We start from the raw sequence: 57,671 nt of genomic DNA, 5'->3' as shown, positions 1-57,671 counted from the left end.
CTTGCGCTACAACATCAACGTGGGCATCCACTACCTGGGCAGCTGGCTGGCCGGCAACGGCTGCGTACCTATCCATAACCTGATGGAAGATGCGGCCACGGCCGAGATCAGCCGTTCGCAAGTATGGCAATGGATTCGTTCCACCAAGGGCGTGCTGGAAGATGGGCGCAAGGTGACGGCCGAGATGGTGCGCGCCATGATTCCGGAAGAGCTGGCCAAGGTGCAGCGCGATGCGCCAGGCGGCAACGGCCCGACTTACGTGCGCGCCGGCCAGATTTTTGAGGAAATGTCGACTTCGGAATCGTTCGCCGAATTCCTGACCTTGCCGTTGTACGAGGAAATCTGATCCTGATCAAATAGATCGATAAAAAAATCCCGGTGATGTATTACCGGGATTTTTTTGCATTCATGGCGGCAACGCCAGACAATGGCGTCCTCAGAAATTATTCTTCCACATCCGCAAGGCCGCAAACGCTTCCACGGGCGACGCATCGGCCGCCAGTTTGCCTTCCACTTTCAGGCTGTTCAGGATGGCCGGTTCGCGGTAGCGCAGGAAGGGGTTCGTGGCCTTCTCAAGAGCAATGGTCGACGGCACGGTCGACAAACCTTGCTGGCGCTTTTCCGTGTCGATGGCGATGCGTTCCTGCAAGGCCTGGTTGCCGGGCTCGACGGCGTTGGCGAAGCGCAGGTTGGACAAGGTGTATTCATGCGCGCAAAATACCTGGGTGTCGTCGGGCAGGGCGGCCAGCTTGCCCAGCGAATCGGCCATCTGGCCCGGCGTGCCTTCGAACAGGCGACCGCAGCCGCCCGCAAACAGCGTGTCGCCGGAGAACAGCCATGGCGCCTCGCCTTGCTCCGTTCGCTGGCGTACGTAGGCGATATGCCCCTTGGTATGGCCGGGCACGTCGATGACGGTCAGCTGCAAGCCCAGTTCGGGCACATAGGCGACATCGCCTTCGGCAAGCGGTTCCGTGATGGCTGTGATAGCCTCATTGCGGGGGCCGAACACGGGCACGGCGAAATGCTGCAACAATTCAGGTACGCCACCCGTGTGGTCAGCGTGGTGATGCGTGAGTAAAATGGCAGACAAGGTCAGCTGATGCGCCTTGAGCGCATGGAGGATGACCATGGCGTCGCCCGGGTCGACCACGGCGGCGTGGCGGCCGTCGTGGATCAGCCACAGGTAATTGTCGGCAAAGGCGGGCACGGCAAGTACCGATAATGGGTGTTCAGGGGATTGGGTCATGAGTAAAAGAGAAAACTGAATGGACAGTGTGGCATCCGAAAAATCCATTATAGCGCTTGATGGCTGGCTGCAGACACCGGCCGGTCTGTACGTGCGTGCGTGGGAGCAGCAATGCCTGGACAGTCTGACCGTCGATATCTTCGGTTTTAATGCCGTGCAGATAGGCTTGCCCCAGCTCGATACGCTGGCCGCCAGCCGCATGCCCAATAAATGGCAGCTCGATTCGCGCCTGCCACCGCGTCCGCCGCAGGGCAGCCGCACCACCCTGGTGGCCGCGTTTGACGAGTTGCCGTTCGATTCGCAAAGCCTGGACCTGGTGGTCTTGCCACACGTGCTGGAATTTGCCGCCGAGCCACACCAGGTCTTGCGCGAGGTCGAGCGCGTGCTGATCCCGGAAGGGCGCCTGATCGTCTGCGGTTTCAATCCGGCCAGCCTGTGGGGCGCGCGCCAGGGGCTGGGGCGCGTCACGGGCCGCCACTATCTGCCGCAGGCGGGCGAGCTGATCTCTATGCCGCGCATGAAAGACTGGTTAAAATTGATGAACATGGGCGTCAGCCAAAGCCATTTCGGCTGCTACGCGCCCGCCTGCCGCACAGAAAAATGGCTGCGCCGCAATGCCTTCATGGACAGGGCGGGCGCGCGCTGGTGGCCATATCTGGGCGCAGTGTATATAGTGCAGGCGATCAAGCGCGTCAAAGGGATGCGTTTGATCGGTCCGGCGTGGACCAAGAAACCGGCGACGGCGCCCGCAGGCGCACCGGTCACGAATAAAAGGCGGGAACAGCAAGATGGATAAGGTAGAGATTTACGCCGATGGCGCATGCAAGGGCAATCCCGGCACAGGCGGCTGGGGCGCGCTGATGGTGGCCGATGGCGCCAAGAAAGAAATTTACGGCGGAGAATTGAATACGACGAATAACCGCATGGAATTGAAAGCCGTGATCGAGGCCTTGACGGCCCTCAAACGTCCATGCCAGGTGGTGATGTATACCGATAGCCAGTACGTGCAAAAGGGTATCAGCGAATGGATCCACGGCTGGAAGGCCCGCGGCTGGAAAACGGCGGCCAAGGCGCCCGTGAAAAACGTCGACCTGTGGCAGGCGCTCGATACGGCCCAGGCCGTACATGAAGTGGAATGGCGCTGGGTGCGCGGCCACAATGGCCATCCGGGCAACGAACGTGCGGATGAACTGGCCAACCTGGGCGTGGAAACCGTGCGCGCGTAAGAACGCCCAACCCAACCTGCTGCGTGTCGCGCTTTGCGGCCTGTGATGCTCACCGGCTCGGCGCCCCCCCGTACCAAGTACGGTTGCGCTTCTCGGCCACACATCACTGCCGCTCGCTACGGTTTGGTTGGGCGGTCGAACATGTCTGGGTGCGATTGCGGCAGCACACAGGTTTGCTATACTGTGCCCTTCGCTTTTTGCTTTTAAGACTGAATCTGCCATGCGTCAAATTGTTCTCGATACTGAAACCACCGGCCTGAATCCGCGTACGGGCGACCGCATCCTGGAGATCGGCGCGGTCGAACTGAACAACCGCATGTTGACCGGGAATAATTTTCACCACTACATCAATCCCGAGCGCGATTCGGAAGAGGGCGCGCTGGCCGTCCACGGCTTGACGACGGAATTCCTCAGCGACAAGCCGAAATTCGCGGAAATCGCCGATGAATTTCGCGCCTATATCGCCGGCGCCGAACTGATCATCCACAATGCCCCGTTCGACATCGGCTTCCTGAACGCGGAATTCAAGCGCTTGAACCTGCCGCCCGTGCACGAGCAAGTCCACGGCGTGATCGACACGCTGGTGCAGGCGAAGGAAATGCATCCCGGCAAGCGCAACTCGCTCGACGCCCTGTGCGACCGCTACGGCGTCTCGAACGCCCACCGCAAGCTGCACGGCGCGCTGCTGGATTCGGAATTGCTGGCCGATGTTTACCTGGCCATGACGCGGGGCCAGAACAGCCTGAGCATGGAAGAAGAGGTGGAAGTGGCCACCGATGGCACCGCGCTGGAAATCGTGCCCCTGGCCGAAGTCATCTTCCTCAGCGCCAGCGCCGACGAACTGGCCGCCCACGACGCCACCATCGCCGGCCTGGACAAGGCCGCCAAGGGCCAGTGCATCTGGAGCGCCGTGACGGCGCCACCCGCAGCCAGCTGAGAAAAAGGCAGGGCGCAGAAAATTTCCTGTCTCCAGCCCTTGCAGATGCCGCAACACCTATGCGATAATTCGCCTCGCTTCGGGAGGTTAGCTCAGGGGTAGAGCACTGCATTCACACTGCAGGGGTCGCAAGTTCGAAACTTGCACTTCCCACCAAGAATTCGTTTGATATCAAAGGCTTACACTGATCTGGTGTAGGCCTTTTTTGTTTGGTACGGGAAAAGTACGGGAAACAGTCTCGGATCAATGTGGACGATGCTGGACATAGAGAGGATCGCTGCGCTGGCGTTGCGATTCTGACGGCCGTTCGCTCAGGAGAGGTCAGGTGGCGGGCGCGGTGGCGGTAGATTGACTTGGAGGCGGCGCTGTGGGCGATTCCAGCGCAGCGGATGAAGGCCGGCAAGGAGCATCGCGTGCCGCTGTCTTGTGAGGCGCTTGCGCTGCTGCGGGCAGTCCGCGTCAAGGGGACGTCATCTTTTCAGGTCGCAAGCGTAGCGCTCAGTTGTCGGACATGAGTTTGACGGCAGTCTTGCGCTGCATGCAGTTTGACGACATTACCGTACATGGTTCCCGTTCTTCGTTCCGCGACTGGCGCGCCGAGGCGGCAGCCAATACCTTTTCGCGCGAAGTATGCGAGCATGCGCTGGCACATCGCTTGCCAGACAGGAAGCCCCCCCGATGGCGCGACGATCTTTTTGATTAATGTAGCTTGCTGATGCAGACACGAACTTGTTTTTGCGCCAGCGCCACACCTACTGTCGCGCAATGGGATGTTTGCACGGGACATCCTTAAGCACGCTGACGCCTGGTGCGCGTGCTTAAACCATTCGCTGTCACTGTTTTCATGGACGTCGCCTGTATTGCAACCGGGACAGGAAGCCGTGCGGCAACGCACGCCTGCATCCAGTGCAGGATTTCACTCTTGAGCCAGGCCGATGAGCGGCCTTTGAGTTTTACCGGGGCCGGAAAGGTGCCATCCTTGATGCCTTCATAAACGCTGCTGCGGGATTTCCCGCAGGTGGCCAGCACTTCAGCCAAGCGGATGAAACGTTCCTCATTGAGCGTTGGAGTTGCGGGTGGCTCTGGGGTGGAAGGAAATGCGACTTGGGTCATGGTAGGCTCCTTTTGCTCCTCAGCGAGTGAGACAGGTTCGGTGCCAGTATGGCGGCAAAGACTCAGATCGGTTCGTTGAGGTCGTGTCGCCAGTGGCGGTGTGTCGACATTGTATTCACAATCATTATTCCGAAAATACGTAGTCAGTATCGATGGCGCATACGGCCAATACAACTGGAATCGGGCGGGTATATCGACTAGATCAAAGGTGTTTGCAGGCAGCTGCCACAAGGGCATTTGATGGTCTGTGCAGTTTTAGCTGCTAAAAATAGGTGTATGCAAGTGTGGCTTAAGTGAAGAGGTCTAATCAGGCCTGCTGATTTATGACGAGTACGAAGTTCACTTGCACCCTCAGGATTTATAATCGAAATTGATGTACCTCCCGAGTCGAGCAAAAATACATAGCTACTAGCTTACTTGACTACGCGGAAAATATTGCCATTCAATTGAAATTTAACTTTGTGGCGCTCCATGCTTACCCTCTTGATCACAGCACGAGTAAAGAGTTGCTTGTCAGTTGGTATGAGATGAGCGGTTTCGTACGAGAGTCTGCAGAGGGAAACCGGATGAAGAAAAATTTTCTGCCCCGAAGAAGTAGGCGGTGTCCAGGCCGCACATTTCGAATACTGCTGACCAATGAGGTCAACCACTGATACGAGATCAGCCTTGGCAGCGCTAGCCACCGATTCAACGTTGAGAGTGAGAATGTAAATGCCGTACTGGAAAAATCCGTCTTCGGATCTGTAATACGACAGAGCTCCTTGATCAAGGTCTCAGCGATTCGTCAGCTCCCAGCGACCGGGTCATTGTCTTAGGGGTCATCTTCTTGACGTGCAGAAGGATATGGATCGTCCGTCGATTAATCGATGAGCGGTCGACCGATACACCACGCTCTTCCATCATTTCTTTCAAATGCCGGTAGTGTAGCAAGTAAGTTGCATACCAGCGCATGCAAACCAGGATCACATCGATCATCTCTTTGAAGTTGGGCATAGCGAGTTCCGTGTTTGGACTCGGAGGCCACCTGATCGATCTCCGACTGGTTGCTAATGCGACAGAGTCAGAAATTATAGGCGAAAAGTCGAAATTATTCGTTAAACGTCTTTATAATCTAGTGGTTCTTGACAGTTAAAAAAATTCTGAGCAATGCATTCAGCGCATTTTATACTGTTTCTCGGCATCCTCCGAAGGCCAGATGCGAAAATAACTACAGCATTCAATAGAATGTAGTTCGCACTGACTTTTTAAAAATTTTCTAATTATTAATGGTTGGTATAAATTTTATTTATGGAATAAATTCCTCTTCCTGAGATTTAATAAATCGCGACAATAAACTTAATTAAATTAATATCTGTGAGTAAATAATATAATGAAAAATAGTAAAAATTTCTTGTTTTCATCATTGATGAAAGATGCTCGAGTTAAGACGTTGATTTATCTTTTTGCATTATTTTTAATCATCATAGCTACCTCAACGATTCTATATGAAAAACTTCCATTGCTTTTTGAATTTTCTCTTTGGGGGCAAGACTCTTTTTATGCGGGGATTGTTACTAATATGCATAGCAGTGCAATCGATTTTCTTTTTTTTAGTATTGGCTTGTATGTTGTTATGATTAAACATGAAAAACAAGAAAAAATTAAAAAATATAAAGAGAATATTGATGATACTCGATTCTTGTTTTCGGAGGAGGCTGCATTTAAAAATTATGCGAACATAAGAAGACTTCAAGAGCTGGGTATAAAGTCCATTGATTTATCAAAATGCACATTAGCTAAAACAAAACCAAAAAATCTAGATCTTTCAAAATCGATGGCAATGGGGGCGCTTTTAGATTTGACGAACTTTAGTGCATCAAAATTTATCGAGACGAATTTTCGAGGAGCATCTGCCAATAGTGCGACATTCAACAAAGTGCATATTCACAATTGCTGTATGCGGTATCTAAAGTTCAAGAATGGAAGGATGATGGCAAGTGCACTAGAAGATGTGGATTTTTTCAAAGCAGAACTCGAGGACGCGAATTTTCATGCAACGCGCTTTAAGAACTGTAGCTTTAAGAATGCATCGCTGAATGGATGTAATATGGAACGTGCCGACCTTCGGCAGTGTTTTGATTTAACTGTAGAACAGCTAGTTACGTGCAAAAGCCTTAAATATGCAAAGCTTGATGCAAATTTAGAAAGTGCCGTTAGAGCAATAAGACCTGATCTACTCGGGCCAAAATCTACTACAAAGCCTACTAAACCCTGACTAAAAAACACTCATAAAATGTGTTTTAGTCAGGGAGAATCGAACACCCCAGTCCAATCAAATTGCTTTGAGTAGACCTCACCAGATGACTGTTCAAGCATTTTACACAAATTATCACGTTTGTCAAATGGGTTCGGACGAATTGCTGATAATTCCCGCTTATAGAACGCGCCAAAATTGAAGTCAAGCAGCAAAAGCAAGGTTCAGTTTTCGTGTGATGCCGCCAAGCGCCATGTCGCCCCGGCTGTGATGGAGAGTATACTGCCAGCGTGCAGATTCCTGGATCTTATTGAGCGCACCAAGCAGGCTTTCGCAGTGGACTGTGCTTTTATAGCGTTCAGAAGCAGCCGCTGTGCTGCTGCTTCGAACCAATATTACATCTTCCGTCGTCCGTTATGGTGAAGGAGGGGCACATTGAATACATTTGCATTACGATAGCTGTTCGATAGTGTGCTTTTTTCGCCTGAACCTCCTCATTCTGTTATCTATGTCACCTACTATCGAAACCCTCTTGCATCGCTCGGCCGAGTTTCGCATCTCCTAATGTGGCGCTTTGTGAACTGCACAATGATCACTTCGAATTACTGGTGCAATTGGTGGTTGCTGCGGACGGTGATTCAACATGGATACGCACGTGATACCGACTGAAACACGGCGGTGGTTATTCCCGTGTGCCCAATACTTCATGGCGGCGCTCAATCGGGCCTTTTTTAGCAGCTAAAAATTACGCCAATGGCAGAACCAGACCTTGTTCTGGATCAAAGTCGCTTACGGCTGGTGGAGCGACGATAGGTTCTGCCGACATATCAGTTGCACTGGTGCCGCGAAGCGGGGGGGAGGACGTATGGCAGACATCATTCAGTTTCCACCGGTACCACGCAAGGCGAAAGCGCCGCCGCTCCCGCCCGCGCCTGTTCCGCCGCCGGGCCGGCCTGGCCTGCGCACCGTCCTGTGGGTCATCGTCACGCTGTGCTGGCCATTGCTGCGTTTCATCATGGTGTGCGACGTGCTGTTCCAGCTGCTGCGTGCGCTGGTGCTGTGGGATACGCCTGGCGCGCATGCCGGATGGACCTTGCTGCTGCACTATGGCTTTTTCTGCTACCTGACCTGGTTTGTGGCGTACGGCAAGCCGGACCAGCCGCGATGAAGAAGGCATCCGCGCCGCCGGGCGCCAGCAGCGGCCGCGCGCCGGAGGGCAGGCCGCTGGCGCTGCCGCTTGAACATATCGACGAAGACCCAATGCAGCCGCGCTCGGCCGCAAATCCGGGCTTTACGGTGCATAGCCTGGCCGAACTCGCTGCCTCTATCCGCATGCGCGGCATCAAGACGCCGATCTCCGTACGCCATCATCCCGACCGGCCCGGCCGCTACATCATCAATCACGGCGCGCGCCGCTACCGCGCATCGCGGCTGGCGCAACTGGCGACTATCCCCGGCTTTATCGACGACGACTACAGCGAGACCGACCAGGTCGTGGAAAACCTGCAGCGCAACGAGCTGACGGCGCGGGAAATTGCCAATTACATCGGCCGCGAACTGTCGAAGGGGCTGAAGCGGGGGCAGATCGCCAGCAACATTAGCAAGTCCGCCGCCTTCGTGACACAGCATGCGGCCCTGCTGGACTTGCCCGAACCCGTCGCCCTGGCGTTCAACGAGGGTAGGGTACGCGACGTGACGACGGTGAATGAACTGGTGACGGCCTACAAGTCGCACCCGGGCGAGGTGGCGGCCTGGCTGCGCGAGGACGAACCGGAGATCACGCGTAGCGCCGTCAAGTTGCTGCGCGCATTTCTCGGGGCGAAGTTTGGCGAGGAGGACGAGATCACCCACGGAACCGGCGACGCCACAGTCGTGCCATCGGCCGCAGGTCCGCCCGCATCTGCGCAGGCCACTCTTGCCACGCCGGCTGGTGCCAGCCGCTGGCGCTGCACGGGCATTCTCGTGCGCCATGGCCAAGGCGAAGGCGTGCTGGTGCTGGGACGCAGGCCTGGCGGGGAAGGGTTGGCCTGGCTGCGGCGCGCCGATGGCGTCGAAGTGGAGGTGGCGCTCGCCGGGCTTGTGCCGCTCAGGCTGCTGGGCGCGGGTGACTGACGCATCCGTGGGACATGGCGCTTGCCGCGCGGATCAGGGCCGGTGCTACACTGCGGCTCTTGTGCTGTGCCGCAGTTTCCGCCAGCGTGTCTTGAAGTGCAGACGGAACCGTCCAATTATTTGTCATGCGACCATGAATGACTTGTTGACCTACATCGGTGCTATTTTCAACCTGCCCAGCCAGGCTGTTATCGAGCGGCGCGATATCGCGCAATCCTTCTGGCAGGAGGACGGCTTTGAGGTACGACAGGAAGTGGCCACTTATTACTTCAGCAATGGCGTGGTGGTGCGGCGCACGTCCGAAGAGGATAGCTTTCCATCGCAGGCGGCCTGCGCGGAGTGCTGGATCACCTATGAAGTGCCATCGAACGGGCTGGCGCCGGTGGAGGTGCAGCCAGCGGTCAGGCGCTTTGACAGTCGCTGCCGCGAAGCGTTCTGGTTGAAATTCCACAGCGCCAACTGAGCCGCTGGCTTGCTGGCGGTGCCCGGCAGTCATCGACTGGAATATCCAAGATACAGTCTATGGACTGTAAAGTGGAATTACAGTCTTTTTCTTGTAATTGCGTTTGACAGTTCCTATACTGTAGATACACATCCTAGGACACGCCATGGACTATCCGATCCGATCCTTGCAGCACTTGCGGCCGATTCTCGTGGGCTTCCGCAAGCAGGCCGGCCTGTCGCAGCAGGCGCTGGCGGAGCAGCTGGGCATCACGCAGCAAAGCTATGCGCAGATCGAAGCCAATCCCGCCTCGACAAGCGTTGAGCGCCTGTACACGGTGCTGCGGCTGTTGGGGGCCGAACTGCTGCTCTCGCCAGCCGGGCAGCCATCCCCGGATGCCGCCATCGCGCAGGAGGCAACCGATGCGGGGCCGCCCGCCGCCCGCCTCGCGCGCCAGCGTGCACCCGGTCCCGCGCGGCCGGAGGCGCCGGCAAGGCAGGAGCCTCCACCATCGGCCAGGGAGCGCTGGTAAGCTATGGGCCGGCGAGCGCATGCGCAGCGCCTGCACCTATGGCTGAACGGCATGCCCGTCGCCTACTGGGACGCGTCCGCTGGCACCTCGGCGCTGACCTACTTTGACGCCTGGATCGACGACGAGGCCGGACGGCCGCTGTCGCTGTCGATGCCTTTCAAGCCGCAGGGCGGCGCCTATCGCGGCCCGCTGGTGCAGAATTATTTCGACAACCTCCTGCCTGACAGCGAACCGATCCGCCGCCGCATGGCCCAGCACTTCCAGACCGGCGGCATCGCGCCGTACCAGTTGCTCGCTGCGGCCGGGCGCGACTGTGTCGGCGCCATCCAGCTATTGCCGCCCGGCGAGGTACCCACGGACCTGTTTACCATCACGGGCGAGGCGCTGGACGAGGCTGGCGTGGCGAGGATACTGCGCAACACGGTCGCGGAAGCCCCGTTCGGGCATCCAGGCGCGGAGCCGGACCTGCGCCTGTCGATTGCCGGAGCGCAGGAAAAGACGGCCTTGCTATGGCATCGCGGCCAGTGGCACCGTCCCACCGGCAGCACGCCGACGACGCACATACTGAAGTTACCCATGGGGCTGGTGGGCAATATGCGTGCCGACATGCGCACCTCGGTGGAAAACGAATGGCTGTGTTCGCAGATCATGTACGCGTTCGGCTTGCCCACGGCGCCATGCCGCATCGCCACTTTCGAGGAACTGAAGACGCTGGTGGTGGAGCGCTTCGACCGCAGGCTGTCGGGTGATGGCAGCTGGATTGTCCGGCTGCCGCAGGAGGATTTTTGCCAGGCGACCGGCACGCCGCCCCTGCACAAGTACCAGGCCGATGGCGGGCCGGGCATCAGCCGCATCATGGACATCCTGCTGGGCTCTGCACAGGCCGAGGCAGACCGCCATCGCTTCTTCAAGATCCAGCTGGTGTTTTGGCTGCTGGCGGCGACCGATGGCCATGCGAAGAACTTCAGCATTTTCCATTTGCCGCACAGCCGTTTCCAGTCGACGCCGCTCTACGACGTGCTGTCCGCCCATCCCATCATCGGCCCCGGCGCGCACCAGCTGCCGCGCCAGGATGCCCGGCTGGCGATGGCCGTGCGCGGCGCCAGCAACCATTACCACCTGGAGCAGATCCAGCGGCGCCACTGGCTGAGCCAGGCGCGCCAGGCCAGTTTCGGCGCGGCCGCGGCGCAGGACGTGATCGGCGAGGTGCTAGGGTATGTCGATGGGGTGGTGGCCGCCATGTATGGCTTGCTGCCGCCCGGCTTTCCTGCGGATCTTGCCGACGCCATCCTGCAGGGCATTTCCCGTCAGGCGCGGCGGCTCATGGATATGCCGGATGGCGAAATTGGCGCCGGGCCAGTTTGATGTGTACCACATCGCAGGCATTTAGCTGCCCAGTGGCAAGTATCGCGTCTTAAAATGGCCCATCGCCGAACGATTCGGCCGCTGTCACGTCCTACCGATAAACAGGAGCGTATTGATGAAGCAAAGAGTCTTGGTGATGAACGGGCAGCGCCTGCTGCAAAACGAGCAGGGCGGACAGTGGGCCACCAGCAAGGTGGACAAGGCAGGGGCGATCAAGCCCGGCATCTACGATATTTATCTTGCAGGTAATGCCGACAAGGCCAAGACGTATGCCGGCGTCATCGTGCACGCCGATGGCGCCAGCGTGTACCAGCAGGTTGGCAAGACATTGATCAAGCACGCCGCCAGCGATTTCGCTAAAGTACCTGGGACGGGCATCGATACCAGTGTCAGCTACGAGGACGGCCAGGCGCACAGCAGCAGTGCCAGCGTCAAACAGGGGCGCAAGCTGAGCCGGTAGGGCGTTGCCCAGCAGTTGATACAGAAGGCAGGACGGCGCATCGGCAGCCCTGTAGATGCTGCACTGCGTTCCACGTCCCCGTGTGCCTGATGATAATCGTGCGCACAATGATTACAAGGCCATCTATTCCGGCGAAGTCTCTAAGCCGAAGCGTATCGCGCGCCGGGCCTTCGCCAGTCGAGCTTAGTGCCACTGGTGAATTCTTTCGCGCACTTGCCATGAATTCCCGCATACCTTCCGATTCCACTCCCAGATCGCAGGGGTGTACGCCACAATTCGTTTCTTGATTCTGCGTGCCACAGTATTCTTTGGCGGACTTAATAACTTATCGGAAAACCCATGGCCATATTTCCAACTTTCGAGAGCATTCTTCTGGAAGTCCATCAAAGTCTCGCGCCGCATGGCGGTGTTATTTTGCAATCAGTGCAGAAGGCCCGCTTCGCTCAACTTGACAAAGAACTCCATGGCCATCTGGCCTTGGGTAGCGCTTTGCTAAATGATATTTTCCAAGAGCTCGGTTTTGATGGTGCAGCTACACGCGACGCATTGCACAACATTATCGAATCCTCTGGATTTCATACGCAACTAGAACTTGAAACATGGACGTACGATGCCGATACACGCCAAATTGCATGGTATATGCTCGGTTACACTGTAGTTCCCGAAATGGGCCGCCGCCTGGCTTTTTGGAATATGTCTGGCGATACGCAAATAGGCATGCCACATGGCGGTTTCTGGTTTCTGCCGCAGGAAGCTAGGGACGGGGAAAAGAATGCCCTGAGCATGCCGGTTACGCATGTCATGGACTGGCTGAACGATTTGCTCGGGCAAACCACCTATGCCATTGCGGACGAGAGTTTTCGTAAGAACTTGTATAACTGGCGCAAGGGCGACTTGCCAGACAACAAAAGCATTGGAGCGTATTTCGCAGATTGCGTGGACCTTGATTTCCAGGGATGTTTTGCCGACGATGTCCAGATGAGCGAAGATGATCGTTTTGCCAGTGCACTCAGTTTCGTCGCCCGAAAGAATCTTGATGCGGACAAGCTGCGTACCGAGCTCGCCATGCCTCACGCTGGCGCTATCGAGAGTATCCTTGGTAACACTGCAACGATGCCAGTCAAGCTGCATTTTCTTGAACTGCTCGCGGCACGGTACGCACGGCCAACGATGCAGACGATCAGGCAGCGGCTATACACGGCGAGGATGTTCCAGGATGGCTATGAGCGGCTGGTGCGGTTCCTCTGCCCTGGAATAGACAAACGCTGTTCCGATCCACTACAGAACAAAGTACTGCAATTGATCTGGCTTTTCGAGTATACATACCGGCTGACTATCGAGGCAGAGCGACTTGGCAAGGGCTATGGTTCCACGGACGCATGGTTTGAGCAGCAACTGCCAGAATGGCTTGCGCATGAGCTGTTTCTTGCCATATTGCCGTCGTGTCGGCACAAAGGGGCAAGCGAACTTGGCTACAAGCTGAGCTCCAGGTTTTCGCAGATGAATGGCGGTGAGAAGCTGGAAGACTTGTTCCTGCCCCATGCGCCCTTAAACCTGCCCATTATCGAAAGAAACACTCAGCGTTTGCGGCAAGAAGCGTCTGAAGCTTTGGCTTGCATGCAGCTAAATGAACGCATCAGAGCCGGATCCCCATTCCGTGCCTTGCAGGCATCAAGCAGTCAGCAGGCAGTATCTTCTGTCGCACATAATCCGGAGGTTCCCCCGACAGTCCGTTTGATGGCGCTTGAACGTCTGCGCCAGTTACCGCAGAATCCGTACTGGTCGATCGATGCTGTGCTTGCTGAACTCCATCTCTACTTGAATAATGACCGAAAACAGCGGCCTGATGACTGCGAAGCGCGTGTCGTACAACTCATTTCAATAGCGCAAGCTGCTCCTGCAGCGGAGGCATTTAAAGCCGTGATCTTGCAGTATCAGGCGAAGCACAGACTTGCCATGAATGATTTTGATGGCGCCGCAGCTCTATTCAAGGTGGCATTCGATGCTTGCCTGGAACGGTCTTATGGCCCTATGCGGGGGGAGATTGCCAGGGACGCCTTTGCGCTGGCTGTTGCCAAGCGCCCACTGCAACGCGCAGACGAACGATTTTACCGCTCAGCACTGTTTTTTGGGCAGATTGAGGGGGCGAACCCTTCCTTCGAGGACGCAGCGGCAGCCATGGCTGAATATTTCTGGGAGGATCTCTACTTACCATACCCAGATTATGAAATCGAAATGGCCCCGTTGAAGAGCCAGTGCGACAGTCTGGTTGCAGAACCATTGTTGCTGTTCGGGAAAAATGACGGACAAGATATCACGGAGTGGATGACCAGGAATAGCAATCTGAAAAACAAGCGGCTGCGCGACGTACGAGGGGATACCGTTGTCACTCTATGGATGAAAATGTTGCATGAGTTTGAAAGATCACTGCCACGATTGAAGCAACTGTTCCGTGATGCTGAACAGGCCAAGATGAAACGTCCCGAAGCGCTATGCGCATGCTGGCGCCAGGCAATTGGCATTGTTGCAACCAAGTGGGGAGGTCTACTGGATATGTCCGACTTCAAAGGGCAGACTGCGCTGATGCTTGCAGCCGACTATGGTGACGTAGAATTGCTCCAGAGCTTGCTTGAGGCAGGAGCCAGCCCCGACCGGCAGGATTTCCTGGGCCGCACCGCCGTGCATGCGGCGGTGGCTGCACATTGCTGGACGGCCGTTCAACTGCTGCTGGGTGCCGAGCCTGATCTAACCCTTGCTGCCGGTGCGGAGAAAAATAATGTACTGCATACGGCAGTCAGGATGGGCAGTCCCCGGATTGTCTCTGGATTACTGGCGCACTCTCAGGCGCTCAAAGAGATCAAAAACGCCATGGGAGAAACACCGGCAATGCTTGCTGAGCGGATTGTCAATGATCTGCCAGCACATGCACTGAGGTTTAAAAGGGAAGGCAGGACTACTGGTAGTGCGGCAGATTATGCGGAGATCAGTAAATTGCTGGCTGCACATGGTTAGTTGTCGCCAGCGTGTATCAGCAGGTCGGCAAGACATTGATCAAGCACGCCGCCAGCGATTTCGCTAAAGTAGCTGGGACGGGCATCGATACCAGTGTCAAACAGGGGCGCAAGCTGAGCCGGTAGGGCAGAGCCCGCTAAAACCGGAGGCGGATCATGAAACTATCGATGGAGCGGCCGCAGCAAGGCAGGACTGCTAGCTCTGGCGCGCGAGGTGGGGCCGAGATGCAGGCCGATGCGCAGCTTTACCAGGCAGCGGAGGAGCAACTGGAGCAGGCGGCAATGCTGGATGCCGCCCCGCTGGACACACAGTATGGCGCGGCACTGGCTGCGCAGCTCGAGGCCAAGCACGAGCAGGTCGAGCGCATCGAGGACAGGCTGGAGAACCTGATCGAGTCGCAGGCATCGCGCCTGCAGCGCACGCAGATGCAGCAGCCGGGCTTGCTGGCCTTTCCCGCCACGCGCGCGCAGTGGCAGCAGCAGGTGCAGCAGCAACAGAAAACCATGCAGCGCCTGCTGGGCCGCCTGGAACTGGTGCGCGAGGTACGCGACAGCATGGGCGTGCACGCGCCGCGCATCTCGGAACTGGCCGCGCGCAAGCTGCGTACCCGGCATCCCGCGCTGGCCAGCGAGTGGGATGCACAGCAGCAGGCGCAGCGCCTGGAAAAGCTGCGGCTGCAGCAAGGCCCCGAGCGCAGCCATGTACTGCAAGCCGGTCGCGGTGCGCGGCTGGGCTTATCTCAGCACGGCCCATGAGGCCACGGCCGCCGCCAGCATGGCCAGGCAGCCGGCGGCGACATTCAACAGGGCGATGGCATGCGCGGCGCGCACGGGACGGGCGAGTTGCAGCAAGGCGCCGTCGATTTCCTGGCGCGCGGTCCTTGCCGCCTGCTGGCCTCCTTCCTGCATGGCGGCTGCCATGGCTTCCCGGGCGGCGGCCAGTGCCGCGTTGACGATGCGTTCGGCCTTTTCCTTGGCGTCCGTGCTCCAGCGCCGCGACAGCTCCTCCATTTCCTCCTTGAACCGATCCAGCTGGACTTGCTGGGCCCTGGCGCTGTCCTGCATCAGGCGGCTGTTGATGGTCTGCAAAACAAGGATGGGGTCGTCGCGCGCGACGGCGATGCCATGTTTCGCTGCAATTTCCCGCAGCAGTTCCTCGGTCTGGTCGCCCATCACAGCACCATCGCGGCATCGAGTTCGCCGTACACCAGGCGCCGGATGATGCTCAGGCGCTGGCGCGTCATGATGGGCAGTGCGGGCATGGCCAGCGCCTCGTCGAAGGTCAGGCGCTGCTGCAGCATGCCGGCCAGGTCGCGCCCGAAGGTTTCCTTCTTCAAGACGGGCAGCCGGACGATGGCAGACAGGCGTTCACGGTTGGCCAGATAGGTCTTCATCTGCTCGAAACCATTGCCCTCGTGCTCGACCGGCCCCCAGTAGGGATTGAGCCAGGCGATGAAGCGGGTTTCCGGCGGAAACTGGCTGGCCAGGTGGGCGAAGCCGCTGATGGTATCGAGCAGGGCCTGGCCGCCCGTGATCACGGTGTGCACCACCAGCAAATGATCGAGTTCCGCCAGCAAGGCCGGGATCTGGTTGCTGATCAGGTAGTGCGACAGCGGCACGAAGGAACTGGCGCCGTTGTCGATGATGGCGTCTCCCTGCGCCTGCGCCACCAGGTCGATCAGGGCGTCGAAGCCGCGCGGATTGATTTCTTCCTCTTCCATCAGGTCGATGCGCCGGACCTGCAGCGCCTGGTAGCCATGGAAGGTGGCATTCACGGGATCGGTGTCGATGCACAGCGGCGTGCGGGCCTTGCTGAGCATGTACTGGGCGAGGATGGCAGCGATCAGCGACTTGCCGACACCGCCTTTTCCCTGCAGCAACATATGGATATGGGCCATTACAGTAGCTCCTTTTTGTCCGGGATCGGGTTGAAATGGAAGCCGGCCGGCGCTGGCGCCGGGCGGGGTGTCACGGCGTCCGGTTTCCCGGAAGCCGCGCGGGACTGGCGGGATGCCAGTCGCTGCGGCGCCACGCCTTGTCCAGCCGTTTCCTCGGCCGGTGTGGAGGCTTTCAGCATGCGGTGCACGTGCTTCAGGAACGTGTCGTAGCCGAACGGTACGCGTCCCGAGGCATACATATGGCGCCAGATGGTATTCATGGGAAAGCCCGCCGCCAGTGCGGCGCGTACATCGTCGCTGACGGCGAGGAAGGCGACCAGGTATTGGTCGCGCTTGGCCGGCTTGCTGCATTTGATCCAGTCACTCAGTTGTTCGGCATAGGGTTTCTCCATGGTATTTATTCCCCTTCACGCTATGCGGAAGATGCACTGTTACACCACAAAACTGGCACGGTTGAACCACCAATCTGACACGGTTGAAGCCTGATATGCCACGGTTGGAGGCAAATAAGGCCTTTAAAGGCCTTTTCGGAATAGTGACCGATAAAATCCGCTCCGTTTTGTGCCAGAACAAGGGTTAAATCGAAAGCCTGTCCTACGATTAAATGGCTCGGTCGCCGTGCGGGCCGGGGCAGGATAGGTGAAGTTAGCTAACCGGCGGGCCGGTTATCTCTCTTCACGGTGCCTTATTCGCGCCTGCGGCGCTCAACGGACATCCTGCTCTGCGAGGCCTGCGCGTGCCGCGCTAACCGCGAGGACGCCATGCAAGAAGCAGGACACGCCATCACCCGCAAGGCCCGGCAGCTGCGCGTGCCGGTGCTGCCAGACGAAGAGGCGCAGATCAAGCGGCTGGCAGCCGCGGCCGGGCTGCCGGTGGCGGCCTATCTGCGCAGGGTCGGGCTGGGCCATCGGCTGCCGGGCATCCTCGATCACCGGCGCGTCGAGGAACTGGCGCGCATCAATGGCGACCTGGGCCGATTGGGTGGCCTGCTGAAGCTGTGGCTGACCAACGACGAGCGCACTGCCGCGTTCGGCGAGGCGACGATCCGCGCCGTGCTGGCCAAGATCGCCGATACCCAGGATGAAATGCATGCCGTCATGCGTGCCGTAGTCTTGCCGCAACAGGGGCGCGGACTTTAGCAGCTAAAAAATTGGCTGCACTGGCCGGTCAACGGCAGTCGCAGCCCGGCAGGGGAGAGCAGCATGATTGCCAAGCATGTTCCCATGAAGGTCGCGCGGAAAAGCGGCTTTGCCAGCCTGCTGGCCTACCTGGCCGATGCGCAGGCCAAGCGGGAACGCGTCGGCAGCGTGACGGTCACGAATTGCCAGTCGGACCAGCCCGCAGTGGCCGTCACCGAGATCCTCAACACGCAGGCGCAGAACCAGCGCGCGCTATCGGACAAGACCTATCACCTGATCCTCAGTTTTCCGGCCGGCGAAGAACCGCCCCCGGCCGTGCTGCAGGCCGTGGAAGCGCGCATCTGCCACGGGCTGGGCTATGGGGTGCACCAGCGCATCAGCGTCGTGCACCACGATACGGACAACCTGCACGTGCATATCGCCATCAACAAGATCCATCCCACCCGCTACACGATCCACCAGCCTTACCGCGACCATGCCACGCTGGGCCAGCTGTGCGCGGCGCTGGAAGACGAGTTCGGCTTGCAGCGCGACAACCACCAGGCGCGGCAAACGGGGGCCGCCAGCCGCGCCATGGACATGGAACGCCACGCCGGCATCGAGAGCCTGCTGGGACTGGTGCGCCGCGCATGCCATGCGCAGATGCGGGAAGCGGCCTCGTGGCAGGAATTGCATGGCGTGTTGCTTGCACAAGGGCTGGTGCTGCGCGAACGCGGCAACGGCCTGGTGATCCTGGCCAGCGACGGCACGGCCGTGAAGGCCAGCTCCGTGCACCGCGACTGTTCCAGGGCGCGCCTGGAAGCGCGGCTTGGGCCATACACTCCCGGGCCGGCCGGGACAGGCGGCCATCCCAGCCAGGCGAGCCAAACCCGCCAGCCGCTGCGCCTGCGCGTGGACACTGCCGCGCTGTATGCGCTCTACCAGGAACAGCAGCAGGAAGCCGTCCAGGTGCGCGCTGGAGCCTTGGCGGGCGCGCGCGCGCAGCACAAGCGCCTGATTGCCGAGGCGAAGCGCCGGGGCAGGCTCAAGCGGGCTGCCATCCGCATGCTTGCCTGCGGCCCGTTTGCCAAACGCATCCTGCATGCGGCAGCCGCGAAGACGCTCATGGCGGACATCGAACGCATCAACGGCGGCTACCTTGCGGAGCGCCGCGTCATCCGCAGCCAGCACGGCCGCCTTGCCTGGGCGGACTGGCTGCGCACCCGTGCCGGGGCTGGCGACGCCCAGGCGCTGGTTGCCCTGCGCGCGCGCGGTGGCCAGCCGGGCCTGGCAGGCAATACGCTGGCCGGCAGCCCGCTGGCAAGTGAGACAAGCGGGCCGCAGGCGCCTGGCGGCTTGCGGCAGGACAGCGTCACCAAGCATGGCACGCTCATCTATTGCGCTGGCGCGACCACGATCCGCGACGACGGGCATAAGCTGAAAATCACGCGCGGCGCCACGCAGGCGGGCCTGCAGTTGGCGCTGGACATGGCGGTATCGCGCTATGGCAGTTGCCTGCATGTCGCTGGCAGCGCCGCGTTCCAGGACCAGGTCATCCAGGCGGCGGCTGCCGCGCACCTGGCGGTCACGTTCGACGACGCCGTGCTGGAGCGGCGCCGGCAGGACTTGTTGCGTGCCGGTGGCACGAAGGAGAGGCAGGATGAACAGGCAAGGCAACCGCGCCGGGGCGGACAGTCCGGTGAAGGCGCAGCGCGACGCGCTGCTGGAGCAGGCGCTGGAGTCGCTGGAGCGCGCGCCGCCACCGCGGCCGGCGAGCCCCGCGCCGGACCCCGGCGCGGTACCCACTACCAGTCTGACCCTGGCGGGGTTGGAGGCCATCCGCCGCCCGCAGCCAGGAACCGTCTGCGAAAGCTGTCCCAACTCGGTATGGTTCGCATCGGCAGTGGAACTGAAGTGCTATTGCCGCGTGATGTACCTGGTCACGTGGAGCAGCAAGGAGCCGCAGCAGATCAGCGCGTGCGACGGCATGTTCCTGGGCGGGGAGGCGTAGCGGACAGGCGGGATACGGGCTCGGCGGCAGTGGATGCCTTCCTCCTTGAGCAGGAACAAACAAGGCCGCGATTGTCCGATATACCGAAATTTGAACGATATGATGGTGTCAAGGGGCCGGCTGTCTTTGCCGGGCTGCGCGAGGCGGGCGGCCAGGTGCTGGCGCTGCTGGAGCGGGGCGCGGCAACGATGGTCCTGCCGGTGGGCGGCGCAGCAGCAAGGCGCTTGCGCAAGCTGGCCCCCGGTGATGCCGTCACCGTGACGCTTGACGGCGTCATCAAGACGAAAGGACGGACCAGATGAAAGACAGGTTCAATAATGCCGTCGGTCCCCAGGTGCGCAGCGCGCGGCGGGGCGCCCGCAAGGCCATCCCGGCGCTGGCCGCGCTCACCCTCGTTGGCGGCTTCCAGGCGGCCACCCAGTTCTTTGCCCATGCATTCCACTACCAGAGCGCGCTGGGCTGGCATGCCAGCCAGGTCTATCCGCCATGGGCCATCGTCGGCTGGGCGGCCAGGTGGCGCGGCCAGTATCCGGATGCGCTGATGCAGGCGGGCAGCGTGGGCGTCAGCGTCGCGGGCATCGGCCTGATAGGGCTGCTGGTGGCCAGGATGATTTCGGTGAATTCGGCCCGCGCCAGCGAGTACCTGCACGGCTCGGCGCGCTGGGCAAACATTACGGACATCCGCGCCGCCGGCCTGCTGCCCGCGACGCGCTCGCTGTGGCAGCTGCTGGCCGGAAGGGCGCAGCCGGCCAGCGCCGGCGTGTATGTGGGGGCCTGGCTGGACCGGGCGGGCAGGCAGCACTACCTGCGCCACGACGGGCCGGAACACGTGCTGACGTACGCGCCCACGCGCTCCGGCAAGGGTGTCGGCCTGGTGGTGCCGACCCTGCTCGCGTGGCCGCACAGCGCCGTCATCACCGACCTGAAGAGCGAGCTGTGGGCGCTGACCTCGGGCTGGCGCCAGAAGCATGCGGGGAACAGGGTGCTGTACTTCGAGCCGGCTGCCGCCAAGGGCAGCGTGTGCTGGAATGCGCTCGACGAGATCCGCCTCGATACGGAGCACGAGGTGGGCGACGTGCAGAATCTCGCCACCCTGATCGTCGACCCGGACGGCAAGGGGCTGGAGACGCACTGGCAAAAGACCAGCCAGGCGCTGATCGTCGGCGTGATCCTGCATGCGCTGTACAAGGCGCGCGCCGAAGGCACGACGGCCACCCTGTCCGTGGTCGACGCCATGATGGCGGACCCGAACCGCGGCATCGGCGAGCTGTGGATGGAAATGATCACCTACAGCCATGCGGATGGCCGCAATCATCCGGTGGTGGGTTCGGCCGCGCGCGACATGCTCGACCGGCCCGAGGAGGAAGCCGGTTCCGTGCTGTCGACGGCCAAGTCCTACCTGTCGCTGTACCGCGACCCGATCGTCGCGCGCAATGTGAGCCGCTCGGAATTCCGCATCCGCGACCTGATGCACCACGACAGCCCCGTGAGCCTGTACATTGTCACGCAGCCGACGGACAAGGCGCGCCTGCGCCCGCTGGTACGCGTGCTGGTCAACATGATCGTGCGCCAGTTGGCCGACCGCATCAGCTTCGAGAACGGGCGTCCCGTGGCGCGCTACCGGCACCGGCTGCTGATGATGCTCGACGAGTTTCCCAGCCTGGGCAAGCTGGACATCATGCAGGAGTCGCTGGGCTTCCTGGCGGGCTACGGCATCAAGTGCTACCTGATCTGCCAGGACATCAACCAGCTCAAGAGCCGCGAAACAGGCTATGGTCCCGACGAAAGCATCACGTCGAGCTGCCATATCCAGAATGCCTATCCGCCGAACCGCCTTGAGACGGCCGAGCACCTTTCCAAGCTGACGGGCCAGACCACGGTGGCGAAGGAGCAGGTCACGACGAGCGGGCGCCGCACCAGCGCCTTGCTGGCCCAGGTGTCGCGCACCATCCAGGAGACGCAGCGCCCGCTGCTCACGCCGGACGAGTGCCTGCGCATGCCCGGCCCCGTCAAGTCGGCCAGCGGCGACATCGAGAAGGCTGGCGACATGGTCGTCTACGTGGCCGGTTATCCGGCGATCTACGGCCGCCAGCCGCTGTACTTCCAGGATGCGGTCTTCCAGGCGCGCGCCGCGATCCCCGCGCCCACGAAAAGCGACAGGCTGCACCACGCGCACCGTCCTGCGGACGGGGAGGGCATACGGCTATGAACCGGACATGCGTGAAACTCGGCGCCTGGAGCGCCTCGCTGGGAACCGCGCTGCTGGTGCTGGGCGTGGCAGCCCACCTGGCTGGCGCGCGCATCAACAGCAGCCATAGCATTCCGCGCGGCTTGTACTGGACCAGTCCGGCCCCGGTGGCACCCGGGCGCTACGTGATGTTCTGTCCGCCCCAGCTGGGGGTGTTCGAGGAGGCGCGCCAGCGCGGCTACATCGGCGCGGGTTTCTGTCCCGGCGGCTATGGCTACATGATGAAGAAAGTGCTTGGCGCGGGCAATGACGCTATCAGCGTGGCGCCGGACGGCGTGCGTGTCAACGGGCGCCTGCTGGCGCACAGCGCGCCGCTGGCCGCTGACGGCAATGGCCGTCCCATGGCGAGCTTCCAGGCCGACCAATACATCCTCAGCGAATTCCAGCTGCTGCTGATGGCGGACGCCAATCCCCGGTCTTTCGACGCGCGCTACTTCGGCCCCGTCCAGCGCATGCAGGTCCGCACGGTGATCGTCCCGGTGCTGACCTGGTAGCACGTCCGATTTTCAACCACGTAGAAGAGGAGGAAACCGATGAAGAATGCACGAGACAGGCAGACCGGTGGCGCGATGGCCGATGAACAGGCCATGGCAGCCGTCCTGCGCGAGAAGCTGGGCGACGCCGCCATACCTGGCAGCCGGGCCGAGTTCGCGCCGGATGAAGCCGAACAGGCCGGCTCCTTTGCCGAGGATGCCGTGGATGAACACGATGCGGCGGCAGGCGTCATTGACCTGGCCGATGCCAGCGCGCCGCTGCCCCTGACAGGGAGCACGAACCATGAACGACCTGCCCAAGTCACTGATTGAAACGATCGCCGAGAAGCTGGTGGCGCAGCTCAGGGAAGGCACGGCGCCCTGGCAGAAGCCGTGGCAGCCGGATGAGCCGGGAGCATTCCTGCCATTCAATCCCACCACGGGCAAGCGCTACAAGGGCATCAATGCCTTGCACCTGATGAGCGAAGGCCATGCGGACCAGCGCTGGATGACCTACAAGCAGGCTGCTTCCGCCGGTGCGCAGGTGCGCCAGGGCGAGAAGGGCACGCCCATCCAGTACTGGAAATTTAGCGAGGAGCAGGGCCAGACGGATGCCGACGGCAAGCCGGTGCTGGGCAGCGACGGCCGCCAGGCGCGGCAGTCCGTCCCCCTGGAGCGGCCGCAGATGTTTTTTTCTACGGTGTTCAACGCGTCGCAGATCGACGGCCTGGCGCCGCTGGCGCCAAGGCCTCCTGCTGCCTGGGCGCCGGCCGAGCGGGCGGAGAGGATACTGCAGGCATCGGGCGCCACCATCGAGCATGGCGGGCCCGAGGGCCGCGACAGCGCCTTCTACCGGCCGTCGACCGATACCATCCACCTGCCGGGCAAGGAGCAGTTCCCCACGGCGGACAATTACTATGCGACGGCGCTGCATGAACTCGGGCACTGGACCGGGCATGCCAGCCGGCTGGGCCGCGACCTTGGCCATCCCTTCGGCAGCGAGGAATATGCGCGGGAAGAGCTGCGTGCGGAAATCGCCAGCATGCTGCTGGGCGACGAGCTGGGCATCGGCCACGATCCCGGCCAGCACGCGGCCTATGTAGGATCATGGATACGCGCGCTGCAGTCCGATCCGCTGGAGATTTTCCGCGCCGCGTCCGGTGCCGAGAAGATCCAGGCCTACGTGCTGGGGCTGGAACAGGTGCAGACGCTGGGGCAGGCTGCGTCGCCGCAGCGGGCGCCTGTTGCAGCGGATGCTGCGCCGTTCATAGTCCGGGAACGGGTGGGCGGCAAGGACCTGTTTTCGCAGTCCTTCGGCACGCTGGACAAAGCGGCACGCTGCTACGTGGGGAAGTCGCAGGCCGCTAACCGCAGCATGGAGGCGGCGGACGGGCGGGAGCTCGCTGGCGTCGTGTGGGGGCCGGACGGCGATTTCGCATGCGAGCGCTTTGCATCGCCGGAAGTGGAGCAGGCCGTGGCAGCGGCCCAGGAACAGCACTGGCAGGGGTTCGACGCCGCCAAGGTGGAGAAGCGCGCGGAACAGGAGGAAGGGGAGGCTATCGTGAAGGCTGAAATGGACAATGCGGGCGACAGCGAGGTGGCCCTGGCGCGGCTGCAGGTAGTGCGCGGTGGCGGCAGCGAGGCCGGCGCCATTCTGGACGCAGCCGCGATGCGGCATTTGGGCTTTACCTTGCCGCACGACTGGAACGGCCGCGTGATGGTGCAGGGCATGGCCACTGGCGAGGTGGATGGGGAGCAGCAGGAAGCATCGGCCGAGCAGCTTGGTCTCAGGCCGGAATTCTGGAGCGTCTATGCGCAGCAGCGCGACGGCCGCCACCAGTGGCTGGCCGACTGCGGCACCCAACGCGAAGCAGCGCAGTTGGCGGGCAGGCTGGCGCTGATCGACGCGCACTCCGAAACGGACGAACGCGAGAAGGCCGTGAAACTGGCCCGCCTGCATGAAGAGCGGGTACGGCGCGACCCCGCCAGCGCTGCGGAAGACCTGGTTGCGGCCCGCGAAGCGCGCAAGAGCGCGGAACTGGCCGCCGTCACCGGCAGCGCGGACCTGCTGCGCCGGGTGGCGCAGCTTGAACAGGGCAGCGGCCAGGCCGCACCGGGCACCGGCATACTGCTTGCCGTGCCGTTCAGGGAAAAGGACGAAGCCAAGGCCCTGGGCGCGCGGTGGGACAGGGCGGCGCAATCGTGGATGGTGCCGCCCGGTGGCGATCCCGCCGTGTTCGGAAAGTGGCACCGGAAAACTGCAGCGGAGGGTGCTGGCGGACAGGAGCCGCGTGACGGCGCGCCAGCCGCACCGCGCCAGCCACGCCAGTACCTGGCCGTGCCTTACGGCGAACGCAAGCTGGCCAAGGCGGCCGGCGCGGCCTGGGACAAGGTGGGGAAGTCCTGGTATGCGGGATCGAAGGCGAACATGGCGCGGCTGGCGCGCTGGATGCCCGGCAAGGCAGGACTCCAGCAGGGGCCCGCCATGACGGTGCAGGAAGAGTTTGCCGATGCGCTGCGCAGCCTGCGCTGCGTGGTGAGCGGCGAGCACCCCGTGATGGATGGACAGAAGCACCGGATCACCGTGGAAGGGGAAAAGCACAGCGAGCATTCCGGCTCCGGCTTTTATGTCGCCCACCTCGATGGCCTTCCGGCAGGCCATATCAAGAACAACAAGACGGGCGAGGCGATGGACTGGAAATACAAGGGCTACGCGCTGGACCCGGCACAGAAAGCCCGGCTGCAGGCCGAAGCGGCCACCAGGCTGCAGGAACGCCAGGCCGCCCAGGCGCAGCTGCAGGAGGCAGCGGCGAGCCGCGTCGTGCGGCAGATGGCCAGCCTGCTGCCGATGGCGGAAGCGACGCCGTACCTGGTGTCGAAAGGGCTGCAGCCCACCCCGGGCATATTCACCGACAAGGCAGGCAAGACCAGCTACATTCCCGCCACCGACGCCGACGGCAAGCAGTGGAGCATGCAGTACATCGGCGAGGATGGCAGCAAGCGCTTCGCGCGCGACAGCCGCAAGACGGGCTGCTTCCACGCTGTCGGCGGCCTGGAGGCGCTGGCCCGGGCGCCTGCGCTGGTCATCGCGGAAGGCTATGCGACCGCCGCAAGCCTGTCAAAGTCGGTTGGCTTCGCCACGGTAGCCGCTTTTGATTCCGGCAACCTGCCGGTGGTAGCGAAGGCGCTGCACGGCCGTTTCCCGGGCAAGCCGGTGATCATCGCCGGGGACAACGACCAGCACCTGGAAGCTACGCAGGGCATCAATCCCGGCAAGGCCAAGGCGCAGGAAGCGGCCCGCCTGACTGGCGGCCGCGTGCTGCTGCCCATTTTTGCCCCGGGCGAGCAGGCGGCCGATCCGAAGGGGTACACCGACTTCAATGACTTGACCAGCAAGAGCCGGCTGGGCATGGAAGGCCTGGACCGGCAGGTGCGTCCGGCCGTGCAGTCTGAAATTGAAAGCAGGCAGGCCAATGCCAACCGGGATACATTGTCGCTCGCGCGCGAACCGCTGCAGCGCCGGCTGGCCAGGTCGGGATCGCAGTGACTGCATGCGGCGTGGCGGCCCGCGCCGAGGGTAGTAGCAAACAGGAAACGATGGAAAGGAGGTCCGAAAATGCATGCCTTGCCGATCAAGGCCGCGCCGCTGGTTCTGCATGCAGGCGGAGCGCGCAGCCATCCTGAGCTGCCGCTGTTCGACGACGGCGATCAGGAGTCATGGGACAACTGGCTGCGAGCGCATCGTCTGGAGGTGATGCGGGTGTGGATGGAGGATGATGCCCGGGCTGTGGATGGTTACCGGAGGTTCTTGGCCGGAGATCTTGCTGGGGCATTGTCTGCATGGCAGCCATGCAGGCCGGATGGTGACCAAGCCTGGTTTCTTCTTGCTGTTTTTGATGGAGGGGAAGGGCCGTGCGCCTATTTTGTGCGGAGGGTGGCGCATTTTTTGATGTTGTTGACACCCAGGGAGTGCCGTCGTTAGATAGCGCTGCGTTGATAAATGCCTTCTCTGGGAAATTGTAGGCTTATATGAGTTAATGACTTCTAAAGGTACTTTTCTGATGACTGAAGCCACGCTTTGCGTACAGCCAGATTTTTGCATATTCTACAAATATTTGACTCTGAATAATATTAATATGCGTTGCCGATTCAAATAGCGGGAGCAACCTATATGATTAAACTTTGGCTGTCGCTGCTGCGACGACGCTATCGATTTAATTGTTGATTGGCACGGTCGGTACGCGTCAAGAGAGTTGTCGCATAGATCTATCTTAGAATGCGTCGATTTTGTCCTTTCCTCAGCAGGTCATACGGCGCGGCGCTGGTCAAGTTTGGACGGCGGCTTGAGCCCAAACCTCATCGGCCACCTATCACGCGCATGGTGGCCGTTTCCAGCGCAACGGATGGCGCTCCCGCGCTTGTGCGTAGACCTCCCACCGCTGCCTCAGAATGGCGTCGGCAACGCCCCTGCGGCGTCATTGCGGGAGTGCAGCTTACGCGTTACGATGCTGTAATTATTCTATGGATACGGTGCAGATTTTGGACAAGAAATTGGAAACTGAGGAATTAGAAAGGCCAGCAGGAACGACTAAGACCCCACCGCCAAGCCGGTCCATAGGAATTCGTGAAAAGGTCCGTATCCTGCCCTCTTCAATCAAAGAGCCCTACTATGTGCCGCCCGACTTCACTGGCAGTCGGCGAACCAGGATCGGGTCCAGTTTCATTGAGCAGTTCGTCGCGGGACACGATGCGAGTGACGTACTGAGGGAGCTCGTCCAGAACGAATATGATGGTGGCGGTGAGACGTTGACGCTCACTTTCGGAAGCCGCTCGCTTGAGATAGCTGGCAAAGGTCGAAACATTGACCGCAACGGATGGGAACGGCTTTCGGTGATCGTAGGTACCGGTAATGTAATGGGCAGCCAGCAAACAGAGGTGGTGACGCCGAAAGAAAACGGAATTGGTTCGAAGAACTTCGGCCTTCGTTCACTCTTTCGCTTTGGTGATGAAATCCATGTGCGTTCTGGTGGGCAGGTCGCGTTGCTTGATCTTCAGACTCAAGAAACCGGACGTGAACGAGACCAGGCCTGGATGGGTGAAAACGGAGTTCGCATTAACGTGCCTTATCGGCAAGAATCGACCGAGAGGCTTGAGGCCTTTTCTGTCGAGCGCGAGGAACATGCCTTCGATTTAATGGCAGCGAGAATGCCGGACACACTGGTTAAGCTCGCACTTAGTGGTAAGAGACGAGGCCTGCGCGAGGTCAATATTCGCTCAGTCCGTACCGGAAGGATGCTGCGCTGGAGGCAGGAAGCGAAGTCCGAACGCTGTCGTGCCACGGGCGTGACTATGGTAGTGCGGAGCGGAAGACTTATCGACGATAAGGGCAAGGGGCCGGCGTTCCAAGAGGAGGAATTCTCGCGTTCGCTCGAGATCCCGGCTGAACATGCAGGTCGTCGTTTCCCAGCGTATTACAAACTGCCAGGCGGAAGATTGAAGATAGCTGTCTCCATCCCGATTGCGCGCAAGCGGATCGATCTAGGTAAACAGGGTCACTTCTACTACCCATTGAAGGCGCCGTCCTCGCTCACCGGCTGCGTCGTTAGCATCAGTGCACCATTCGAACTTAATACCGATCGCAGCGGACTCAATGACCTCGTTTGGAACGACTGGCTCATTGATCAGGCCGTCGAGCTTACGATCGATCTGCTCAAGGTAGAATGGTTTAGTCGGTATGGTGCAGATGCTTTCAAGGCTCTGGTTAGAAACGGTGTTGCTAGTCCGGATCGGTTCTTCAGCAAAATCGCCGAACGGCTTGCGAATGACGCTTGCTGGCCCACGGGAGCACGAAGTAAGGTCCAGTTCGCCCGTGCGAACGAGATCGTGCTTCCCGCAGCAGTGGAGTATTCGGAATTTCTCGGTGCTGCGCGTTATCTGGATCCATTGCTTGCCAGCGACAAAGCAACCTGTGATCTAGTCACAGCCTACGGCGCTAAGCGTTTCACTATCTCGTCGTTGGTTCGGCTGCGATGCGCGGACAATACAGCGGATGCTCTAAAGACCAAGCTCGGTGATGACGCCAATTTCTGTTTCACGAATTACAGAGATGCAATTGCCGCGATAGACATGCAGAAGCGTCAAGCCGCTGCGTTGTCGGCCAATCCACGGCAATTGACCAATCAGCATAAAGCGGATCTTGCAAACACCCCGTCAACACTGAGCGCATCCGGCGAGCTCATGCCTGCGGTCCAGCTTATGATTGTGAGCCCCGATTTATGGGTTGACTGTCCCGAGCCGGAGGCTAACAGGCTCCATCCTGAACTCGTTCCCTACCGCGCAATTTCAAGTCATTGCCGGACATTTAACGAGGAGCAGTGGCTGATCGATGCTGCTCAGCGCGCCGCCACGGCCGCTCCGGATGATCGGGAACGCGAAACCCTTTACCGAAAACTCCTCACGCGCGAGGCGCCGATTAGCCGGCGCGCTTTATCAGTGTTGCGCAACAATCCGGTCGTTAAGAACCAGCGTGGGCAGTGGATCGCTCCGGCCGCCATGGTTCACCTTAAGAAACCCCTTGCGCGCCTGCTCGATCCGGCGATCGACGCTCCGTCGAATGAAATGCTTAACGCTTCCGTTTTGGTGGCCCGCTTGCGGATCCGAGATTCGCTAAATGGCTCGGATCTCGTCCGCTACGCCCATACGTTGGAGGCGCTACCAGAGACGGCGGAGCGGTTTGAAAAACTGCTCATCGACAATCTCAAGCTGTTGCTTCCGGCGATTACGGAGGAATTAAGGGGCATCCGCTGTCTGAAGGCCCGCTCGGGCCAGCTCGCTGCCCCGGCCAGACTACACCTGGATACAGTAACTAATCGATTGTGCATAGGTAATAGTAGCCAGATTGTCGGCGGGAATAACGATCTTCTCTACCGTAAGTTGAAACTCAAAGCCGCTCCAGATTCCGAGACCCTTCTCGATATAATCAAACTTCGTCAGGCAGAATCCAGTGCGCCTACTCGACCAGAGCTGCTATATCCGGCCCTAGTGGATGCAATCCGGCGCGAGCGTCGTGCGAAGTCTGAGATCGCCAAGATGCCGATCTGCTGGGTGAAGGATGGCTACTATGCGCCCTCGGATATCCTTGTGGGGCCTCGGACAGCGTCAGCGTTGGCCGAGGCAATCCCGGTCTACTCCTTTTCCGATGAAGTCGGTCGCGCGTATCAGGAGCTTGGCGCGCCAACTCAATCGACAGACGTCCATTGGATCCGTTTTTTCCAACATGTGGGGGCCAATTGGGCCAAGGGAGTTCCACTCGACAACCGACGCCGACACATCCTAATTAATGCTTATAGCGCCCGCGGAAGTTTCGGCTTGCCACAGGGGGTGGAGGATGTTCGTTGCTTGCTGGACGATCAATCGCGGCTCTTCACGCTTAGCGAACTGCGTGCTGGGAAACTCGTAGAATCGGACTTTCATGCGCTAGCAACGGCGCTTCGCAACGTCAATAGCGAGATCGGAGTTGTTGAACGATTCTGTGCTCGTGCATTTTTCGTGCGTCTCGGTATCCTCCCACTGTCTTCGATCGTGGGCAGCAGTGCGCCGGTGCTCGGTCCTTTGGGACGACCGCCGTTCTGGTACAAGGCCAAGCACAGCGAACGCGTCCTCGCCATGCTGCGGAGGTCACTTTTTGCCAGTGCGCTGTATGAGGTTTCCTACCGAAACCGGCATGGCCATTCGGGCTTCGAGCCTTCGAGCCTGGCAACAATCAAAACACGCCTTGCCGCTGTCCGCGAAATTGTCTTCTACCAAAGTATGGAGCGGCGATACAGCGTGGGTTGCGCGAGCGTTCTCGTCCCCGCAGAGGTCGCCGTCAGCGGAGAACGGATCAACGTAATTCCGCCGAAGACTAAGAATGGATTCCAACTGCTGCTCGCTGAAGCGCTTGCTGAAATCGCGGGAGCGACAAGCGTGGCGACGATGCGTAGCATCGCTAACGCCTTCCTACCACTTTTACTCTGCGGAACCTACGAAGAACTCACGGAATATCTCGATCGGATAGGCATTCATCAGGGCCATCACATGGCGACTGGCGAAAACGATGGCACCGAAATCAATGACGATGACGATGATGATAGTGATGACGATGCTGAGGAACTTGCATTACGCCAGGTCTTCGACAATCTGAATACGGGCGGCTCGTCGAAACCGGAGGCGGTCGGCCCGGTAGATCCGGCGCCGCAGCTTCCACCCCATCCCCCTCCTCCGCAGCCACCGCCATTAACTCCACCTTTCGAATTGCCGAATCTTGATGACGTTTCGCTGACCGTCGCATTGAACAAGGGCACGGAGATCGAGCCGCGCGGCCGGTCGGGAGGCGGCGGGGGCGGATCGTCTGGTACCTGGCTTCCACCGACGCCTGCCGAAATGGAGCGCGCTAGTCTCCTGGGTCGGCGCGGAGAAGAGCTCGTCTATCGTATGGAGCTACAGAGAGTGCGCGATATGGGCTATGCCGAGCCAGAACGCTACGTCATTTGGACATCCCGTGATGAACCGGGTGCAGACTACGACATTCGCTCGATCGACACCAACGGGCGACCGCGTTGGATCGAAGTAAAGTCGACTACGGGCGTCGAGGGACGGTTTGACTGGCCGAGAAAGGAGTTTGAGAAGGCATTACGGGAGCGTGATCACTACGAATTATGGCGTGTCTACCGCGTCGCAAGCCACACACCAATCGCAAAGTGCTTCCCCAATCCAGCGCGCATGGTTGGTACGCGCCAGATCACTCTCGAGCTTGGCATGCTGCGCGCCAGCATCGAGAAGCTCGATTAAATCGCCCCGAGTTTGCTGGATACCCGCGAGCTGTTTAAAATACTTTCGTTGATCCGATTGGATTTCATCGCCCCCCTTCGGGCCGAGAATTCGTTCGGTCATGATCCGTTGGAAGTCCTGGCGATTTACTTGGAAACGGCAAGTGCTACGAAAGGGAGATTGCATTCTAACCAATGTGCCCATTTTTCTCCTTTTTTGATCAGATCAGTCTGATAGATTAAATTGTATTGGACTGTTTGCGAATGGTAGTTGGCCGCTCTGGCCCACAAATCTCCAGTGTCGTACAGCAAGTGCCGCCTCAACCGCCAAGCGGCAAGATCATATGGATAACACCCTTTGGCTGCGACATGAACTGGAGAAATTCCATGCTTCCTTAAGTCACGGAGGTAGACGGAGTTGAACTGCATCGGACCGATGTCGTAGGAGCCATTTTTATTGACATTGATCATCCAAGGCTTTCCACCTTCCTTCTCGGCGATAGCTAGCAGAATATTGGCGGGCACCTGGTATTTGATAGCGGCCGTGATCGAGCACACGATGCGCTCCTGCTGCAGGGGAGGGAGGTCGAGCATGCTGTTTCTCCTTTGTTCAGAATGCGCGTAGGGAGCTATTCGGGCTTGCGGTCGCGGAATGCCGCCACCTCCGCAGCTGGATCTGCGGAAGTGCTGTCTGCTGCGGAGAGACTGCCGTCTTCCATTGCTGATGCCCCGGCATCCAGAGCTCCAATTTGATCTCGGGACCTGATGGCGGCAGCAATCTGGCCGCCGATGGTTTTGCCTACGCGCTCACCGGCCGCCGCAAGACCTTGTTTGACCTTTGCCTTGCCGACATCCCAGCTTCCCTGCGCCAGATTGCCCGCCGCGCCTGCCGCAATCCTGCCCGTTTTCGCCGCCAGCGCTGCTGCGGCGGCCGGGCTGCCCATGCCGGGCGCTGTTTTTGTTGCACGTTGGCCTGTTTTGCTCTCGCTGCCCGCGTTGGCAGGTCCGTTCGCGCTTTGCTGAGTGGACGGCGAGGCGGGAGGCTGCGCTTGCTGTGACCCGCTGCCTATTGGTTGTGTTTCTGCGCTGCCACTTCCAGCCTCCGCATTGCTGCTTGCCGCCTGCGCGGTGTCGCCCATGGCTGCGGCGAGCGCACCGCTGCCGGTGCCTGGATCGGCTCCTGTTCCGCTGCCGCCGCCTCTGCCCGAGGCCATGAAGTCGCGGGTACCGCTTCCTGCGCTTTCTGCAGCATTTGCCTTGGAGACGGCTGCCATCAACGCCTGAACTCCGCCGGCGATGTTCGCCGTACCTGCGACAGCCGCGGCACCGGCGGTTGCTGCGGCCGTCGCGGCCATGGCGGCTGCACCCAGTGCCGTTCCTGCGCCAAAGCCGCTGCCAAGCGCGCCGGTGCCACCGCCCATTGCCAGACCGCCTATTAGCGAGGGAACCTTGTTGACCAGGGCGAGCAGAATGATGGCCACGACCATGATAACGGCAAGTTCTTTCATCTTATAGGCGGCACTGATGTTGGTGTAGAACTCATCCATGAACGACTTTCCTATCCCGACGAGTAGCACCATGGTGAAAAGTTGGGCCCCAATACTCAGCACGGTCTTGTAATAGTTAATCGCCATGTCCGAGGTCCAGCGTGAACCACCAAAGCCGAGAAAGAAGATGCCTGCATACGCCAGTATCCATCCGCTGATCAGGAGCAGCAGCATGTTCACGCCGATTAGCGCCAGAACAATCAGGGTAATCAGGCTGATAGCCACGCCAACTGCGCTGCTGAACGGCGACCAGACGGTCGACTTTGAAAGTACCATGGCAAAAATATCAAAGCCGATATCGACGATTCCTGATGGAGAAAGGATGGTGCTGGAACCATTTGCGTTTGCGGCGATCACGCGCATTGAATCCATGATGGAGGTTGCAAAGGCAGGTCCATTGCGCAGCAGCCACCAGTAGAAGCCAGTGAAAATAGTGAAGCGGGCGAATTCGGCGAAGAACTCGCCAATATCTGCCTTGCGCAGGGCCATCATGCCGAATGTCCACACCATGCTGATGGTGGCCAGGGTCCAGAACAGGCGTGTGGCGTGGGTCGTGATTGTCGCCGACCAAGTGGCGGCAATCGCGGAGTAGCGTGCCAGGACGTTATCCAGCACCCCTGTACTGTCGATTTCGGCCCGTGCGGCGAGGGGAACGAGTACCAGGCATAGTATGAGAAGCCCCCGTAATAAGGCCGTGGTTGCAGGTGCTCTGGTGGCGCCGGCAGTTTTCATCATGCACCTCACCATCCACGTGGCGGACTGGGGCGGAAGCTGTAGCGCCGCACGCATAGGTCTTCGAACTGGTTGCGGTCCTTCCGGTCCTTGATCTTCGCGATGGCCTCCGGTTCGCAGTTCTCAGCCGTCACGGGCGGCAGGGCGTCTGCAGGATCGCCAGGCGTGCAGGCCAACAGCTGGACCAACACGGCGAACAGTATGATTGACTGGCGCATGGCTGTCTCCCTACCAGCCGCGCGCGGGGCTGGGACGATAGGTGTTGCTGAGCACAACCTCGTCTGAGGCGCGCTGCATTGCCTCGCGGTCGGCCAGGCTCTGGTAGCGCGTGGCGATGACGTTTTGCTGGGAAATCAGCAGGCCGCGTATCTGCAGCAGCTGCGTGGCTTGCTGGCTGGCCAGCTGGTTGGCGTAGCCGATGGCCTGCATCTGGCCGCTGGCGCCTTGCGCCGCCGCCTGCAGCTTCATCAGCTGGCGCGCGTCGGCCTCCATGGCGTCCTGCTGGCGGTCGAGCCCCCGGAAGAGGGCGTCGGTCGAGCGCTTCTGCGCATCAGATCCCAGGCGCTGGGCGTCGCTCATCGCATTCCACTCGGCCTGCGTGCAGCCGCGCACCGAGAAGCAGGGTGAACCGCGGTAGTCGCTGGCGCTGCGGTACTTGCGCAGGTAGGCGTCAATGCTGCCCAGGCTACTCTTGTAGTAGCCGAGGGTATCGATTTCCCGCCGCAGCAGGTTCATCGTCTGGCTGGCCTGGTCCCAGATGAAGGCGGGCGGCGCGGCGGTATTTTGCAGCATGTTCTGGTACTGCTGCAGCTGCGTGCGGTACTGCTGGATCTGCTTGAGCGTATGCGCCACGTTTTCCAGGGCGCTTACGCTGTTCTGCGACAGGTTGCTGGCATCAATGACAGGCAGTCCGGCACGTGCTGGCTGCATTGCAATGGGAATGCAGAGCACCATGCCCGCCATGATTTTAGCCGCTAAAGATTTGTCCATGATTGCTGCTCCTTGCCGTCAGTAGTCGAATGCCTTGTAGGGGCGGGAAAAGGTCAGGTCCTTGGTGACGATCACGTTGAAGCGGTAGCCGGGCCGGATCTCCAGCGTCGGCGCGATATTCATGTTCCGGGCGATCAGCTGTGCCGTCACCTGTCCAAGCTGCTGCCCCAGCGCCTCGCTCATGGCGCTGCTGGCGCTCTGGCGCGTGCCCAGGCTGAGCGTTTGCGGCTGGCTCATGGCGATGCCCGCCGTGATGCCCGACATCAGGAAGGCCGAGGAAAACAGGCGGAAGTAATGGTTGTTGACCTGGTCGCGGAAGCCCGCATAGCCGGCGCTGTCCGCGCCGGGCATGCTGCCGATGTCCATGGCCTTGCCATCGGGGAAGACGATGCGCTGCCAGGCGACCAGCACGCGCGACTGGCCGTAGGCGATGTCGCTGGAGTACTGGCCCACCAGGCGCGAACCCTGCGGGATCAGCCGCCATTTGCCCGTCGCGGTGTCGAACACGTCCTGGCTAACCTGGGCGACGATCTGGCCCGGCAGGTCGGAATTGACGCCGGAAATGAGGACGGCCGGGACGATGAAGCCGGCGCGCAGCTCGTATGGCGAGCGGGGCGCTTCTGCACGGGAGTCGAGACGCCAGCGGTCGCCCTGGCCCTGTACGTCGAACTGGTGGTAGTCCTTGCCACCCGCCGCCGGTTCGGCTGGCGGCACGGGCCTGGTCGCGGTGTCGCCCAGGCTTGCCGCCTGCAGCTGCTGCAGCCGGGCCAGGTAGGCTGCGGCAGGGTTGTCGCGGCCCTGCGCATCGGCCTGCTGCTGCAGCGCCGCCATTTGCGTCAGGGCTTCCTCTCTGCTGAGCGGGACGCCGCCAGGCGCTGAACCCGCGCTGCGCGGGGCAGCGGCCTGCACCGTGGTGCGCGAGCGGACCGCTTCGTCGAGCTGGCGCAGCTTGTCCATGCGGCTGCGCTCGCGTTCCTCCATGCCGCGCTGCTCTTCCAGCGGCAGCGCGCCGCCCGGCGGCCGCGGTGGTGCTTCGAGGTCATCGGGGCGCGCCACGATGATGGCGCCGGGCGGGGGTATCTCTGGCATTGGCGGGGCCGTGGACTTGGCGGGCGCAACGAAACCGTCCTTTTCGCTGCCCGCGATCTCGCTGGCGAACATGCTGGTGCTGCCTGCCTTGGCTTCCAGCTGGTCAGCCGGGCGGTTCTGCTGCGCCGAGCGGTCCCAGGCTGCCAGGGCCATTACCAGCAGGAAAATACCCATGGCGCCGCCAACCAGGTAGACGGGCAGGTTGTTGACCCTGCGCACGCCGGATTTCCTGCGGACGCTGCCGGGCGAGGCATCCGGCGACATGTCTTCATCGCCGCTCATGGCGCAGCCTCTCTGCGTATCCACACGCTGGCCGGCCGCGCCGCGCCGCCTTGTAGCAGGTAGGCGCGCGTTAGTGATTCGCCGCCCGCATACAGGGTCAGGCGAATTAGATCTGGCTCGGCAGCCATGTCCAGCACGTAGCGCAGCGCGGTGGCGCCGGCTGCCGATGGCAGCGGCGGTGCGGCGTCCGGCGGCTGGTTGCTGAACTCCCCGATGGCGTAGCCCTGCGACCGCAGCCGCTCCAGCAGTTCCCTGCCGAAGCCGTCCTGCGCCGCGTGCTGCAGCGCAAAGCGCGTGCGGGCAGGCGGATAACTGGCGATGAGCCGCGTGGCAGCGTCGGCGGCGATGCCGTTTTCCTGCGCTGGCACCGGCGCGGCCAGCAGGTTGCCGTAGGCGGGCGCGTCAGCCATGCGGTTTGCGGCGCAGCCCGCAAGGCAGGCCAGCAGGAGGTGTGTAAAAATCAGGCGTCCAAGCATCAGGGCGTGCATGCTATTTCTCCCGCGTGATGGTGATCTTGTCCTGCGTGCGGCCGGCACCGGCTATCAGGATGGCCTTGTCGAACACCGTGTCGACGATGTAGCGGTCGCCCTGCAGCCGGTAGTTCACCATGGCGGTTTCATCTTCGCTGAACAGGCCTCCGTCCTTGCGCACCACCAGCAGGGTGGGAGCTTCCGTTTGCGCCATCGCCTGCGGCATCTGGATGATGGTCTTGCTGCCGTTGTTGTACACGCGCACGGGTTTCCAGGGGGCCGACCCCGTCACGGCATAGGCGAAACTGAGGTCACCCAGATACTCGCCGGTCTGCGCGATGGTGCGTTCCTGCTTTTCCCTGGTATCGCGGGTCTTGATGGCGTCCCACTTGGCGGCTGCGTCTTCGGCATAGGTGAAGGCGATGCGCGGCATGAACTCGCTGCGGTGCGAGCGCAGGCGGAAGTGGTAGGTACGCCTGCTGGTGGTGACGATCAGCGAGGTTTCCAGCCCCACGTCGAGAGGCTTGATGATGAGGTGCTGGACTTCTGCGGGGCCGCTGCCCGTGATGGCCGGTTCTACAGTCCAGCGCGCCGTGTCGCCGAGGTGGATGGAATTGACCTGTTCACCCGCCTGCAGCTCGATATCGCATACCTGCAGCACGGCGCACACGATGCCGGGCTGCTGCGCACCAAACAGGAAGCGGATTGCGCCGTCTTCCCCCGGGACGGGCTGCATGCCGGTGCCGCTGCCGGTGCGCCAGCGCTGCGCGATGGCGATCGCATCTTTTTCCTGCCTGGTCAGTACCAGGTCCTTGCCCGAGAAATAGCTGTCGGCGACGCTCTTGCTGTCTGGCGCGGCCTGGGCCGCAGCCTGGACGGCGGCGAGTGCCAGCATCAGCAGAAAGGGGATGGGTTGCATGGCTGGCCTCCTCAGAGCTGTTTTGCCCAAGAAAAATCGCGGACATAGATGCCCAGCGGGTTGTTGCGCAGCTGTTCTTCCGTGGTCTGGGGCGTGGCGGCCACGGTGTACACGGTGAGCAGCGCGCGCATGCGGAATGGCGGCGCCTTCAATACGCCCTGGCGGTCGCGCACCGTTTCCGTCCAGTCCACCTGCCAGGTATCGGCCGTTTGCGGCAGGGCGGAAATGATCTCGGTGCTGACGGTTTCCCTGGCGGCCCGCTTGAGCGGGCTGCTTTCATCGGTGCCGTTCAACCATTCGTTGGCCTTGGCCGTCGCCGGGTCATTGGCCGCCAGCATCGAATACAGCCGGTAGACGGCCTTGCGCTGCAGCGCGATGTCCGGCGTGACCAGGCGCGCGTCGCCCACGAACGACGCGACGGCGGCGCGCACCACGCGCTGGTCTGCTGCCGCTGCCTGCTGCGCCGGTGCTACCGCCACCGGCTGACCCAGCTTGTCGACCTCGACCACATAGGGCACGAAGCGGGACTGGCTGGCGACATGGACCATGCCGCCGACGGCAGCGAGGGCGACCAGCAGCGACAGCACGGCCAGCAGCTGCCAGGCCTGGCGCGAGGACGCGGCCTGGGCTGCGTGGTCGTTCCAGGTGCGCCGCGCGGAAAGGTAGGGATTGTCGCTTTCGCCGCTGCGCCGCCCGCCGTCAAGGAATCCGTCCTGTGCAGGCGCCTTGCGGCTTCCGGCCGTGCGCAGCGATCTGAATATGCGGGCAAGGTTCATGCTGCGCCTCCATAGTCGTTGAGGTTCAGTCCCCGGCTGGCCAGCCATGCGCCGGTCCACGCAGCGCCGTGCCTGGCCTCCAGCGCCTTGACAGCCGCCACCGACTCCTTGTCCGTGGCACCGACGAAGGCCATGGCCAGCGGCCCGAGCGCCAGGTCGTACAGGCGCCGCCCATGCTCTGATACATAGTAGTACTGGCGCTTCGGGATGGCCGTGGCGAGGATCTCGATCTGGCGCGCGTTCAGTCCCATGCGGCGGTACAGCACCGCCGTGTCCTCGTCGCGCGCATACACGTTGGGCAGGAAGATCTTGGTGGCCGTCGATTCCACCATGACGTCGAGGATACCCGAGCTGGCTGCATCGGACAGGCTTTGCGTGGCCATCAGCACCAGGCAGTTGGCCTTGGCCAGCACCTTCAGCCAGACCCGGATGCGGGAGCGGAAGGCCGGGTGGCCCAGCGCGAGCCATGCCTCGTCGATGATGATGGCGGCGGGCTGGCCCTGCAGGCTGCGCTCGATGCGGCGGAACAGGTACAGCAGGGTGGGGAGCGCATATTTTTCACCCATGCCCATCAGTTCCTCGATTTCGAACACGGTGAAGTCGGATAGCGACAACCCATCCTCCTCGGCGTCGAGCAGGTGCCCCATGCTGCCGTCGACCGTGTAGGGGCGTATGGCCTGGCGCACGGCTTCATCCTGGATCGTCAGCGCGAACTCGGACATGGTCTTCGCGCCGCTGGCATGCATGCTCATGATGGCGTTGCCGATTTCGTTGCGCTGGGCGGGCGTGGTGTCGACATTGTTCAGGGCCAGGATGGTGTCGATCCACTCCATGGCCCAGGCGCGGTCGCTGCGCGTGGCGAGGAATTGCAGCGGACAGAAGGCAAGGCGGTCGCCGTCGCCCGCCACCGTGTAATGACTTCCGCCCATGGCTTTGGCCAGCGGATACATGGACATGCCCTTGTCGAAAACATACACCGACATGCCCTGGTAGCGTCGCAGCTGCGTGGCGATCAGGCCGAGGTGCGCCGACTTTCCGCTGCGCGTGGGGCCGAACATCAATGCGTGGCCCAGGTCGCGCACATGCAGGTTCAGGCGGAACGGCGTGTCGCCATGTGTCACGCAGTGCATCAGGGCAGGCGCCAGCGGCGGATACAGGGGGCAGGGCGCCTTGTCCAGTCCTGTCCAGATGGTGCTCGTGGGGAGCAGGTCGGCCAGATTCATGGTGTTGATCAGCGGGCGTCGCACGTTTTCCACGCCGTGCCCGGGCAGGCTGCCCAGGTAGGCGTCCATGGTATTGACTGATTCCACCCGCGCCGCGAAGCCGGTGCGGTTGATGGCTTTCTCGACCTGGCGCGCGGCCGCGTCGAGCTTGTCCCGATCCTCGTCCATCAGGATTACCACGCTGGTGTAATAGCCCTGCGCCACCAGGCCGCTGTTGACCTCGGCGATGGCCGCCTCCGCATCGGCCACCATCGACAGCGCATCCTGGTCGACGGGGCCGGTGCTGGTGTTGAATACCTGGTCGAAGAAGCCGCGTATCTTCTGCCGCCACTTCTTGCGGAACTTGTCCAGGTGCCTGACCGCTTCGTGGGCATCCATGAAGATGAAGCGCGAGGACCAGCGGTACTCGCATGCCAGTTCGCCCAGCGCAGTGAGGATGCCGGGCGTGGACTCCAGCGGGAAGCCCTCGATGGCGACGGCCTGGATGAACTTGCGGCCGATCCTGGGAACGACGCCGCCGAACAGTTCCTGGCCACCGATGATGGCATCCAGGTACATGGGATTGCGGGGCAGGATGACCGGATGGTTCAGGCCAGTGACGCAGAACTGCAGCCAGCGCAGCAGCGCGTCATGGGTGGCGCTGCTGCCATCCTCGCCAGTGACCTGCGTGCCGTGCAGGCGCTCCAGCGCCACGGCCGACGACAGGCGCGACTCGATGCTGGCGCATTCGCGCCTGAAGAAATCGATCAGGCCCTGCGTGCGCGCCCTGTGGCCGGGCGCTGCCGCCTCATCGTCGAACATCAGCTCGACGAACCTGCTCTGTGCCAGCAGCGGCGGCAGATAGGTGGCGCTTAGCACGAAGTAGCCTTCATACATGGTGCCCATGCCTTCGAACAGGCGGCGGCGCTCTTCGTCAATGGCGGCGGACACCGGATCCGGGAAGTGGGACAGGCCCGCTGGCGCGTAACCGGGCGCGGGCCGCCGCACCGCGTCGACGTGGATCATCCAGCCGTTGCCCAGTCCAGACAGGGCCTGGTTGATGCGGAAGGAGACCAGTTCGCGCTGTTCTTCCGTGCTGCTGGCGTTGTCCCCGCCTCGGTAGATCCAGGCCGCCATGAAGGCGCCGTTCTTGCCGACGATGATGCCATCGTCGACCATGGCGGCATAGTTCAGCAGGTCTGCCAGCCCTGCATCGCGCGAGCGGTGCTTTTTCAGCCGCATGCCGGCGCCTGCCGCGCGGATGCGCGCGTACAGGATGGCCAGCATCAGGCAGCCGCACGCCGCCATGGCGATGGAAATCGTCTCGGTCATTTGTACTGCCTCCCCTGGCTGCCCGTATTGACGCGGAAGGGAGTGCTGCGCGCGGCATAGTAGCGCCGGTAGCGGCGGTGGCGCAGGTACACCTGGCGTAGCCGCGGATCGTGCGCCGCCATCAGCCGGCAGGCGAAGAGGGCGCCCGTCCACAGCAGCAGCCCCACCACCGATGCCCGCAGCTCCTGCGCGCTGAAAATGAGCGCGAAGGCCAGGAGGCCGGAAAACATGACGAGTTCCCGGTCTCCACCCATGAACAGGTTGTGCCGGTTGCCTGCCCGGCGGACGGGGATGGCGCGCAGGGCCATGGCTATGCCATCCGCGTGCCGGTGCAAAGAATGGCATGGCGGATGCCGCCGCACAGCGCCTCGCCTGCCGCCGCGATTTCTGCGCCGCGCCCGAAGAAGGTGCTCATCACGTTTTGCGCACCCACCAGCAGCGCCATTACCAGCACGATGAAGATCAGGGTACGGAAGAAACCATTCAGGTCGCCGCCGAAAATGAGCACGCCGCCGGCGATGACGATGCCGATGATGGACAGCGCGAACGCCACGGGGCCGGTGACGGAGTTGCGCAGGTTTTCCAGCCAGCTCTCATAGGGCAGCGAGCCGCCGGTACCGGCCGCGGCGTGGGCCTGGTACGGCAGGGACAGGAACAGCAGGATAATCACGGCAGCGCACAGCCAGACCTGCGCCTTGGCGTGCATGTGGCCCGGCGGGCCAGGCGGGAATGTAGGCATCGGGAGCTCCTCAGGGTAGGTGGGTGAGATAGCGGCCGTCCGCGTAGCCGGAAACCTCGAGGATTTCCTGCACGCGGCGGCCAGCGGGGGTACGGGCGATATGCACGACCATGTGGACCACCTCGCCGATGAGTGGCTCAATGTCGGCCGGGGCCGATGCGTTGCGGGTGATGAGGGACTTCAGGCGCACCAAGCCTGCCGCCGGATTGTTCGCGTGCAGGGTGGCGGCGCCGCCCTCGTGGCCTGTATTCCAGGCGTCGAGCAGGTCCAGCGCCTCGGGGCCGCGCACCTCGCCGACCAGGATGCGGTCTGGACGCATGCGCAGGGCGGCCTTCAGCAGGGCCGTCATGGAGACGTCGAAGGAGGTGTGGTACTGCACGAAGTTCTCGGCGGCGCACTGGATTTCCCCCGTGTCTTCGATGATGAAGACGCGTTCGCCGGGATCGCAGGCCACCATTTCGTTGATGATGGCGTTGACCAGCGTGGTCTTGCCGGAGCCGGTGCCGCCCGTGACGAGAATGTTGCGGTGGCCGGCCACCGCCTGCCGCAGGACGTCGCAATGGTGCGCGGTCATGGTGCCGGTAGCGGCATACTCGTCCAGCGTGTAGATTGCCACGGCCTTCTTGCGGATGGCAAAGGTGGGCGAGGGGACGACGGGCGGCAACTGGCCTGCAAAGCGAGAGCCATCGAGCGGCAGTTCGCCTTCCAGAAGGGGCTTGCCGCGCGTGACTTCCTTGCCATGGTAGCCCGCGACGGTCTTGACGATGGCTTCGGCCTGCGCCGCGCGCAGGGTGCCGATGCACTGCATCCGTTCGCCGAGCCGCTCCTGCCACAGCCTGCCATCGGCATTGAGCATGACTTCCACCGTGCGCGGATCGTTCAGCGCGGCCATCAGGAGGGGGCCCATGTCGCGTTCCAGCTTGCGCCGGGCCCGGTCCTTCAGCGTGGAAAAGTCTTCGGTTTCAGCCATGATCGGTACACCCCTGTTGCATTTATGCCATGCCGCATATGCAAAGGATATATCGTAAAAAAACGGCTGAATTAGACCTAGCGCAAACCCTATCGGCAAATTTCTTGATGAGTTCGGTGTTTAGTGCGCGTATTGCTTGACTATTTCACGCAGGATATGGATTTCCGGCGCATTTTGCGCCTTGGGCGCTACCTGGCATCAGCCGTCTTCCGGTTTGGCGCCAGTGATATGCTTGCGGTTCGCATCATTCCACTGGCGCACCTGGAATGCCTGGTATTCCGTGAGCACGGCTGCCACGCGCACGTAGCCGGGAGGCAGGCTGCTCGGCGCCTTGCCGCCGGCAAGCATGTCCAGCGACTCCTGGTCAAGGTCGGTAATTTCCAACAGGGCGGGGAGAGCGACGTCAAGAGCCCTCGCAATCGACTCCATGATCTTGAGCGAGGGATTGGCCTTGCCGTTGGTCAGGTCGGACAGGAACGATACCGACATGCCCGCACGGTCGGACAGTTCGTTCTTGGAGATGCCCAGTTCGTCGAGCACGCGCAGGACGTTGGTGAAGAAGATTTGGTTGTACACGGTGGCTGATATCTTGGATTTATACTCTTGGATTATGAAAAAAGTGTCAGGATGGGAATTTTCTCGTGCACTGATGACGTTTTCATTGATAAGTCACATTTACACAGCTTTCATACCAGGGGTGTTTGCGTATGGCTGTGCATCAAAAAATTGGCAGGTTATTATGGGCTGTCAGTAAGTGTAGGTTTTGTGGTACTGGTTTTTTTCGCGACAGGTTTGAGTACCAAGTTGTTGAGCGACGCGATTTCAATCCTGTAGCCTGGACGCTTATCTTTAGCTTTGATCATACCCCAGCAATATACCTTGAGATAGTAATCTGGCTGTTGCGCCTGAGTGAGCTTGTGCAGCATGACGGCCCCACCGCGGTGCTGATTTATACGTGCCAATGGGAGCTCAATATCAAGCGACTGGTTGCCTAGATGCTCGGGGAGTTGGTCGCAATCATCAAGAAAATTAAGGTAAAGTCTAGTTGGCTTGGCTGGTGGCCACAGGCTGATACGGGCGGCACCATACAGAATCCGGTGACCGTTTTGTTCTTCTGTGATCCAGGCCGGGTTAGTCACAGCTTGACGATAGCTCAATGTTTTTCCTGAAATTGCTACCTGCTGAACCTTTAATTGATCAGCGTTAAATTGCAGCCAGCAGTCGACGAATCGCTCCAACCGAGACGTGCTGCTGTAGCCATCGCTGATTCTATTACGTTCCTTTTGCGTAGCTTGATCTGCGGCAGTTGGTACAGGTGTAAGAATGTTAGTTCCAGACTTCCGTTGTTCTGGACTCCCCCGCAATGTGTCGGACTCGGCGGGCCGGAATATGTCTACGACATTAGTTTTCTTGGCACGTGCAACGCGTTGCTGAGACTCGTCCGTTGTTGGCTCTGCTAGAGACAGGCCAGTTTTTTCCTCAGACCAAATGCAAGTTTCTAAGTGTGCGTTTGCCTTAGGAGCACGAAAGTGTGGCTGGCGGTACTTTTCCGTTTCCTCTGCAAGCCGGTGGTAGTTGACGCCAGAAACTAATGGATTTTTGAGGCGGCGGCATTCCTCATCGGAGCAGCGGAATGTAAATCGTTTTCGACTGCTCGGTGGGTTATCGAAATAGGCACTCTGAGCTTCATAAATATCGACTGTGTCGTCCAATTCGACGCAATAGGCTTGCAATATTTCCATTTTACAATCCTTGATTGACGGGCAAAAAACGGCCTTAAAGATAATGAATGTTGTTATAGGGAGTGACGATATTCTATTATTGTATGCTGGAGAAGTACTATGTGAAATAGCTCCTTGATTCACCAGACACAGCCCGACCAGTCGCGCATTTCAAACCAACCAAATTCGACCGGAACCTACGATGGACTTGCTGATCTACCCTAAAAAGTCAACTATTGTGTACTTGACCGCCGGGTCCGCCTTGTTCACTACTTGCTCTTTGGGATTATTTTTTTTCGCTGACCTCGGCTTGTTTAAGCAAGCGGGGCTTGTGGCGGGTTTTCTGTTTTTCGGCCTGTGCACCTATTTCTGGGGTAAGAAGGCGCTCAATTCCAGACCTTCCATGGTGATCGGCGACACCGGTATTGTCGATAACGCATCCTCGATTGCAGTTGGACCTATACCTTGGCGCGACATCGTCGCGCTACAGGTGCTGCTGGTCGAGGGACAGCGGTTCCTTGGTATTGATGTGTGCGATCCGCAACGTTATGCACAGCGAGCCGGTGGCGCATTGGCTCGCTTGGCCGTGCAATCCAACTTGAAGAAAACGGGTTACGTGGTGCTGGTGCCGCAGATTTCCCTGGCGATGCCCTTAGAGGAAGTCATCGGCCACATCGAAACCCGGCTCGGCCGTACCGCTACGCGCGATGCATTTACCTGTCAAAAAGGCATTGCTCAGTCCATCCTGGAGCTCGTCCTGTAAGTAGCCGGGGCCGTACATTCCTGGTACATGTGCCTTGTGCCGCGGACTGGTATACGAACGCTGGTATTTTTACCTCAAAAAAACCGGCCGCGCCAGAATAGGAGTGCCTGAACCTTGCGATGGGGTCGGCAACGGAAGCAAGAACGTGTATTCATACGGGCACCAACTGGCCGCGGGCAAAGCGTAGTGGAAAAAATATAGCTGTAGCATTTCGTTGATGGAGAGAGATATGCCAGTATTTCGAGCTCGTATAGCGGCACGATGATTCAGCCATACGGAACGCTGTGGGCGCTGGACTGGCGCGTGTCCCGATCGTGCGTAAGTCGTTCGGTAGAAAAAAGTGGGTGACTGCGGTGCAAGAATCTGACGGCGCTGGTTAGGGATAAAGGCATTGCTAACCTGATCGACTGGCTATCCGCCGGTGGGCGCAGGCGTGGAAACTGACAAGCCATTGCCACATCGGCATGGGACGCGTTCTGATCCCTTCGGACAAGGGCGGCAACGTCGAGTGTGCGATCAACCGGTTAAACAACTTCCGCGCTATCGCAACGCGTTACGATAAACGCGGCCATAACTTCTTTACTACCGTGCTGGTAGCACCAATTATATTGTGGCTTGCCTAACATCAGTCAGATAGACCCTGGAAGGTCGAGTTCCCAGCCTGTCAGGTGTGATTCCATGATAATCATATCGCTGGTGGTTGCGCGGAATCGAAAGCGCAACCGCGAGCCAAGAAGAACCGTGTCCGACGCGTACAAACCAGTATTTAAATTGATCAAACGCATATTTGGTGAGAATTCACGCATACTCATTGGAATATAATTGCTGTGGTGAAATCTTCAACTCTTTGCCACCATTGCACCTGAGCGAGAATTAAACGACCTTAACAGCGGCACGACCGCTTAGCCCGACTAGCGAAATTGGTCCATTGGCCAATAGCCGACAGCTCGCGGACGTGCCCGATCTGTGGGGAGCTTACACGCCATCTTATCCATCCACAATTGGCCTCAACATGATCTTGCAAACCCCTGAACTGCTCCTTTCTGAAATCAACCAGGCAATGCGCGAGCTGCGCGGCGCCGCCAGCGTACTGGACAACGCCGACATCGACGCCCAACTGCTGCCCGTCATGCGTCGCCTGACCCTCGCGGAAGTAATGAATGATCGCTGGCTGATTGCGATCGGCGGTACTCAGAGCGCCGGTAAGACTACCCTGGTCCGCACCTTGTACGACCTGAGCAACGACAATCCCTGGCTGCCTCCAAACGAGGGGCAGGGCGAGACACTACCAGTACTGGTCGAGGAAAGCAGCACACACGACGCACCCCAGGGCTACGCGTTGGTGCTGGTACCCGCCACCGATGGTTCACGCCATTTCTCAATGGGGGAGAAGGAGCTGAAGGCTCCGGACTTCGCCAAAGCTTGTCGGGGAGGATTGCCGGAGGTACTGCTGCCCGTGCTACGCGTACCGCGGCGCTACTTCCAGAATGACGGGCAGGCGCTGCTGCTTCTGCCGGGCTACGAGAAGCGTACGACCAGCAACGGCCCTTGGCAGGACTTGATGCGCCAGGCCCTGCTGGGGGCAGCCGGTTGCGTTATCGTTACTGACGCAACGCGCCTGGCCAGCCAGGTGCAACAGGAGGTCGTCAAGGACATGCTGGCCAATGAGCTGCGCACCGTACGGCCACTGGTCGTGATCGCCAAGACCGAGTCGTTTGGTAACGACGAAGTGCGCCTGGAAGAACTGCGCCAGACGGCAGTCACAGGATTCGCGCTGAATGGAGAGGATGCTGCGCGACAGATATTTTGCGCTGGTACTGTCCCCGAGTGCCTTCCGCGCTGGCTTCCCGCATTTACCGCTGCCCTGCGCGACATGTCCGTTGCCGGTACTGCGTCGCGTCAAGTTCAGCTGGCCAGGCTGGAGCAGACGCTGTCCGAGGACCTCACGGGTGCGCTGAAAGAAATACGTACGCATGCGACCTTGTTTTTCCGTCACCGCGGGGGGGATGACGGAGGTCAGGAAACGCTGAAAAGCTGCCTGGACGTGTTCGACGAGGCCTGCGCCACCCTGCGCGTCCAGCACCAGGAGATGGTCAAAAACCTGTCTGGGGCTCATTACGGCAAGGCATGGAATGACATGCGTGGTCGCCTCGTACGCGACCACGAAGGAATTATGAACAAGATTGTGAATACATTCGACACCGTCACCGAAACCCAGAGCAGGCTCGAAAACAACGTGCTCGGTGCCTGGGGCTCGGTGGGCTCGGTGCTTGAGCAGTACACCGAAGGTCTCGGCAAGCTTACCGCGAAGGCGGCTGGGCCGGAACTTCCCCAAGGCGTAATGCTGCCATCGACATCGCCGCTGCAGCGCCTTGGCTATCTGGACGACAAGAATCATGCGGTACCGGCCCCGTTCACGAATGAAAAAGTGCAATCGAACCTGCGCGCCCTGATGCAAAGCCGCGCTGGAGAAGTCAGTTCGGGCCCGACTACCCGCGAGCTTGAGAAAGCGGCGGCACTATTGCCCGTGATGGTACTGGAATACACGAGGATCGCTTCCGTCTTGCCGCAACTCGTGCAAGTCAGCGGAGCCACGCTCGACAAGATGCCCCAGGCCGACCTCGGCAAATCGGTCGAGAGCGTAAATAAGCAGTTTTCCGATTTTTCCGACTCGTCGCGTGGCATCCTGAAGGGTATCGCCGCAGTCATGGCGGTGGATGTCGTCACCGATGGACATGCGGACATCATCAATGACCTACTGGCGGCGCTGGGCATGGGCGGCGGGGGGGCTGCCCTGACTGTGGGCGGCGCGGTGGCGGCGGTCATCGCAATCGGCTTTGTTGCGCACAACGCGGTGCAGGAGGTGAAGCGTTACGACGGGCAGGTGAGCGCGCTGGCCAACAACATGCTGCAGAACACGCGCGACCATCACCTGGTCCATTTCGGCGCGCGTTACGACGAGTTGATGGCCACAGTGCGCACCCACCTTAAGCAGGGCCTGCGTCGTCGCTACGGCCTCGACCAGCGCCTGATGGAGCAGGACCGTCTGGCCAAGGCCCTTGCAGACGTGCGCATATTGCAGCGCGATCTATTGTCGCAATTGTCCGGTTCGGGCCAGACGCTGGTGCTCTTCGAGCAAGTTGCGGCATGACCGCAGGTTTTCCTGCACCGGCGCCGCTGTGGACGGGCCTGGAGGCCGACAAGCTTGAATGGGCCTACCGCGCCTACCGCCGTTTCATTGCACAGCTGAGCCCGGACGTGGGCGCGCACCTGACGAACGGCGCGGTAGACGAAGAGCCCTACGTCGTGGTCTTCGGCAGGACCCAAGTGGGCAAGACTACTCTGCTTCTTGAACTGATGGGATTGGACGCGCCGGCACAGGTACGCGTCGGCAAGGTGTTGCGCGGAGGCCGCGAACAGGGCAAATCGGCCACCGCCACCACGATGGAATATCGCCGTTCGCCCGATCGCGACTGGTATCTCGATGACGGTGCCGGAAAGCGGCACATCGCCACGGACGAGGAGATGTGCGCAGTGCTGGGAGAGCTGCGCCTGAAGATGAGCAAACGGCACTTGCCGGCAGAATGGCCGATCGTGGTATCGATTCCGGAGGACTGTTTTGCCGGGTGTTCGCATGGCGGCATCGGCACCCGGATGCTGGACTTGCCCGGCGACAGTCCGGCGGACCCGGTAGAACAGGAACACGTCTCGCGTATGGCGAAACGCTATGTGCCGCATGCTGACCTCATCCTGCTCGTAGGTCGTGGCGACGATTTGACCTTCCTCGATCCCGAGGCGCTGACGCTCCCTGGCATTGAGGACTGGCAGTTTGTTCCAAACCGCTTTCGCATTGTCACCACGTTTTCGTTCACTCCAGATACGGTGCGCGACTTCGCGCGCGATCACCCGGGAAAACTGAGCCCTGAACATGTCCGCGAGCGCCTGCTCGCGCAGATCGGGACTTTCAAGCGCCCGCTGGCGCCCGAAGCAGCGAAACCGGAGCGTTTTTTTCCCCTCGAATTTGGCCAGTCATGGCAAACCATGCTGAGCAACGACAGTCGGTTTGCCGCTCGAGTACTGCCCGTGGTCGAGGCATTGAAGGCGCAGCTGCACCAGGATATTCGTGCTTCAGCCAACGAAGCGGCGCGATTTCGCAATGCGCTCGATGTGAACTTTGTAGCCAAGCGCAAGCGGGCTGCCTGCATTGCATCGGGCAAAATGGAACTGGCCGAACTTGCCGAGCGCGCTGCAAAGGCCGAAGCGGTTGCCCTGCAGGCCGCCGAGAGCGAGCGCAAAGCTGCCCAGCAGTGCGAGGCATTACAGTCAGTGCTTGACCTTCGTGACGCGGCGGCGGAAGAACTGCCGTCGGCGCTCGCCTTCGATCCGGCCGAACATGTCGATCGGGTGGGCGGCGTCGCAACGAACACCAGTGCTTTGTTCAGCCGAATCAATGATTTCACGTCATGGCTGCGCCAGCAGTTCCTCGAGAAGGTACCGTCCAGCGGGAAAGCCAGGAAATTCTGGGGTCATTCCCGTCCTGACATGGGTGCCCATATTGCCAAGGTCAATAGCATTGCAGGAGACGAGTTCGCCGCTCTTCGCGCGCGCATGAGTGACTACTGGAGTGACGAATATTATCCCAGCGTGTCGGACAGCTTCACCACCGACAAGTCCCGGCTGAAGCAGGATATGTGCGATGCTGCAGAAAAGGCGGCCAAGCTCGCTGAAAAGCTATGGCGCAAGCAGATCGCCACCCGTGTCGCGGAACTCGAGGCGCAAGCCGCAGATGCGGACAGCGAACGCGTCGGCATGCACCAGATTGCAACGCGACAGCGTGCCACCCTGAAAAAGCTCGAGATGCAGAGGATCAAGGTACAAGACGAGATGTGTGAAGCGGTGACGCGTCTCGACAGAGACGCTGACACTGCGGCACAGTTCGCCATGATGCTCGACGAGGAATACCTGGTTGAACTTCGAAGCAGGCAAGCGCGGATAGCGGCCGCCGCCGACCCTGCCGACGCTTTGTTCACCCTGCTGTCGGTACACGGCATCGCCGAAGAACATAGAAAAATTACGCTTTCCTAAGGTCCAATCATGAAACGCGACGCACACAAACAACACGAAGAAATCCAGCGCGGCATCAAGGAGCAGGAGCAGGCCATGGCGGAACTCCTGACACGCGTGATGAAACACCCGCTCGATCCGCTGTACAAGACGCTCGGCGAGCTCAAGATGCAGCTTGACGCCGTCCAGCAGGCCAATGCGAAAGCGGCACAAGCCGTGGAGGCTGGGCTAATCGACGCACTGGAAGGGCAGGGCACGCGCATGAACCGCCGATTCGGTGAAGTCAGGGACGGGATGGACGTGTTGAAAGAAGATCTGGGCCGGCACACTGCGGGTCAGGCGGAACGCGACGGGATTATGCAGGAATTTCTGCTGCGGGCTGACGGCATGCTTGCGCAACTGGACACGAAGGCTGATGCAGCAGGTACGACCATTATCGAGATGGGACGCGACTTTACCCGCGTCGAGGATGGACTCGGCGCAGTGCGTGCACAACAGCTGGCAGTCGCCAATCAGCTGAGTCAGGAACTGGGCGGCGTGGCCGTAAGGCTCGAGCAGGGGCAGGCACATCTCGACGAAGGTTTGGCAAAAACGGCGACGATGCTTGAGAAGATTGACATCAAGACGCGTGCTACCTGCGACAATCTCGCGGCAGCCGCACAGGTCGTTGCCAAGGTTGACACCGACCTGGGCATCATACGCGACCAGGAACACGCGGCGGCTGACCAACTCAACCGGGAATTGAACGGACTGACGCAAAAACTCGACCATCAGCGGACCCAACTATGCGAACGGATCGATACCTTGCACCCGGGGCTCATGCCGCATTTCGAGTCGCTCGCCGCCGTGATCGACGGGGCGGCCAAGGAAGTCGCTCGTCAGCACCAAGCCATGTCTGAAGCCCAGCAGGCACTGGTCACAGCCATCGTCCAGCAGCAACTCGCACTCCAGCTTGCTCCGTTCCAGGCCCGAACAAAGTGGCTGACCGCGGTATGCGTCCTGAGCTTCGCTTCTACATTGGCTCTCTTGGGAATGCAGCTGTTCCGATAGGCGTCTCTTGCGTGATTCGTTGGAAGACTGACTGCTGGCGCCTCACCCCTGCATACAAATCTTCAGCCCGACGGCTAGTTGTACGCTTAAAGATTAACTTCTTTAACAGAGAGTGCGCCTTGCGGCCCTCGAATTACCGGCGATTGGAGGCGCGTACTAAAGATATGGGGTTCCAAAGCGAGGCGGTATCGTCAACCGAGTTGCTTTGGTGCTTTTTGCAATCCAAATCTGCCCGTTTTCGGCAGTCCTGACCGACTGCGGCCGCCGAGGCGACCGCGCGGGCGGGAGTGCAGGTTGACTACGTCGAGTCGGCGCGGGCGGCGTTATCATATCCCGATGGTAATAGTATCCAGGCCTTCATCGTTATGGATGTGCGGAGATGGCTACATTTAGTCTGTTGCGCCGGCGGGGCGACCGCTTTATTCTCTTCAATGGCATCGACTTGGCCAAGCCGCGCTACAAAGCGACTTAGCAGCAGGTATCCCGCAGTCCAGGCTGGCCCGTAGACTGTATGTAGTGTGATACTGGGTTAATATACAGTACAATGTCCGCTTGTCGGCGGAATTTTCCCTCGTTGGCTTTTTAGGCCACGATCGGTAGAATGCTTGATTGGTTGTTATACAGATTTCCGAGAAGAGAACACATGGAACACAAGAGTGAAGATCTGGCGCTGCTGTCGCAGGTGTTGGAAAGCTATGACCTGAAAAGAGTGGCTGAGGAGCTTAACCAAATTTCTCCAGGGACATGGTCCAGAGATTCGCTCAAGCTTCTGATGAGCGGCAAGACTGATCAGGCGTTGAGTGAGGCAGAGTTCCTGCAGCTACGCAGCCTGTTGCCGCAGCCGCCATCACGCCGTAAACCTGCAGAATTTGATTTTATCGATCTTTTCGCAGGCATCGGTGGCATCCGGCGCGGCTTTGAAGATGCGGGCGGGCGCTGTGTTTTTACCAGTGAGTGGAATCCCTATGCGGTCAGGACTTATAAGGCGAATCACTACAGTGATCCAGCTTACCACAAGTTTAACGCTGATATCCGGGAAGTTACGCTCAGTGATAAAGAGGATGTTTCTGAAGGTGAGGCTTATCGTCATATTGATTTGGAAATTCCTGATCATGATGTGCTTCTTGCGGGATTCCCGTGTCAGCCCTTTTCAATTGCCGGTGTTTCGAAGAAGAATTCGCTGGGCCGCAAGCATGGTTTTGAGTGTGATACGCAGGGTACATTGTTTTTTGATGTGGCGCGTATTATCGCTGCCAAGCGACCTGTTGCCTTTGTTCTGGAGAACGTCAAAAATTTAAAGAGCCATGATAAAGGAAATACATTCCGTGTGATTATGAAGGCACTTGATGAACTGGGCTATTCGGTTGCAGACGCTGATAGTATGGGTACTGACGATCCGAAGATTATTGATGGCAGCCATTTTGTTCCCCAGCATCGTGAACGTATTGTGCTGGTTGGTTTTCGCAGGGATCTCGATGTTCACAGTGGTTTTACGCTGCGCGATGTGGCCAGGCATTATCCAGAGAGGCGCCCGGCTTTAGGCGACATACTTGATGCTAAATATGATGAAAAATATGTCCTGACTCCGAAACTGTGGGAATACCTCTTTAATTATTCTATTAAGCATAAGGCAAAGGGCAATGGTTTCGGATATGGCCTGGTCAGGCCGCACGACATTACCCGCACTTTGTCCGCACGATATTATAAAGACGGATCTGAAATTCTGATCGATCGTGGATTTGATCCTGAACTTGATTTTAATCATCCGTTAAATCAGAAAAATCGTCCTCGCCGGCTTACTCCGCGCGAATGTGCCCGCCTGATGGGGTATGATGCGCCTGGCGAATCTGCCTTCCGTATGCCGGCTTCGGATATGCAGACTTATAAGCAGTTTGGAAATTCTGTTGTTGTTCCGGTATTCCGGGCAGTGGCAATGTTGATGAAAGACAGGGTCATCAAGGGGAAGGTGGCTGCTGAGAAGTTAAAGAGCGGCCGTTTAGCAGCCTGAAATGACCGATGTTCACAGTCCGGAACGCCGCAGTAGAAATATGCGGTCTATCCGCAGTAAGAACACTGTGCCGGAGATGATGTTGCGAAAGCTGCTGTTTTCCCGCGGCTTTCGTTTTCGTTTGCATGTCGCAGATATGCCAGGCAAGCCGGATATTGTGCTGCCTAAGTATCGCGTTGCTGTGTTCATGCATGGTTGCTTCTGGCATGGACATGGCTGTTATCTGTTTAAACTCCCACAGGTAAGGAGGGAGTTCTGGGCTGAGAAGATCGGGCAGAATCTTGAGCGGGATTTACGTGCAATGCAGCAGCTTCGCGTGGGAGGCTGGCGTGTTCTGGTTGTCTGGGAGTGTGCCCTCAAGGGGCGACTGAAGCAGGCCCCGGTTGCTCTTGGTGACCAGCTCGAAGCATGGATAAGGGATAATTCCCCAGCGCCGGAAAGTCAATTCCTGAGTGTATCTCATATCGAGGTTGCACCGCCCTGATCTGAGAAATACCGATGCGGAATTGACAGGCTCTGCTGACTGAGCCACCTGACCGTCAGCCAGAAATTATCGCGAGAAAGGGCAGTTGACCCTTGAAATGTAACCCGTTTTACTTATAGTTCTGATAATTGCTGCATGAATGAAAAGCATGAATTGATCCAGGGAATTCTGGACCTTGAACGAAAAACAAAAAAGCGCGTTCCGGGATTATTGTTTGAAATATGCTTTTCGACCAGCTTATTTTTTCAGCTCGAAAGCAGGCACAAACTTGGATCTCCCGAGTTTGGCTGGCTCTACATAAAGGCCGCTTCGAAAGACCAGACGCGACACTGGTTCAAGGTGTATAAGTCTCGGCCGGTGCTTTCGGCGACTGCGCAAAAGTTTATTGATAGCCTTCCGGCTGAGCATCGGTATTTTTCCATTCAAATTATTGATGTCCGTTTGCCAGGTCAGTTGGAGGCAGGAGCATTAAGCGTCGATATCATGGAGTTTTCTCCAGGGGGCCGAATACCGGAGAAAACAGAGCTGGCCCGCAAGTATGAGACAGAGATTGTGGCCGCAATAAGGCGGGGTCTGGGGCCGCGGGGCTCAAGGGCCTTTGCGCTTCAGGAGTACGCCGATTGGTTCGGGGACATGAGCGTTGATGAGCTGGAGTTGCTGTTCGTAACCCGCTGCCTCATGAATTTCGGGCTTCCCAGCCCCGGAGATGTTGATATTATTGCAGTTACTGAGGCAGGGAATCCGGTAGTTGTAGAATTTAAGAGAAAGAATCCTGCACTCGGGCGGTTGACACACCTTGGCGGTCAGACAGCATGTCCGCATGATCTGGTAACTGATGCATTTGAGATCGCTGAGTGTCTCTTGTCCGCAAGGTCGTCTGAGGAGGCTCAGGAAATCTTTTCCCGCGAACGTTCAGCCCGTAATCTGGAATGGAGCCGGAAGAGCTGCTTTGGCCTTGATCTGGTTCACTACAGGACACTGCAGCTTTGCGATGAATGCGGTGTGGGATTCAACTATTTTATATGGGACTGGACGAGAGAGCGCGGCGGGCAAAAGCAATGGGCCGCCATTGATGACCTGGCGAACGTCCTGAGTCCGTCATTGTCCAGAAAGCGGGACACGCACGTGGTTTTGCTTGACCTGAAGCCTGACAACGTATCTGGCCTCACATGGACCTTCGGCAGTGATTCCGGCTCGTACACTGACAGCGTGCGGGTGCAGCTCACTTTTGACTTTGAGGGCAGGCACGTTACCCGGATGGCGAAAAAAGCTCAGTCTTCGTAAACCGGCATGCGGCAGCCGCCCAACGCACAGACTTGACCTTTCATGTGATGCGCGAAGTGCTCCCGCTCAGACGCTGCAGCATATCCGCCGTTCGCACAAATCAGCGCGTTGTTGATGAGATAGATCCTAGGGTTGCCTCTGATGCAGTAGTGCTATGAAACTGGACAGATTCATCAGCCATTCACGCTGGCTCTGGCTGTATGTGTTATGCAGTTGTTGCGGTACTACCAGCTGCAGATTTTTGCTGGCCATTTCGTCTGTTTGTTGCCCCGATATTGCTGGTTCCAGGGTGATCAGGTGCTTGTGCGAAATACGGTCGGCTTCGGCCAGTACCTGGCGCCAGCGATCTTTGCAGGTAGATTTGACCCCGAGCATAGTCAGTTGCTCCGCGGCGAAGTCAGTATTGCTGTATTCCGCGACGCCCGGGAACAGGAAGTCTGGTTTAGCTTTGTTCTCGGTCACCGCAGTACGGGTGAAGCGTACCCCGTTAGCAGCGAACAAAACCTCAAGATGGTTTTCAAATGCCAGGCCGACGCGGCTTTTCCGCCTGTTCTGCACAGATAAAGAAAACTTCATAAAGCCCTCTACATCAATGCCTGTGCCAGCGTCGCCAAATCCGGATGCCAGCCGGGCTGCAATGAGATGTGACTCAAGCGTGCGGAAGAGAATTTCCTCCTGCTCCATCCACGCCATGAGCACATCATCCGGAGAGTTCTTTGGATCAACGTGGGGCAGGGTTGAGCGCGCGTAGGCGGAGAATTCACGCGTCGTGGGGAATTTAGGTCCGAATTTCTCCAGCATAATGTCAAGGTAGGCAGGCGCTGTCGTTTCTACGGCGATGCCTATACTCTCGAGAATGATGCGTGAGGTAAACTCAATGCGGTCGCGCTGTTCATCCAGCTCAGATTTGACGAAGAATCCGGATTGATCAAGATTAGCTGTCCCAAACAGCCACTCGATCTGGCTGCCAATGCCAGAGTCTTTCTCAGCAATAATCACCAGCAACCGACCGTTCTGCTGCTTTGCAATGACAAGAAGATCACCGGCTGCTGCCATGCCGGATGCTCTGGTGGTTGGGAAATACAGGCGATATTCCCAGCGATTGACCCCGCGCTGCAGCCGGGCTCTCTGGCGCGCGTCATACCAGGTAAAAATACTTTCTTCCGTCGTGGCGCTGTCGTCATCATCGTTAAGGTAAATGGTATCTGCCAGATACCTGACCTTTCCGTCTGGCTCCCCCAGGAGCGCGCGTAAACCCTCGACCCCGTTGAATTCGTGCTGGTTTGATGTGAGGATGTCTGCTTCGACACGGCTCAGACGTTTTACTGCTACTCCTTCGAAGTATTGGGACAGATATCCTTGTTTCATATTCTCTTTTTTGGTTTGCTCTAAGGAAATAATTTTCCGGTGATGTGATGCTGAAGTGTGGCCCGCAGGGTTGTTCGCTCTGCGCCGGAGTGAAGTTCCCGATGGCAATGAGGGCAAAGTGCTGCAACGTTAAGCAGACTGTCGTCTCCACCTTCGCTCAGAGAGACGAGATGATGTACCTCAAGGTAAAAACTCCCGTCGTCTCTTGTGAATAGCTCATGGCGGCAGTCCGGTAATTCACACTGATTGTCTGCGCGTACCAATGCCGCCAAAACGACAAATGGATTCCGTCTGAATTCGATACGTGTAGTTGCTCGTTTTTCTGGCACGCCAGATGCAGCCTGAGCCCTGGCAATAATGGTCTTGCGGGTACATCTTTGTGCGACCTTCACGATGAGGTTTTCATCGGCCGTCAGGTTGCCGCTCACTTTAAGAGTGAACAGCTGGGTGCCAATGTTTCCAATTAAGACTTCATCTCCTGTTTCCAGCCAGGCCGTAATAAACGCTTGCCCCATGCGCGGTTCAGGCTGGCGTTTTGCATCCGTGGATCGGATGGCATGGTAATAGCCGCTGACGACAGTGGTACGGGCGTCGTCCAGCAGGACAGTTATGTTGAGTGGTGGTGCCGGACGGCTTTTCGCGGGACGAATACCGGCCGCCAGAATGGCCCGGCGCTGTGCGGCGTTGGGGACATAGGCGTGGTGGCTCTTATCGGTTTTGCTAACTGCCTTGATGCCAAAATTATCAAAGATACTCTCCCAGTTCGTCGCCATAAAAGCCTGCTGTGTGACCGTAAATTTATCTGCTGTTACCTTAACAATATGAAATGATTGAGTCAAGGCAAGTTTGTTTTTTGCTAGGGCTGACAGGTGTGCACTCTCAATCAGCTGGCGGGGCGTCAGCACTGGCGGTTGCGAGAATCTGTGACGTTTCGACAGGTATTTTCATGCTCACTGTTCACCACATTGCGAATCAGGAAGAGGTACTATGCCCAACCAGTATCAACAACGTCAAAGGCGACGATCTGACTTTCAGGGATAAGCGTGACTACGCTATCATGGTAATTTCAAGGAGTAACGACGAAGACTAGTGTTGAAAAAATATTCTTATGCTTTGGCGTAGTGGTCGTAGGAAAACCCCACGGCCGCTGGATTGTTCGATGAGAAATTTTCTGGAAGCTAATTTGGCCGAAAGGATATGGATATTTTTGACGTCCACTCTCCCTTTAAGTAATCCGGCTTAAATGCAGCTATTTAATAAAATGGATCGTCGCTTGTTTTTCTTTTGTGGGCGATTTGATATGAAATGCTGGTCCGAATGATGAACAATATGCGATCTCTAGCGGGATGTTGAATTTTTATATATGTATTGTATTTTTGTTTTTAATGTGTTATTATGTTTTTATGGGCTGTAATGTCGCTTCCCCACCGGCATGCAGTCCTGACCATCAATCCGAGTCTAATCAGCTTACGGAAATAGGTCCGGTAAGCCCAAGTGTTCATAATGAGGTGGGGGAAACTAGCAATTGTGATTGTGAGTTAGCTTCAAAAAAAGAAGCGGTAGCTGAGGCAAAAGCGGTAGCTGAGGCAAAAGCGGTAGCTGAGGCAAAAGCGGTAGCTGAGGCAAAAGCGGTAGCTGAGGCAAAAGCG

The 57,671-nt window shown here is 59.4% G+C and carries 50 protein-coding genes, 1 tRNA gene and 2 pseudogenes (1 of these 53 running past the window's edge); 31 read left to right on the top strand and 22 right to left on the bottom strand.

The window, feature by feature from the left end; translation table 11 throughout:
• Positions 1–346, top strand: partial view of a malate synthase A gene (gene aceB, locus BM193_RS20620; RefSeq protein ID WP_092800340.1) — the end only. The gene continues 1,253 nt to the left of window position 1, outside the view; only the last 346 of its 1,599 coding nucleotides appear in the window; the start codon falls outside the window, past its left edge; it ends in the stop codon at positions 344–346.
• A gap of 90 nt (positions 347–436) precedes the next feature.
• Here aceB and gloB read toward each other — a convergent pair whose 3' ends face one another.
• Positions 437–1,246, bottom strand: a complete 810-nt coding sequence (gene gloB / locus BM193_RS20615; RefSeq protein ID WP_092800343.1) for a hydroxyacylglutathione hydrolase — start codon at positions 1,244–1,246, stop codon at positions 437–439.
• Between the two features lie 19 nt (positions 1,247–1,265).
• Here gloB and BM193_RS20610 point away from each other — a divergent pair, with 19 nt between their 5' ends.
• From BM193_RS20610 to BM193_RS20595, 4 genes are all read left to right on the top strand, one after another.
• On the top strand, positions 1,266–2,042 hold the full coding sequence (locus tag BM193_RS20610; protein WP_092800346.1) for a class I SAM-dependent methyltransferase: 777 nt from the start codon (positions 1,266–1,268) through the stop codon (positions 2,040–2,042).
• Positions 2,035–2,472: a ribonuclease HI gene (rnhA, locus tag BM193_RS20605; protein ID WP_092800349.1), complete on the top strand. Its 438-nt coding sequence runs from the start codon at positions 2,035–2,037 to the stop codon at positions 2,470–2,472. Before BM193_RS20610 ends, rnhA begins: the two co-directional genes overlap by 8 nt.
• Positions 2,473–2,692: 220 nt before the next feature.
• Positions 2,693–3,409, top strand: coding sequence for a DNA polymerase III subunit epsilon (gene dnaQ / locus BM193_RS20600; protein WP_092800351.1), 717 nt, complete (start codon positions 2,693–2,695; stop codon positions 3,407–3,409).
• Positions 3,410–3,490: 81 nt separating this feature from the next.
• Positions 3,491–3,565 (top strand) — tRNA-Val (locus BM193_RS20595).
• Positions 3,566–4,198: 633 nt separating this feature from the next.
• On the opposite strand, the gene BM193_RS20585 is transcribed toward BM193_RS20595, so the two are convergent.
• Together BM193_RS20585 and BM193_RS29155 are read right to left on the bottom strand one after the other, a co-directional pair.
• Positions 4,199–4,522 (bottom strand): helix-turn-helix transcriptional regulator, encoded by a 324-nt coding sequence (locus tag BM193_RS20585; protein WP_092800354.1) that lies wholly within the window; start codon positions 4,520–4,522, stop codon positions 4,199–4,201.
• An 855-nt stretch (positions 4,523–5,377) separates the two neighbouring features.
• Positions 5,378–5,515: pseudogene (locus BM193_RS29155) on the bottom strand (IS6 family transposase); the annotation flags it as partial.
• Between the two features lie 376 nt (positions 5,516–5,891).
• On the opposite strand from BM193_RS29155, the gene BM193_RS20575 reads away from it, so the two are divergent.
• The 9 genes from BM193_RS20575 (at position 5,892) to BM193_RS20535 (ending at position 15,433) form a co-directional block, all read left to right on the top strand.
• Positions 5,892–6,776 (top strand): pentapeptide repeat-containing protein, encoded by an 885-nt coding sequence (locus BM193_RS20575; RefSeq protein ID WP_092800360.1) that lies wholly within the window; start codon positions 5,892–5,894, stop codon positions 6,774–6,776.
• 844 nt (positions 6,777–7,620) lie between these two features.
• Positions 7,621–7,923, top strand: a complete 303-nt coding sequence (kleE, locus tag BM193_RS20570) for a KleE stable inheritance protein (RefSeq protein WP_092800363.1) — start codon at positions 7,621–7,623, stop codon at positions 7,921–7,923.
• Positions 7,920–8,867: a ParB/RepB/Spo0J family partition protein gene (locus tag BM193_RS20565; RefSeq protein WP_217638506.1), complete on the top strand. Its 948-nt coding sequence runs from the start codon at positions 7,920–7,922 to the stop codon at positions 8,865–8,867. The genes kleE and BM193_RS20565 overlap by 4 nt, the downstream gene beginning before the upstream one ends.
• 133 nt (positions 8,868–9,000) lie before the next feature.
• Positions 9,001–9,330, top strand: a complete 330-nt coding sequence (locus BM193_RS20560; protein WP_092800366.1) for a hypothetical protein — start codon at positions 9,001–9,003, stop codon at positions 9,328–9,330.
• A gap of 145 nt (positions 9,331–9,475) precedes the next feature.
• Positions 9,476–9,841 (top strand): helix-turn-helix transcriptional regulator, encoded by a 366-nt coding sequence (locus BM193_RS20555; RefSeq protein ID WP_092800369.1) that lies wholly within the window; start codon positions 9,476–9,478, stop codon positions 9,839–9,841.
• 3 nt (positions 9,842–9,844) lie between these two features.
• Positions 9,845–11,206: a type II toxin-antitoxin system HipA family toxin gene (locus BM193_RS20550; RefSeq protein ID WP_092800372.1), complete on the top strand. Its 1,362-nt coding sequence runs from the start codon at positions 9,845–9,847 to the stop codon at positions 11,204–11,206.
• Positions 11,207–11,321: 115 nt separating this feature from the next.
• Complete coding sequence (locus tag BM193_RS20545; protein WP_086147511.1) at positions 11,322–11,666, top strand: KfrB domain-containing protein; 345 nt, start codon at positions 11,322–11,324, stop codon at positions 11,664–11,666.
• Between the two features lie 339 nt (positions 11,667–12,005).
• On the top strand, positions 12,006–14,678 hold the full coding sequence (locus BM193_RS20540) for an ankyrin repeat domain-containing protein (protein WP_092800375.1): 2,673 nt from the start codon (positions 12,006–12,008) through the stop codon (positions 14,676–14,678).
• 155 nt (positions 14,679–14,833) lie between these two features.
• The gene (locus BM193_RS20535) at positions 14,834–15,433 is read left to right on the top strand and encodes an IncP plasmid survival protein KfrC family protein (RefSeq protein ID WP_139176264.1); all 600 of its coding nucleotides are present in this window, start codon (positions 14,834–14,836) and stop codon (positions 15,431–15,433) included.
• Here BM193_RS20535 and BM193_RS20530 read toward each other — a convergent pair.
• The 3 genes from BM193_RS20530 to BM193_RS20520 are packed head-to-tail and all read right to left on the bottom strand — an operon-like array spanning position 15,413 to position 16,967.
• Positions 15,413–15,850 (bottom strand): conjugal transfer protein TraM, encoded by a 438-nt coding sequence (locus BM193_RS20530; RefSeq protein WP_092800381.1) that lies wholly within the window; start codon positions 15,848–15,850, stop codon positions 15,413–15,415. The genes BM193_RS20535 and BM193_RS20530 overlap by 21 nt on opposite strands.
• A complete protein-coding gene (locus BM193_RS20525; RefSeq protein WP_092800384.1) occupies positions 15,850–16,575 on the bottom strand; it encodes a nucleotide-binding protein in 726 nt (241 codons plus the stop codon). The genes BM193_RS20530 and BM193_RS20525 overlap by 1 nt, the downstream gene beginning before the upstream one ends.
• Positions 16,575–16,967 carry a TraK family protein gene (locus BM193_RS20520; RefSeq protein ID WP_092800387.1) on the bottom strand — a complete coding sequence of 131 codons (393 nt, stop codon included), beginning with the start codon at positions 16,965–16,967 and terminating at the stop codon, positions 16,575–16,577. Before BM193_RS20520 ends, BM193_RS20525 begins: the two co-directional genes overlap by 1 nt.
• A 369-nt stretch (positions 16,968–17,336) precedes the next feature.
• Between BM193_RS20520 and traJ the strand changes: the two genes are divergently transcribed.
• The 8 genes from traJ (at position 17,337) to BM193_RS20475 (ending at position 31,254) form a co-directional block, all read left to right on the top strand.
• Positions 17,337–17,714: a conjugal transfer transcriptional regulator TraJ gene (gene traJ / locus BM193_RS20515; protein WP_092800390.1), complete on the top strand. Its 378-nt coding sequence runs from the start codon at positions 17,337–17,339 to the stop codon at positions 17,712–17,714.
• Between the two features lie 63 nt (positions 17,715–17,777).
• Complete coding sequence (gene traI / locus BM193_RS20510; protein WP_092800392.1) at positions 17,778–20,006, top strand: TraI/MobA(P) family conjugative relaxase; 2,229 nt, start codon at positions 17,778–17,780, stop codon at positions 20,004–20,006.
• Positions 20,003–21,913: a type IV secretory system conjugative DNA transfer family protein gene (locus BM193_RS20505; RefSeq protein ID WP_092800395.1), complete on the top strand. Its 1,911-nt coding sequence runs from the start codon at positions 20,003–20,005 to the stop codon at positions 21,911–21,913. Before traI ends, BM193_RS20505 begins: the two co-directional genes overlap by 4 nt.
• Positions 21,910–22,446, top strand: coding sequence for a conjugative transfer signal peptidase TraF (gene traF / locus BM193_RS20500; RefSeq protein WP_092800398.1), 537 nt, complete (start codon positions 21,910–21,912; stop codon positions 22,444–22,446). Before BM193_RS20505 ends, traF begins: the two co-directional genes overlap by 4 nt.
• Before the next feature lie 39 nt (positions 22,447–22,485).
• Positions 22,486–22,758 carry a hypothetical protein gene (locus BM193_RS20495; RefSeq protein ID WP_092800401.1) on the top strand — a complete coding sequence of 91 codons (273 nt, stop codon included), beginning with the start codon at positions 22,486–22,488 and terminating at the stop codon, positions 22,756–22,758.
• Positions 22,730–25,972, top strand: coding sequence for a zincin-like metallopeptidase domain-containing protein (locus BM193_RS20485; RefSeq protein ID WP_254786339.1), 3,243 nt, complete (start codon positions 22,730–22,732; stop codon positions 25,970–25,972). The genes BM193_RS20495 and BM193_RS20485 overlap by 29 nt, the downstream gene beginning before the upstream one ends.
• Before the next feature lie 69 nt (positions 25,973–26,041).
• Positions 26,042–26,407 (top strand): hypothetical protein, encoded by a 366-nt coding sequence (locus BM193_RS20480; protein ID WP_092800405.1) that lies wholly within the window; start codon positions 26,042–26,044, stop codon positions 26,405–26,407.
• Between the two features lie 539 nt (positions 26,408–26,946).
• Positions 26,947–31,254, top strand: coding sequence for a protein NO VEIN domain-containing protein (locus tag BM193_RS20475; protein ID WP_139176266.1), 4,308 nt, complete (start codon positions 26,947–26,949; stop codon positions 31,252–31,254).
• 125 nt (positions 31,255–31,379) lie between these two features.
• Here the strand turns inward: BM193_RS20475 and BM193_RS20470 are convergent, their stop codons facing one another.
• From BM193_RS20470 to BM193_RS28495, 14 genes are all read right to left on the bottom strand, one after another.
• Positions 31,380–31,826 (bottom strand): lysozyme family protein, encoded by a 447-nt coding sequence (locus BM193_RS20470; protein WP_092800411.1) that lies wholly within the window; start codon positions 31,824–31,826, stop codon positions 31,380–31,382.
• Positions 31,827–31,861: 35 nt separating this feature from the next.
• Positions 31,862–33,514: a P-type conjugative transfer protein TrbL gene (gene trbL, locus BM193_RS20465; protein ID WP_254786338.1), complete on the bottom strand. Its 1,653-nt coding sequence runs from the start codon at positions 33,512–33,514 to the stop codon at positions 31,862–31,864.
• A gap of 5 nt (positions 33,515–33,519) precedes the next feature.
• A complete protein-coding gene (gene trbK, locus BM193_RS20460) occupies positions 33,520–33,729 on the bottom strand; it encodes an entry exclusion lipoprotein TrbK (RefSeq protein WP_092800414.1) in 210 nt (69 codons plus the stop codon).
• Between the two features lie 10 nt (positions 33,730–33,739).
• Positions 33,740–34,501 carry a P-type conjugative transfer protein TrbJ gene (trbJ, locus tag BM193_RS20455; protein ID WP_092800417.1) on the bottom strand — a complete coding sequence of 254 codons (762 nt, stop codon included), beginning with the start codon at positions 34,499–34,501 and terminating at the stop codon, positions 33,740–33,742.
• Between the two features lie 18 nt (positions 34,502–34,519).
• Positions 34,520–35,872 (bottom strand): TrbI/VirB10 family protein, encoded by a 1,353-nt coding sequence (locus BM193_RS20450; RefSeq protein ID WP_092800419.1) that lies wholly within the window; start codon positions 35,870–35,872, stop codon positions 34,520–34,522.
• Positions 35,869–36,282: a conjugal transfer protein TrbH gene (locus BM193_RS20445; RefSeq protein ID WP_175533367.1), complete on the bottom strand. Its 414-nt coding sequence runs from the start codon at positions 36,280–36,282 to the stop codon at positions 35,869–35,871. Before BM193_RS20445 ends, BM193_RS20450 begins: the two co-directional genes overlap by 4 nt.
• Positions 36,283–36,361: 79 nt before the next feature.
• A complete protein-coding gene (gene trbG / locus BM193_RS20440; protein ID WP_092800555.1) occupies positions 36,362–37,237 on the bottom strand; it encodes a P-type conjugative transfer protein TrbG in 876 nt (291 codons plus the stop codon).
• Positions 37,238–37,272: 35 nt separating this feature from the next.
• Positions 37,273–38,037 carry a VirB8/TrbF family protein gene (locus BM193_RS20435; protein WP_092800425.1) on the bottom strand — a complete coding sequence of 255 codons (765 nt, stop codon included), beginning with the start codon at positions 38,035–38,037 and terminating at the stop codon, positions 37,273–37,275.
• Positions 38,034–40,571: a VirB4 family type IV secretion/conjugal transfer ATPase gene (locus tag BM193_RS20430; protein WP_092800428.1), complete on the bottom strand. Its 2,538-nt coding sequence runs from the start codon at positions 40,569–40,571 to the stop codon at positions 38,034–38,036. Before BM193_RS20430 ends, BM193_RS20435 begins: the two co-directional genes overlap by 4 nt.
• Positions 40,568–40,879 (bottom strand): conjugal transfer protein TrbD, encoded by a 312-nt coding sequence (locus BM193_RS20425; protein ID WP_092800431.1) that lies wholly within the window; start codon positions 40,877–40,879, stop codon positions 40,568–40,570. Before BM193_RS20425 ends, BM193_RS20430 begins: the two co-directional genes overlap by 4 nt.
• Before the next feature lie 2 nt (positions 40,880–40,881).
• Entirely contained in the window at positions 40,882–41,277 is a 396-nt protein-coding gene (trbC, locus tag BM193_RS20420; RefSeq protein WP_092800434.1) for a conjugal transfer system pilin TrbC, read from the bottom strand.
• Between the two features lie 43 nt (positions 41,278–41,320).
• Positions 41,321–42,280 carry a P-type conjugative transfer ATPase TrbB gene (trbB, locus tag BM193_RS20415; protein WP_092800437.1) on the bottom strand — a complete coding sequence of 320 codons (960 nt, stop codon included), beginning with the start codon at positions 42,278–42,280 and terminating at the stop codon, positions 41,321–41,323.
• A 198-nt stretch (positions 42,281–42,478) separates the two neighbouring features.
• A complete protein-coding gene (locus tag BM193_RS20410) occupies positions 42,479–42,856 on the bottom strand; it encodes a transcriptional regulator (protein WP_092800440.1) in 378 nt (125 codons plus the stop codon).
• Positions 42,857–43,017: 161 nt separating this feature from the next.
• Entirely contained in the window at positions 43,018–44,022 is a 1,005-nt protein-coding gene (locus tag BM193_RS28495; RefSeq protein WP_139176268.1) for a hypothetical protein, read from the bottom strand.
• 181 nt (positions 44,023–44,203) lie between these two features.
• On the opposite strand from BM193_RS28495, the gene BM193_RS20405 reads away from it, so the two are divergent.
• The 8 genes and pseudogenes from BM193_RS20405 (at position 44,204) to BM193_RS20375 (ending at position 54,654) form a co-directional block, all read left to right on the top strand.
• Positions 44,204–44,764, top strand: a complete 561-nt coding sequence (locus tag BM193_RS20405) for an STM3941 family protein (protein ID WP_092800443.1) — start codon at positions 44,204–44,206, stop codon at positions 44,762–44,764.
• Between the two features lie 503 nt (positions 44,765–45,267).
• Positions 45,268–45,387 (top strand): annotated as a pseudogene (locus tag BM193_RS29150) (IS5/IS1182 family transposase); the annotation flags it as partial.
• Positions 45,388–45,776: 389 nt separating this feature from the next.
• The gene (locus BM193_RS20400; protein ID WP_092800446.1) at positions 45,777–47,915 is read left to right on the top strand and encodes a hypothetical protein; all 2,139 of its coding nucleotides are present in this window, start codon (positions 45,777–45,779) and stop codon (positions 47,913–47,915) included.
• Positions 47,912–49,849 (top strand): tRNA 2-selenouridine(34) synthase MnmH, encoded by a 1,938-nt coding sequence (locus BM193_RS20395; protein WP_092800449.1) that lies wholly within the window; start codon positions 47,912–47,914, stop codon positions 49,847–49,849. The genes BM193_RS20400 and BM193_RS20395 overlap by 4 nt, the downstream gene beginning before the upstream one ends.
• A gap of 9 nt (positions 49,850–49,858) precedes the next feature.
• Positions 49,859–50,878, top strand: coding sequence for a hypothetical protein (locus BM193_RS20390; protein WP_092800452.1), 1,020 nt, complete (start codon positions 49,859–49,861; stop codon positions 50,876–50,878).
• Positions 50,879–51,521: 643 nt separating this feature from the next.
• On the top strand, positions 51,522–52,886 hold the full coding sequence (dcm, locus tag BM193_RS20385; RefSeq protein ID WP_092800454.1) for a DNA (cytosine-5-)-methyltransferase: 1,365 nt from the start codon (positions 51,522–51,524) through the stop codon (positions 52,884–52,886).
• A 1-nt stretch (position 52,887) separates the two neighbouring features.
• Positions 52,888–53,370, top strand: a complete 483-nt coding sequence (locus BM193_RS20380; RefSeq protein ID WP_092800457.1) for a very short patch repair endonuclease — start codon at positions 52,888–52,890, stop codon at positions 53,368–53,370.
• Positions 53,371–53,505: 135 nt separating this feature from the next.
• Positions 53,506–54,654, top strand: a complete 1,149-nt coding sequence (locus BM193_RS20375; protein ID WP_139176269.1) for a hypothetical protein — start codon at positions 53,506–53,508, stop codon at positions 54,652–54,654.
• Between the two features lie 126 nt (positions 54,655–54,780).
• On the opposite strand, the gene BM193_RS20370 is transcribed toward BM193_RS20375, so the two are convergent.
• Positions 54,781–56,022 (bottom strand): type II restriction endonuclease, encoded by a 1,242-nt coding sequence (locus BM193_RS20370; RefSeq protein WP_092800463.1) that lies wholly within the window; start codon positions 56,020–56,022, stop codon positions 54,781–54,783.
• Between the two features lie 20 nt (positions 56,023–56,042).
• On the bottom strand, positions 56,043–56,927 hold the full coding sequence (locus tag BM193_RS20365) for an HNH endonuclease (RefSeq protein ID WP_254786337.1): 885 nt from the start codon (positions 56,925–56,927) through the stop codon (positions 56,043–56,045).
• A gap of 441 nt (positions 56,928–57,368) precedes the next feature.
• Here BM193_RS20365 and BM193_RS28990 point away from each other — a divergent pair.
• Positions 57,369–57,671: hypothetical protein (locus tag BM193_RS28990; protein ID WP_217638507.1), on the top strand; the 303-nt coding region annotated here is incomplete at its 3' end.

The organism is Janthinobacterium sp. 344, assembly GCF_900112025.1.
GTDB lineage: Bacteria > Pseudomonadota > Gammaproteobacteria > Burkholderiales > Burkholderiaceae_D > Janthinobacterium.
Note: the sequence above shows the minus strand (reverse complement) of the source record. Positions and strands in the feature narration are given on the sequence as shown.

Bases quoted from the DNA above. Each gene is read 5' to 3' on its own strand.
- gloB (WP_092800343.1), bottom strand. From the start codon at position 1,246: ATGACCCAATCCCCTGAACACCCATTATCGGTACTTGCCGTGCCCGCC.
- BM193_RS20610 (WP_092800346.1), top strand. From the start codon at position 1,266: ATGGACAGTGTGGCATCCGAAAAATCCATTATAGCGCTTGATGGCTGG.
- rnhA (WP_092800349.1), top strand. From the start codon at position 2,035: ATGGATAAGGTAGAGATTTACGCCGATGGCGCATGCAAGGGCAATCCC.
- dnaQ (WP_092800351.1), top strand. From the start codon at position 2,693: ATGCGTCAAATTGTTCTCGATACTGAAACCACCGGCCTGAATCCGCGT.
- BM193_RS20585 (WP_092800354.1), bottom strand. From the start codon at position 4,522: ATGACCCAAGTCGCATTTCCTTCCACCCCAGAGCCACCCGCAACTCCA.
- BM193_RS20575 (WP_092800360.1), top strand. From the start codon at position 5,892: ATGAAAAATAGTAAAAATTTCTTGTTTTCATCATTGATGAAAGATGCT.
- kleE (WP_092800363.1), top strand. From the start codon at position 7,621: ATGGCAGACATCATTCAGTTTCCACCGGTACCACGCAAGGCGAAAGCG.
- BM193_RS20565 (WP_217638506.1), top strand. From the start codon at position 7,920: ATGAAGAAGGCATCCGCGCCGCCGGGCGCCAGCAGCGGCCGCGCGCCG.
- BM193_RS20560 (WP_092800366.1), top strand. From the start codon at position 9,001: ATGAATGACTTGTTGACCTACATCGGTGCTATTTTCAACCTGCCCAGC.
- BM193_RS20555 (WP_092800369.1), top strand. From the start codon at position 9,476: ATGGACTATCCGATCCGATCCTTGCAGCACTTGCGGCCGATTCTCGTG.
- BM193_RS20550 (WP_092800372.1), top strand. From the start codon at position 9,845: ATGGGCCGGCGAGCGCATGCGCAGCGCCTGCACCTATGGCTGAACGGC.
- BM193_RS20545 (WP_086147511.1), top strand. From the start codon at position 11,322: ATGAAGCAAAGAGTCTTGGTGATGAACGGGCAGCGCCTGCTGCAAAAC.
- BM193_RS20540 (WP_092800375.1), top strand. From the start codon at position 12,006: ATGGCCATATTTCCAACTTTCGAGAGCATTCTTCTGGAAGTCCATCAA.
- BM193_RS20535 (WP_139176264.1), top strand. From the start codon at position 14,834: ATGAAACTATCGATGGAGCGGCCGCAGCAAGGCAGGACTGCTAGCTCT.
- BM193_RS20530 (WP_092800381.1), bottom strand. From the start codon at position 15,850: ATGGGCGACCAGACCGAGGAACTGCTGCGGGAAATTGCAGCGAAACAT.
- BM193_RS20525 (WP_092800384.1), bottom strand. From the start codon at position 16,575: ATGGCCCATATCCATATGTTGCTGCAGGGAAAAGGCGGTGTCGGCAAG.
- BM193_RS20520 (WP_092800387.1), bottom strand. From the start codon at position 16,967: ATGGAGAAACCCTATGCCGAACAACTGAGTGACTGGATCAAATGCAGC.
- traJ (WP_092800390.1), top strand. From the start codon at position 17,337: ATGCAAGAAGCAGGACACGCCATCACCCGCAAGGCCCGGCAGCTGCGC.
- traI (WP_092800392.1), top strand. From the start codon at position 17,778: ATGATTGCCAAGCATGTTCCCATGAAGGTCGCGCGGAAAAGCGGCTTT.
- BM193_RS20505 (WP_092800395.1), top strand. From the start codon at position 20,003: ATGAAAGACAGGTTCAATAATGCCGTCGGTCCCCAGGTGCGCAGCGCG.
- traF (WP_092800398.1), top strand. From the start codon at position 21,910: ATGAACCGGACATGCGTGAAACTCGGCGCCTGGAGCGCCTCGCTGGGA.
- BM193_RS20495 (WP_092800401.1), top strand. From the start codon at position 22,486: ATGAAGAATGCACGAGACAGGCAGACCGGTGGCGCGATGGCCGATGAA.
- BM193_RS20485 (WP_254786339.1), top strand. From the start codon at position 22,730: ATGAACGACCTGCCCAAGTCACTGATTGAAACGATCGCCGAGAAGCTG.
- BM193_RS20480 (WP_092800405.1), top strand. From the start codon at position 26,042: ATGCATGCCTTGCCGATCAAGGCCGCGCCGCTGGTTCTGCATGCAGGC.
- BM193_RS20475 (WP_139176266.1), top strand. From the start codon at position 26,947: ATGGATACGGTGCAGATTTTGGACAAGAAATTGGAAACTGAGGAATTA.
- BM193_RS20470 (WP_092800411.1), bottom strand. From the start codon at position 31,826: ATGCTCGACCTCCCTCCCCTGCAGCAGGAGCGCATCGTGTGCTCGATC.
- trbL (WP_254786338.1), bottom strand. From the start codon at position 33,514: ATGATGAAAACTGCCGGCGCCACCAGAGCACCTGCAACCACGGCCTTA.
- trbK (WP_092800414.1), bottom strand. From the start codon at position 33,729: ATGCGCCAGTCAATCATACTGTTCGCCGTGTTGGTCCAGCTGTTGGCC.
- trbJ (WP_092800417.1), bottom strand. From the start codon at position 34,501: ATGGACAAATCTTTAGCGGCTAAAATCATGGCGGGCATGGTGCTCTGC.
- BM193_RS20450 (WP_092800419.1), bottom strand. From the start codon at position 35,872: ATGAGCGGCGATGAAGACATGTCGCCGGATGCCTCGCCCGGCAGCGTC.
- BM193_RS20445 (WP_175533367.1), bottom strand. From the start codon at position 36,282: ATGGCTGACGCGCCCGCCTACGGCAACCTGCTGGCCGCGCCGGTGCCA.
- trbG (WP_092800555.1), bottom strand. From the start codon at position 37,237: ATGCTGGCACTCGCCGCCGTCCAGGCTGCGGCCCAGGCCGCGCCAGAC.
- BM193_RS20435 (WP_092800425.1), bottom strand. From the start codon at position 38,037: ATGAACCTTGCCCGCATATTCAGATCGCTGCGCACGGCCGGAAGCCGC.
- BM193_RS20430 (WP_092800428.1), bottom strand. From the start codon at position 40,571: ATGACCGAGACGATTTCCATCGCCATGGCGGCGTGCGGCTGCCTGATG.
- BM193_RS20425 (WP_092800431.1), bottom strand. From the start codon at position 40,879: ATGGCCCTGCGCGCCATCCCCGTCCGCCGGGCAGGCAACCGGCACAAC.
- trbC (WP_092800434.1), bottom strand. From the start codon at position 41,277: ATGCACGCCAAGGCGCAGGTCTGGCTGTGCGCTGCCGTGATTATCCTG.
- trbB (WP_092800437.1), bottom strand. From the start codon at position 42,280: ATGGCTGAAACCGAAGACTTTTCCACGCTGAAGGACCGGGCCCGGCGC.
- BM193_RS28495 (WP_139176268.1), bottom strand. From the start codon at position 44,022: ATGGAAATATTGCAAGCCTATTGCGTCGAATTGGACGACACAGTCGAT.
- BM193_RS20405 (WP_092800443.1), top strand. From the start codon at position 44,204: ATGGACTTGCTGATCTACCCTAAAAAGTCAACTATTGTGTACTTGACC.
- BM193_RS20400 (WP_092800446.1), top strand. From the start codon at position 45,777: ATGATCTTGCAAACCCCTGAACTGCTCCTTTCTGAAATCAACCAGGCA.
- BM193_RS20395 (WP_092800449.1), top strand. From the start codon at position 47,912: ATGACCGCAGGTTTTCCTGCACCGGCGCCGCTGTGGACGGGCCTGGAG.
- BM193_RS20390 (WP_092800452.1), top strand. From the start codon at position 49,859: ATGAAACGCGACGCACACAAACAACACGAAGAAATCCAGCGCGGCATC.
- dcm (WP_092800454.1), top strand. From the start codon at position 51,522: ATGGAACACAAGAGTGAAGATCTGGCGCTGCTGTCGCAGGTGTTGGAA.
- BM193_RS20380 (WP_092800457.1), top strand. From the start codon at position 52,888: ATGACCGATGTTCACAGTCCGGAACGCCGCAGTAGAAATATGCGGTCT.
- BM193_RS20375 (WP_139176269.1), top strand. From the start codon at position 53,506: ATGAATGAAAAGCATGAATTGATCCAGGGAATTCTGGACCTTGAACGA.
- BM193_RS20370 (WP_092800463.1), bottom strand. From the start codon at position 56,022: ATGAAACAAGGATATCTGTCCCAATACTTCGAAGGAGTAGCAGTAAAA.